Genomic DNA, 57,671 nt, shown 5'->3' with positions numbered 1-57,671 from the left:
CATCCACCTGGTTCGAGGCGGGCGACGTGATCGTTTTTCCGCATGGCGACCGGTATTCGATGCTCAGCGAGCCCGGCCAGCCGGCGGAATTCGACGTCGAAGCGACGATGGGCTATTTCCGGGAGATGGCGGCGGGCCGGCTGCCCTTCGTGTCGAAGGAAGGCGGCGGCGGCGAGCCGCGCAGCGAATTCGTCTGTGGCTTTCTCGGCTGCGATATGCAGCCCTTCAATCCCGTGCTCTCCACCTTGCCGCCCCTCCTGCGCGTCAAGCGGTCCGAGAGCGTGAGCGACAACCTGCTGAACCACCTCATCGACCTCACGCTTGCCGAGGCGCGCCAGACGCGGGTCGGCGGCGAGTCCATCCGGCTGAGACTGAGCGAGCTGGTTTTCGTCGAGGTGATGCGCCGATATCTGGAGACTCTGCCGGCCGACGAGACCGGCTGGCTTTCAGGCCTACGCGACCCTGCAATCGGCAAAGTCTTGATCATGCTCCATGAACAGCCCGCATATCCGTGGACGCTGAACGAGTTGGCGAGCCGTGCCTGCATGTCGCGGTCAGCTCTTGCGGCACGATTCACGCATCTCGTCGGTCATGCCCCAATGCAGTATCTGACGCTCTGGCGCATGCAGATTGCCGCGCGGCTCCTCGCGGATAGTTCCATGAAGGTGGTCGCGGTGAGCCGTGAGATCGGCTACGAATCCGAGGCGGCCTTCAGCCGGGCATTCAAGAAGGCTGTGGGCCTCTCACCCGCCGCATGGCGCGGCAGTGCCGCTGTAACCAGCCGATCTTGAGAATGTCGATCAGCTACTACGCAAGCTCGTGGGCTCAAGCTCTGATCGTCTCAGCCGCTCAAAGGTTCCGCCAATGTCCGGAAACGTGCACTTCTTTGCTGTTTAGGTCGACGGCGGAGATGTGAACTCCCCACCCAAGCGCGACGTAGAACGGTCCGTGGCTGCACGACAGAGCCGAGTCCTGCGGCCGGCTCGGTCGCGCCAGAACTGCCGTTCGTGGCAGGACTGCAGCGCAGTGCTGCGCCGCACCCCAACCTCAAGGCCGGCGTGGACGAGAGTGGTAGCTGGGTGAAAATCAGGCTTGCAAAAGGTGGGAGTCCCCTCCGTGAGGCCGCCGAATAGCTTGGCTTTGCCCACGCTACGCGCCGCGCGTCCTTCTTGGACACGCGGCGCTGTTCGCAGTCATGCGCTAGGCGCCGTAGCCGATGATGCCCTTGATCTCGAGGAAGTCATGGATCGCCCAGTCGGCATATTCGCGGCCATTACCCGACTGCTTGTAGCCGCCGAAGGGCGCGAATGTGTCCCACTCCGGATAGTTGATCGAGACCTGCCCGGCGCGCAGGCGGCCGGCGATCTTGCGTGCGTGGTCGATATCCCCTGACTGCACATAGGCGGCGAGGCCATAGACGGTGTCGTTGGCGATCTTCACCGCGTCGTCATCGTCATCGTAGGACATGACCGAAAGCACCGGCCCGAAGATTTCTTCCCGCTCGATTGTCATGCCTGGTGTGACGTGGCCGAAGACGGTCGGCCTGACATAGTAGCCGCGATTGAGGTGCTCCGGCCGGCCCGGACCTCCGGTGACCAGTGTCGCACCCTCGGCGATGCCGGCCTCGATCAGCCGCTGGATCTTGTCGAACTGGATGTCGCTGACCACCGGGCCGAGCTTGGTTTCTTCCGAGCGCGGATCGCCAACCTTGTGCGCCTCGGCCGCCTTCTTGGCGATCGTAAGCGCCTCGTCGTGGCGGCCGGCCGGCACCAGCATGCGCGTCGGCGCATCGCAGGATTGGCCGCTATTGCCGAAACAGGCGTTGACGCCCTTGCGCACGGCCTTCTCGAAGTCGGCATCGGGCAGCACGATGTTGGCCGACTTGCCGCCGAGCTCCTGCGCGACGCGCTTGACCGTCTCGGCCGCCGTCTTGGCGACGATGATGCCGGCCCGGGTCGAGCCGGTGAAGGAAATCATATCGACGTCGGGGTGGCCGGCCATGACCTGTCCTACATCCGGACCGGTGCCGTTGACCATGTTGTAGACGCCCTTCGGCATGCCGGCCGCTTCCATCACTTCCGAAAAGATGACGCCGCTGATCGGCGCGATCTCGGAAGGCTTTAGCACGACCGTGCAGCCGGCGGCGATCGCCGGCGCCACCTTGCAGACAATCTGGTTGAGCGGCCAGTTCCACGGCGTGATCAGCGCGCAGACGCCGATCGGCTCCTTGACCACCATGGTGGTGCCGCGCTTCTCGCTGAATTCGTAATCCTCCAGCGCCTTGATGGTGGATTCCATATGCGCCCTGCCCGCCCAGGCCTGCGCCTCGCGCGCCCAGGTGATCGGCGCGCCCATCTCCTGGCTGACAGCCTGCGCGATGTCCTCGTAGCGCTCGTTGTAGACTTCCAGGATGCGCTTCAGCAGCTTCAGGCGCTCGGCCTTGCTGGTCTGCGAGAAGGCCGGAAAGGCTGCCTTCGCCGCTGCCACTGCGCGATCCACATCCGCCTTCCCACCGACGGATATTTTCGTATAGGCCTCTTCGGTGGACGGGTCGATCACGTCCAGCGTAGCCGGCACCACGGGCGCGACCCATTTTCCATCGATGAAGAAGTTCAGGTGATTGCTCATGGGTGGTGCTCCGGTTTTTTGGATGGATGGGGATCAGATCAGCTGGGCAGCATAGGGCAGTTAGCGCCGCGGCGGAGGCTGATATGCGCCACATCGCCGACGCTGAATTGAAAACCTTCCGCCCGGCGTGGCGCATCGATCACCACTGGTATCCCCTGCGACAATTCGGCGTGCAGGCGCAGGGTGCGGCCGTGAAAGACGATGCTGCTCACCCGCACCGGCGCGGTGCCGGTCGCTGCTTCTGTCGTCGCTAAAAGATCCTCCGGACGCACACCGATGGTTCGCACCGCGCCTTCTCCGGGCGCTTCGCCGGTTTCCGATGTGGCTTCCAGCGGCAGGGCGCCGGCGGAGAAACGCAACCGATCGCCGTCGCGGCCGACAAAGCGCGACTGCAGCAGATTCATCGTGCCGATGAAACTGGCGACGAATTTTGTGGCGGGCCTGTCGTAGAGCGTGGCCGGCGGTGCTATCTGCTCGATGCGGCCCATGTTCATGACGACGATGCGGTCGGAGATCGACAGCGCCTCGGTCTGGTCGTGAGTGACCATGACGAAAGTGGTGCCGAGCCGCGACTGCAGCCGCTTCAATTCGACCTGCATCTGTTCGCGCAGATGCGCGTCGAGCGCCGACAGCGGCTCGTCGAGCAACAGCACACGCGGTTCGCAGACAATCGCACGGGCAAGTGCGACGCGCTGGCGCTGGCCGCCCGACAATTCGGACACGCGAGCACCGAGCTTCTCGGCAAGGCCGACCATGTCGAGCGCTTCGCCGACGCGCTTTGCCTGTTCAGCCCCGGAAAGCTTGCGCAGCGACAGGCCAAAGCCGACATTTTCGGCAACGTTCATGTGCGGAAACAGCGCATAGTCCTGGAACACGGTGTTGACCGGCCGGTCGAACGGCCGCAGCGAAGTGATGTCACGGCCTTCGAGCAACACCCGTCCGCTCGATGGGCTTTCGAAACCGGCGATCACCCGCAGGCTGGTGGTTTTGCCGCAGCCGGAGGGCCCGAGCAAGGTCAGGAACTCGCCGCGGGCAATGTCGAGATCGACGGCGTCGAGACCGACGATGCCGCCGGGGAAAATCTTCGAGACCGCATCCAGCCGGACGAGAGGTTCAGGCGCCATCGCGAACCTCGGACGGCTTGGTCGTGTTGACCCAGAGGATCTGGCAGCGCTCGGCGCCCGGATTGCGGAAGGCATGCAATAACGTGCTCTTGAAGGCGAAGCTGTCGCCGGTCTTCAGCCCATAGGTGGTTGAATCGACCACGAGTTCGACTTCGCCCGACAGGACGAAACCGAATTCGTGGCCGGGATGGGCGTAGGCTTCGACGGTGCCACCACCGGCTTCCACCGTCACCAGCATGCCGGTGAGCGTGGCGGCCGGCGGCGACAGCAGCGCCTTGGCGATGCCTTCCGACTTCACCGGGATCTGCCGACGGCTGTTGGCCCGCACGCAATATAGGTCGTTGCCGGCACCGTTGCCGTCGGCGATCAGCGCCGAGGGCTCGATATCGAGAGCGGCGGCGAGCGGCCAGATCACTTTGACGCGAAGCGAGGACAGGCCACGCTCGATCTGGCTGAGCGCCCCGATCGAAACGCCGGCCTTGGCGGCAAGCTCGGCCAGCGAAAGATTGCGTTCCAGCCTAAGCGCCCGCACGCGCCGGCCGACCCGCACGTCGGCGTCGTCTTTCGGCTTTTCAGCCGTTTCGTTCAGTATGTCCATCTATTTCCCGACCTCGTTTTCGGTATCCTGGAGCGGTGCCGCGCAGTCGAAACCGCGCGGCACCTCAGAAGCTCAGCCGCCTGCCTTGACCTTCTCGAACATCTTGGCGAGTTCGTCATTCTGCTTCATCGGCCCGGTGAAGACGGTGGTCTTCAGCATCACTTCCGGATCGGATGGCAGCTGCAGCTTTTCCAGTTCCTCCTTCGGCACCGCGGCGAAGGCCGAGCTGTTGGAGCTGCCGTACCCATAGGCCTGGATCAGGTATTGTCCCGAATCGGTCTCCAGCCGGCTGTTGATGAAGTCATAGGCGAGGTCGACATTCTTGGCGTCCTTGAGCATGACGAAGCCGCATGCCCAGGTCAGCATGCCTTCCCTGGGCTTCATGAACTCGACAGGCACGCCCTGCTTCTTGAGCGAGGTGGCCGACGCATTCCAGGTCATGGCGGCGACAAGCTGGCCGCTCGCCAGCGCCTGTTCGACCGAGGTCATGTCGGTGGTGTAGTTCGAGAGCAGCGGGCGCTGCTCGCGCAGTTTTTCCGCGACCTTGTCCATCTGCTCCGGCGTCATGTCGAACGGATTGACGCCGGCGAGAAGCGCCGCCACCACCGGCGTGTCATGGACGGCGTCGATCGTCGCCATGCGCCCGGCATATTGCTTGTCCCACAAAAGGTTCCAGCTCGGTTCCGGGTTCTTCACCAGATCGGTGCGGTAGAGGATCGAGGTATTGCCCCAGTCCCACGGCACCATCCAGACCTTGCCGTCGCCGGCCTGCAGGTCGGGCAGGTTCTTGAAGACCGGAAAGATCGAATCCCAGTTCTTGATGCGCTTGGTGTCGATCGGCTGCAGCAGGCCTTCCTTGTTCCAGCGCGCGACCTTGTCGTAGCAGGGATGCGCGACATCAGGGCGGAAACCAGCCTTGACCTTGGTGAAGGCGTCATCGTCGTCGCCGAACATCGAGGCCTCGACGCCATCGGGATGTGCGGCGAGGAAGCTCTTGTTGAAGTCGGGCAGTTCGTAGCCCGACCAGGTGAAATACTGCAGCTTGTCGGCCGCAAGCGCGACGGTCGATGAAAGCGCCAGCGCGAAGGCGGCCAATCCGGCTTGGACTGTCTTGCGATTTATCGATTTCAGGTCGAATGCCATTGCAGTTCTCCTCTTTCGGTTTCTTCTGGTTTGGACAGGTTGGCGGGCACCGGCCGTTGGGCGGCGGCGAGCCCGCGATGGCGCAGGATTTCGGCAATTGCCGCGATGACGAATGACACGGCCAGGATGGCGGTGCCCAGCGCCATGACGGTTGGCAGCGACTTCGGGAATCGCAGCTGGCTCCAGATGTAAAGCGGCAGCGTCGGCTCGGTGCCGGCGAGGAAGAAGGCGACGATGAACTCGTCGAAGGAGGTCAGGAAGGCCAGCATGAACGCTGACACAATGGCGGGCAGGCTGAGCGGCAGCATGACCCGTCTGAATGTCGTCCAATCGGAAGCGCCGAGATCGAGCGCGGCCTCGCGGATCGTCTTCGGGATAGCAGCGAAGCGGCTTTTCATGATCACCACCGTCGTCGGCAGCGCCACCAATATGTGGCCGAGCACGATGGCAGTGCGTGACGGCCCAAAGCCAATGAGGTTGACCAGGATCAGCAGCGAGATGCCGACGATCACGCCGGGGATCAGGATCGGTAGCCGCGCGATGGCGCTGATCGTGGCGGCAAGCGGCGAGCGGCCGTAGAGGTCCATATAGGACACTGTGATGCCGCAGAGCGTCGCGCCGGTGGCGGCAGTTGCACCGATGACGAGGCTGTTCCCAAGCGCGCCGGACAGCGCCGAATTGCCGAACAGCGTCGCGTACCATTCGAACGTGAAGCCTTGCAGCGGAAACGCCGCCTGGATCGAATTGTTGAAGGAAAACAGCGGGATCAGCAGTATCGGCAAGTACAGGAACACCAGATAGGCAAGGACATAGGCGCCCAGCCAACCGCCGCCCTGCTTTGCATCGATACGCGCCGTGTTCATGTCCGGCTGCCAAATCTGCGGTCGGCGGAACGCACCACCAGCACCACGGCAAGGATGACCAGCATGACGGCGACGGCGAGTGCGGCGCCGAACGGCCAGTCATTGGCTTTGCCGAACTGGGCTTGGATCAGCGAGCCGATCATGGTGCTGGCAGGGCCGCCGACCAGCGCCGGAGTGACATAGTCGCCGACCGTCGGCACGAAGACGACGAGAGCCGCCGCCAGCACCCCCGGCATCGAGTTCGGCAGCACGACGCGGCGGAAGCTGGTGAACGGCCTGGCGCCGAGATCGGAGGCAGCTTCGAGCAGCGATTTCGGGATCGTGTCCAGCGCCACATAGATGGGCAGGATGGCGAACGGCGCATAGGCGTGAGCCAGCGTGACGACGACGGCGGCCGGCGTGTTGAGAAACGCCAGTGTCGGCTCGGACCAGATGCCGCTTTCGATGAGCGCCGAGTTCAGCACGCCATTATAGGCGAGCACGATCTTCCAGGCGAAGACGCGCAGGAGATAGCTGGTCCAGAACGGCAGTGTCACCAGAAACAACAGCAGGCCGCGTCGCCGTCCGGCGTGGAAGGCAAGATAATAAGCAACCGGATAGGCGGTGACGACCGTTGCCAGCGTCACCAGGCCGGCAATGGCCAGCGAGCGCAGCGTTACCGTCCAGTACAGAGGATCGGACGCCACCGTGATGAAATTCGCAAAGGTGAAACCGGCGCCCAGCAGCGAACCGTCATTGCCGCGAAAGGCGAGGAAAAGTACGAGACCAAGCGCAAACAGGATCAGGAAGAAGGTGACCAGCCCGCCCGGCAGCAGCATGGCCAACCGGAAACCCGTCGAGGACCGGGACTCCGGCAGTGGCTGCCTTGCAACGATGGTCGACATCGCATGCCCATCGGAATTTGAAATGCCCTAAAGGTTTTTCATAATCATGAAACTGTCAAGCTGATTCCTACGCTGGTGTGAAATCAGCGCTCGAATGCATCCAGCGTACGGTACCAAGCGATCGTCGCAGCGACGCCGACCTGCCGAAAGGCGTGGAACGGTATCGGCCGGATCGGAGAGACCGGGAACGGCAATTGCCTGGCGTCGCCGCTTGCCAGATAGCCTGTAATGCGCTCGCCAAGCGCGGTCATCAGGCCGACGCCACGGCCCTGGCAGCCGACCACGGCTATCAGGCCCTGCTCGGGCTCGTGAACATGCGGGAGGTGATCCGGCGTCATCGCCACCCGGCCAAACCAGCGCTTTTCGATGCCGACGCCGGATAGCGCGGGATAGATCCGGAACAGCGCGCGCTCGAGATGCGCCCAGTCACCTTCGCTGGTCGGCAGCGCCATCCGGCCGCGCCCGCCAAGCACCAGCCGCCCGTCGGCACTCTTGCGGTAGTAAACGAGGATGCGGCGCGAATCCGATACCGCCTGCCCCTCCGGCAGAATCCCGGCCGCCAGATCGGCCGGCAGCGGCGCTGTCGCGATCTGGAAGGAGTGCAGCGGAACGATCGTCTCGGCGAGACCGGGGAGCAGATCGCCGGTATAGGCGTTCGTCGCCAGAATGACCGCCTTCGCCTGCAATTCGGCGCCGCCCTCCGTCGAGATACGCCAAAGGCCGGCGTTCTTATCGAGGCGCACCACCTTCTGGTGCTCGGCGATCTTCACGCCCGCGGCCGAGGCGATTCGTGCCAGTTCCGACGTGTAGGCAAGCGGATCGATCACGCCGGCGCGGCGGTCGAGCCAGCCGCCGAGATAGCCCTGCGCGCCGGTCAACGCGGCGATCTCGGTCTGGCTCAGAAGCCGGACATCGGCGCCGCGGTTCCGCCACTGCCGGTCCCTGTTCGCCGCCGCCTTCAGCGCCGTCTCGGTGTGCGCTGCCTGGATCCAGCCGTTGCGAACGAACGGCACCGCCAGTTTCTCGTCGCGGATCAATTCGAAGACGGCGTCCGCCGTCGAGGCGGCAAAATTGACGAGGATCTCGCCGCGTTCGGGGCCAAAATGCTCCAGCAGCCATTCCGGATCATATTTCAGGCCGGGGATCACCTGGCCGCCATTCAGGCCCGATGCGCCTTGGCCGATCCTGCCGGCTTCCAGCACCTGCACGGCAAAGCCGAACCGGGCTGCATGCAACGCAGTCGACAAGCCCATGATGCCACCGCCGATGATGACGACATCGACGGGTTTACCGCCGACAAGCGCCTGGGGTGCGGCGGCCGATTGCGGCTTCTGCCAGATCGGATCGGAAAACGGTGCGGGCAAGGATCACCTGGAGTGCAGTTCGTTGTGAAAATCCTAGTCACCATTTCATAATTTTGAAAGCTCGTTTCCGCTTCGCAATTGGGACACGTCAAGGAGCAATTACCGTCAAGCAGCGCGGAGATCGCCCGGACAGATTGACAAAACTCGCCTTGAGGACGGGATAGACCTTTGGCCGGAATTTGTTGAAAGTGCCGCCGCCGCTGGCCAGGCTCTTTGTGAACCATTGGTCCGGCAGCGACGACCGTCGCAGAACAAGACAGCAGAGGACCGTAGCCATGACGAACACCACTCTCCTGCCCAACGAAGGCCTCTTCATCGGCCGCGCCCGGACAAGCGATAGGTCCCATCCGCTGGTGGTCACGGTGCGCGACGGCACGGTGTTCGACATCACATTGAGCATGGCACCAACCGTGCGCGACGTCTGCGAGATGCCAGACCCGGCAGGGTACGTCCAGGCGGCCAGTGGCGAACCGATCGGATCACTTGATGCGATCGCCGCCAACAGTTTCCAGGCCGCGCGCGATTCGCAAAAACCGTACCTGCTTTCTCCGGTCGACCTGCAGGCGGTCAAGGCGTCGGGCGTCACCTTCGTCGTCAGCCTGCTCGAACGGGTCATCGAGGAGCAGGCGCGCGGCTCGGCGGAAAAAGCAGACGCCATTCGCGCCGACATTGCCGGGCTGATCGGTCACGATCTGTCGAAGCTCAAGCCCGGCTCGCCGGAGGCGATGGAGATCAAGGCAAAGCTCATCCAGCGAGGCGCCTGGTCGCAATATCTGGAAGTAGGCATCGGCCCTGATGCCGAAATCTTCACCAAATGCCAGCCGATGGCGTCGGTCGGCTTCGGCGCCGATGTCGGCCTGCATCCGGTTTCCACCTGGAACAATCCGGAGCCGGAGATCGCCATGATAGCCGCCAGCAGCGGCAAGATCGTTGGCGCGACGCTCGGCAACGACGTCAATCTGCGCGACGTCGAAGGGCGCTCGGCATTGTTGCTCGGCAAGGCCAAGGACAACAACGCCTCGGCCGCGCTCGGCCCGTTCATCCGCTTGTTCGACGCGACATTTTCCATCGATGACGTGAAGCAGGCCATCGTGCGTCTAAAGGTGGAGGGCGAAGACGGTTTCTCGCTGGAGGGCGCCAGTTCGATGGCCGAGATCAGCCGCTCGCCGGAAGAGCTGGTCGCCGCCGCCATGGGTCCGCATCACCAATACCCGGACGGGCTGGCGCTCTATCTCGGCACCATGTTCGTGCCGTCGAAGGATCGCGGCGAAAAGGGCAAGGGTTTTACGCACAAGGTCGGCGACATCGTCACCATCTCGTCGGAGAAATTCGGCGCCCTGATCAACCGCGTGCGGCTGTCGCCCGACTGCCCGCACTGGACCTACGGCGCCAGCCATCTGATGCGCGACCTCGCCAGGGCCGATCTTATCTAGGTTCCCGCCCCGACTGCGACGGAGAGAGGTCTCGGCCCGGGTGCTCGGATCCAGGATCCGCCTGCCTGGAAAATATCAGCTAAACTGATGCAATCTGATGGGACCGCTGATGGCGCCTTGTCGCGCGCCAACTACCACTGGCAAATGGAGGCTTGCCATGTGTCGAAAAAGCGGATGCTCTGATCCATCCAGGTCGGCGCTGGCAAAAATACGATCAGGGTTTGCCGTGATCGTCGTCGGAGGTGGAGGAAGTTTTCAAATGGGAGGAAATCAAATGCTGACAAGGCTACGACTATTTGTATTCGGCTTGATCGTGGCGCTAGCCATTCCGGCGGCGGCACAGGCCAAGACCTTCTACTGGATTTCGCATGGCGGCCCGGCCGATCCGGTCTGGACCTACTTCCTCGCCGGCGCCAAGCAATGGGCGACGGACACCGGCAACACCGTCAACACCTCGTTCCACAATGGCGACGTGTCGTCCCAGCAGGAGGCGGTTCGCGCGGCCATCGCTGCAAAGGCCGACGGCATCACCACCACCAGCCCCGACCCGGGCAGCCTTATCGAGCTCGCTAGGGAAGCACGGGCGGCAAACATCCCGATCATCAACTTCAACACGCCCGATCCGAAGGCGGACTTCAACGCCTATGTTGGCGGCGACAACGTCACCTTCGGCAGGAACTGGGCGCAGTATCTGGTCGACAAGGGCCTGGTGAAAAAGGGCGATTTTGTCTGGATGCCGGTTGAAATCCCGGGCGCCACCTATGGCGTTCAGGAAGAAGAAGGCATCAAGAGCGTGTTCGAGCCGCTCGGCATCACCTATGAAATCACCGAAGCCACGCTCGACCAGGCCGAAGCGATCAACCGTATGGTCGACTACCTCACCGCTAACAGGACCAAGGTCAAGGCGATCATCGGCCTCGGCGATCTGGTGACCGGCTCGATCAAGCGGGTGTTCGACCAGGCCGGCATCAAGCCGGGCGAAATCCCGGTCGTCGGCTGGGGCAACTCGCTCGACACCACCCAGGAGGTGCTGACCGGCTACGTCAATGCCGCACAATGGCAGGATCCGCAGGCGACCAGCTATGTGGCGCTTTCGATCGCCAATATGGCCGCCAGCGGCATTCCGCCCGGCTTCGACGTGATCACCGGCGCACTCTACGAAAAGGACACCGCGCAGGTCTACGACGACATCCTGTCCGGAAAATAAAACCGCGATCGGGATGGTCGCGGCACGCCTACCGCGGTCATCCCCATCATTCCGCCGAGCCTCGAACCGCCTTACGCGGTGCCGGGCTTGGCCAGTCCCAACCATGTCGCGGGTCCAACGTGGAAAACAGTTCCATCATCCAACGCTCGATCGCCAGGCCGGAATTCGGGCCCTTCGTGCTGCTCGTCGTCGAGCTCGCCGTGTTCTGGGGGTTCAACCACGACTTCCTGTCGCCGCAGAACATCAGCAACATATTGGCCTTCACGGTCGAGCTTGGCCTGATTGCTCTGGCGATGACGCTGTTGATGACTTCGGGCGAATTCGACCTCTCGGTCGGATCGCTGTTCGGCTTCTCGCCCGTCTTGATGTGGACGCTCTTCAACAGCGGCCTCACCTCGCTGGAAGCTGGCTTCCTCGTGGCCCTGCTGGTTGCCGCCTTCATTGGGCTGGTCAATGGCTGGTTCGTGACGCAACTCAAGATTCCCTCCTTCCTGGTGACGCTCGGCATGCTGCTGGTCGTGCGCGGCACCGCTCTGTTCATCACCAGCGGATTTCCGAAACGCACCTGGAGCGCCGAAGGCAGCTGGCTCGCCGAGGCGCTGGTCGGCGATTTCTTCATCGGGCCGTTCCGCATCTACATGTCGCTGTTCTGGTTCATCGCAGCAGCGATCGCACTCGGCTACGTGCTGACGCAGAGCCGGACCGGCAACTGGATCCAGGCGGCCGGCGGCAACCCTAATGCGGCAAGGGCGCGCGGCGTCAATGTCAGCGGCGTCAAGATCGGCCTGTTCATCCTGTCGTCGATCATGGCCTCGCTTGCCGGCGTCATCAGCTCGCTGCGCACCTCGGCGGCCAACCCGAACAGCGGCACCGGCTACGAGCTCGAAGTCATCGCCATGGTGGTGATCGGCGGCACGGCGCTGACCGGCGGACGCGGCACCATTATCGGTACCGTGCTCGGCATCCTGATCCTGCGCGTGATGCGCAACGGCATCGTGCTGATCGGCGTGCCAGGACTTGCCTATAACATCTTCATCGGCGCGATCATCCTCGGCATGATGGCGCTCCACTCATGGCTGGAACGCCGGCATCAGGCGGGGACTTGAACCATGGCCGAACCGCTTGTCCGCATGGAAAACATCCGCAAGTCCTACGGGCGTGTGCAGGCGCTGGTAGACGCCAATTTCCATGTCAATGAAAGGGAGATCGTCGGTCTGCTGGGCGACAATGGCGCCGGCAAGTCGACGCTGATCAAGGTGCTGTCGGGTGCGGTTCCACTGACCAGCGGCGACATCTTCATCCGCGGCAAGAAGGTGGACTTCCGCAGCACCAGCGACGCCATCGCCCACGGTATCGAGACGATCTACCAGGACTCGGCACTGGTCACGCAATTGTCGATCGCGCGCAATCTGTTTCTCGGGCGCGAGCCGATCAAGCCGCCGCGTTTCCTCAACCGCATGGACCAGGAAGCAATGAACGTGGTCGCCCGCGACCTGCTCAAGCAGGTCGGCATCTCGAAGAACATCCCGCCGACCACGCCGATCGGCTCGCTCTCCGGCGGTGAGCGGCAGGCCGTAGCGATCGCGCGCGCCATGCATTTCGACAGCGACTTGATCATCCTCGACGAGCCGACCAACAATCTCGGCGTCGCCGAGACGCAAGGTGTGCTGAGCTTCGTGCGCAGCGCCCGCGATTCGGGGCATTCCTGCATCTTCATCGCCCATAACATCCACCATGTCTTCCAGGTGGTCGACCGCATCGTCGTGATGCGCCGCGGCAAGGTGGTTGCCGACGATATCGATCCGAAGAACACCAACGTGGCGGAAGTCGAACGAATCATCACCGGCATGTCTGACAAGGAGATCCACGACGCCATCGTGCAGGGGAAGCAACCGCAGGGCTGAGTGGCCAGCTGGAAGCCGGGTTGGCCGTATCTCTGGCACAGGATCGCATCGGCTCCTATGACTGCGACAATGAAAGCCACCGTTGCGGACATCGCCAGAAGCTGCGGGCTGTCGACCGCGACGGTCGACCGGGTGCTGAACAACCGGCCAGGCGCCAGCGCGGCCAACCGGCAGCGCGTGATGGAGGCGGCCAAGCAGCTTGGCTATTTGCCGGTCGTGGATCAGGTCACGCTGCCTTCGCGGCCGGCGCATCTCGAGTTCTTCCTGCCGATCGGCACCAATGCCTTCATGATGGATCTGGCAAATCATATCGAGGACTATGCGGCACGCCTGCCGCTTGTCGCCTCCTGCCGGATCCACAAGCTTGCAGGCATCTCGCCGAACGCGTTGCAGGCGGCGGTCGAAAACCTCTCGCTCAAGGCAAACGGCGTCGGCGTCATCGCGATCGATCATCCGAGAACGCGCAACATCCTGCGCGAGATCGTCGAGGCCGGGATCCGCCTCGTCACGCTGGTGTCGGACGTTCCGGGCGCACCGCGATCGGCCTATATCGGCATCGACAACCGTGTGGCCGGGCGCACCGCAGCGCTTTTGATGGGACGTTTCGTGGGCGGGCGCACGGGCCATCTGGCGATGGTCGTCGGCTCACGCTCCTATCGCGGGCATGAGGAACGTGAAATGGGCTTTCGCTCCGTGCTCAGCGAGGAGTTCCCCAATTTGACCGTGACCAACGCCGTCGAGATCAACGACGAGCCTGATATCAGCTACACCGCGACGATGAAGGCGCTGCACAACGAGCCGGAACTGCTCGGCATCTATTGCGTCGGCGCCGGGCGTTCGGGCGTGGCGAAAGCGCTGCTGGAAGCCAAGCCGCAAAGGAAGCCGGTGTTCATTTGCCACGACCTGACGAGGGCGACACGCGGCTATCTCGTCGACGATCTGCTCGATGTCGTCATCGACCAGAATGCACGACTGATCGCCGAGCAATCGGTCATTGGCCTGCTCGGCTCGATCGCTTCCTCGGCGCCCTATCTGACGCGAAAATTCATCGAGCCGCGCCTGATCTTCAAGGAAAACGTTCCGGTCCAGTGATGCCGCGCAAACGGCTACGGTCAGCTGCCCGAACGGTTAAAATTCGGTTGATACCGCAAATCTGCACATCTGCTATGCATCTTTCGTTGTTGCCGAATCATTGGGCAACCGCTAGTTTCGGAGGTGTCGGCCATCTACTCCTCCCAGATGCGATGCCGACGCTGAGTGCGGTACACCTCCTCCCGTGCCGTATTCGAAATCAAGCCCGCTGCCACCTCCTCCCGGCAGCGGGCTTTTTTGTGTTCCGGCTCCGGATGTTGGGCAAAGGCTGAGGTACGACGATCACCGGACGCGATGATCGGCGTCGAATGACCAATACGGGTCACCGGCTTGTTCGGGAGCTGTCACCAGGGTTGATGCCGCCGGAATATTCCCCCGCAAAGGTGTTGCAGCCGCGATCAGCGGATCCGTCGGAATCCCGTCACACTTGTCACTCTCACCAATTCGCTATCGGTTCTATCCTGCCTCTCCAACAAGCAGCAGGTAGCGCCGGGAATGGTTCGGCGAAAGACCGGCAAAGGAGAAGCGCGATGATGGCTCGTCCGAACAGACAAAAGAGCATTCGGCGGCGCGGCTCGCAATGAATACGCTTCCGATCGTTTCGCCGCTTGCGAGACTATCTGGCCGCAGCGCCCCGGAAAGACGCGATCAGGCCTTCCGCCATGCGGACAAATTGCGCGCTGGGGCCTTCGGCTCCGACGCTTTGAAGGCTGACACGGGCGCCTTCAAGCAGCAGCGACAATGTATCGGCGAGAAGCTCTGCCTGGCCGATGCCGGCGTCCCGGCACAGGCCGACCAAACGGTCGCGCTGGGCCTGCTTGAGTTCCTTGATCACCCGACGGGCCGGATGGTCGGTCTCGCTCAACTCGATGGCGGCGTTCGCCATGTCGCAGCCGCGGCCGTCCACCATCAGGCAATCGGCCGCCATCCGAACCCAGGCGTGCAGCTGCGCAAGCTTGTCGCCCGGATGCTCGGCCTCGAACTTTTGCCACATCGCGTTAGCGCTGCATGCGGTCGCCCGCAGGCACTCGATGACCAGATCGTCCTTGGACTCGAAATGACGGTAGAGCGTCATCTTGTTGGTACCGGCGGCCTCAGTGATCGCGTCGACACCGACGCCCTTGATGCCATGCTTGTGGAACATATCCCGTGCCGTCTCCAGGATGCGATCCCGGGGGCGGATGCGTTCCGCAGTGCCGTCTTCCATCAAAACCTCCTTGGTTGCGGGGTTTCCGAAAAATCCCTCGGTACACCTCTTGACTAGGGTGTTACCGGTCTGTAACTTCTAGTTGTTACTTACTGGTAACACCCCCATTGCCTCGTGTCAATCTCGCAGGCGCCTGTGAACAGCCTCCGCCGAATCGGCCCAGGCATGAAACTGCGCCCCAGGCGACTTTGGCCGCGAACAGGAAGACCACCCGATCTGCGGCGTCCACCGCAGATCGCAAGCCAGGAGCCGCTACGATGTCGCAGCGCAAGGATTTGACGATCGACGAAGTTGTGAAGGATCCGATGATCCGGATGCTGATGAAGGCCGACCGTGTCGACCCGCGCTCTTTCGAGACAATGCTGCGTACCCTTGCGGATACGCAAGGCCGCAGCCGCAAGGCGCCGCCTCGTTTCCTGGAAGACCCGGGGCAAAGCCGCAGCCGACGGCTGTGCAGAGTGGCCAAGGCCTTCGGCCAGGCAAGAGCATCGGGCGAGGCGTACGTGTCATGGTAAACTTCTTCATCCACCGACCGATCTTCGCATCGTCGATCGCCATCATCATGGTGCTCGCCGGGGCGATCTGCTATTTCCTGCTGCCTGTCTCGCAATTTCCCGACATCACGCCGCCTCAGGTCGTGGTCAGCGCCAACTACCCGGGCGCCAGTGCGCAAGTCGTGGCCGACACCGTCACGACGCCGCTCGAGCAGCAGATCAACGGCGTTGAAGGCATGACCTATATGTCGTCATCGAGTTCCAATGACGGCTCGTCGACGATCACCATCACCTTCGAGGTCGGCTACTCCTTGAGCACCGCCGCCGTCGACGTCCAGAACCGCGTGTCGCAGGCGGCGTCCTCGCTGCCGGCCATCGTCAACCAGGGCGGCGTGACGATCAAAAAGCAGAATCCGAATTTCGTCCTGATCGTCAACCTCACCTCTCCCGACGGCTCCGTCGACCCGGTCGCGCTCAGCAACCTCGCCTACCTGCAAGTGGTCGACCCGCTTAAGCGCCTGCCGGGCGTCGGCGACGTGCAGATCTTCGGCGAGCGGCGCTATTCGATGCGCGTATGGCTCGATCCCGACAAGCTCGCCAATCTCGGCATCACAGCCGTCGATGTCCAAAACGCCATCGCCGAGCAGAATGTCCAGGTTGCGGCCGGCAAGATCGGGCAGTCGCCTGCGCCGGCGGGTACTGCTTTCGAAATGCAGGTCAACGCAGTCGGCCGACTGAGCGATCCCAAGGAATTCGGCGATATCGTCGTGCGCGCCGATGCCGCGAACGGTTCGTTGGTTCGGCTGCGCGACGTCGCGCGCATCGAACTCGGCGCCCTGCAATATTCGTCGTCGGCATTCTTCGGCGAGGATCCGACCGTGGTGCTTGCGGTCTACCAGATGCCGGGTTCGAACGCGCTCGATCTGCAGCAGCGCGTCAAGGACAAGATGCAGGAACTGTCGGCCCGCTTCCCGAAGGGCGTCAGTTACGCCATGCATTACGATACGACACGTTTCGTTTCCGCATCGATGCACGACGTGCTGGTCACGCTCGGCGAGGCGCTGGTCCTGGTTGTCGCGGTGGTGTTCATCTTCCTGCAGAGCTGGCGCACCACGATCATCCCGACGATTGCGATTCCCGTGTCGCTGGTGGCCACGCTCGTCGTCATGTACATGTTCGGCTTCTCGCTGAACATGCTCAGCCTGCTCGGCATGGTGCTAGCGATCGGTCTCGTCGTCGATGACGCGATCGTCGTCGTCGAGAATGTCGAGCGCCAGCTGGAGGCCGGCCTCAAACCGCTCGCTGCCACGCGCGCGGCGATGGCCGAGGTCACCGGCCCGATCATCGCCACGACCGCCGTGCTGATGGCCGTGTTCGTGCCGGTCGCCTTCATACCCGGCGTTTCCGGCCGGCTCTACAACCAGTTTGCCCTGACGGTGGCGATCTCCTTCGGCATCTCCGCCTTCGTCTCGCTGACGCTCACCCCAGCGCTCAGCGCCGCCTTCCTGCGCCACCGCCCGGCAACGCAGTTCTTCCTGTTCCGCTGGTTCAACACGGGCTTCGAACGGCTGTCGCATGGCTATGCCCATGGTGTGCGCATCCTCATCCGCCTGCGCTGGATCATGCTCGGGCTGTTCGCGGCCGGGCTTGTTGCCACCTATTTCGTCTGGCAGCGCCTGCCCTCGACTTTCCTTCCGGTCGAGGACCAGGGCTACTTCTTCGTGGTCATCCAGTTGCCGGATGGAGCATCGCTGGAACGCACTGACGCGGTGGCCCGCAAGGCACGCGACATCCTGCAGAATACGCCTGGTGTCGAAATAGTCGGTTCGATCAGCGGCTTGAACTTCCTCACCAGTGCCGCCCAGTCGAACTCGGCGGTGGAATTCGCCATCCTGAAGCCATGGGACGAACGCGGCCCTGACCAGAGCGCCTCGAAGCTCGTCGCCGACGTGCGCTCGAAGCTCATGGAACTTCCGGAAGCCTTCGCGCTGAGCTTCGATCCGCCTTCGATCCCGGGCATCGGCACGACCGGCGGCTTTGAATTCCAGGTGGAGGACCTGACCGGTCGCGGCAGCGCTGCGCTCAACGACGCGACGCAAGCCGTGCTGGCCGAAGCGCGCAAACAGCCCGAGCTCAACCCGCAGCAATTGTTCTCGTCGTTCTCGACCTCGACGCCGCAGTTCAACTACGACCTCGACCGCAACAAGGCGAAACTGCTCGGCCTCAGCCTGCCTGACGTGTTCAACACGCTGCAGATCTACCTCGGCTCGCTCTATGTGAACGACTTCAACCTGTTTGGCCGCACCTTCCGGGTGACGATCCAGGCCGACAAGGATGCGCGTGCAGGTGCGGCCGACATTTCGAGGCTCTATGTGCGCAATGCCTCCGGCGGCATGGTGCCGTTGAGCACGCTCGGCAAGCTGGTGCCTATCGTCGGCCCGGAAACCGTCCCGCATTACAACAACAATGCGTCGGCCCTGATCAACGGCGGTGCCGCACCCGGCTTCTCCTCGGGCCAGGCGGTCGCCGCGATGGAACGGGCCGCTGCCACGGCACTGCCGAAGGATTTCGGCTACGAATGGACTGGCATCACCTATCAGGAGCTCAAGGCCGGATCGATCGCCTCGATTGTCTTCGGTCTCGCCATGGTCTTCGTCTTCCTGATCCTCGCCGCCCAATACGAGAGCTGGGCCATGCCCTTCATGGTTCTGCTCGCGGTGCCTCTTGCCCTGTTCGGTGCCTTTGTCGCCTTGTTGATGCGCGGCATGCAGATCGACGTCTATTCCCAGATCGGCTTCGTCATGCTGATCGGGCTGGCGGCGAAGAACGCCATTCTGATCGTGGAGTTTGCCCGGCGCCGGCGCGAGGAAGGCCTCAGCATCGTCGACGCCGCAATGGAAGCGGCGCGCCTGCGGCTGCGGCCCATCCTGATGACCGCCTTCGCGTTCATCCTCGGCGTGCTGCCGCTGATGTTCTCCACAGGTGCTGGTGCAGCGAGCCGCCAGTCGATCGGCACCACCGTCTTTGGCGGCATGGTCGCAGCGACGATCCTGTCGCTGGTGTTCGTGCCGGTCTTCTATGCGGTGATCGAGCAGCTGCGCGAGCGCGGCAGCAAGAGCGAACCCGTTGCCGAACCGACTGAACCAACTGCCGAACCCGCTTTCGAGCGATTGGCCGAAGCGGCCGAATAGGATTGGAGAATTGATCATGCGTAAATGGAAAATTGCGTTGGGAGCCGCCGTTGCCGTCGGGGCGATCTCGGTGGCCAGCGTTCACTTGCTCGACATGGGCAATTTCGGGCTCAACGCCGGTACGGCAGGAGCGGCAACGCCCGAACCCGCGGCGTTTGTCATGCCGGTGCCGGTGGTGAGCGTCGTCAAGAAGACGATCCCGATCTATCTCGACTATGCCGCCCGCACAGAGCCGATCCGCAGCATCACGCTGCAGGCGCGCGTACCGGGTTATCTGCAGGAGCAGGTCGCGCCCGACGGCAGCGATGTCAAGAAGGGCGACCTTCTCTACAAGATCGCTCCAGAGGATTTCCAGGCCGCCCTCGACCAGGCGAAGGCTCAGGTCCAGCGCGACGAAGCAACGCTCGAATATGCGCGTTCCAACCTTGGTCGCGGCACCGAGCTCGCCAAGAGCGGATACATCGCCAAGGATGCGTTCGACCAGCGCACCAGCAGCTTGCGCGAGGCCCAGGCCTCGCTCGCCGTGAACCAGGCGGCTGTGCGGACCGCCGAGCTCAATCTGAGCTATTCCGAAATCAAGGCGCCGTTCGCCGGGCGCGTCGGCCGCAACCAGGCCTCGGTCGGAACGCTGGTCAGCGTCGCCGGCACTGTGCTCAACACGCTGGTGCAGCTCGACCCGATCTATGTCACCTTCAATCCGAGTGAAACGGATCTGGTGCAGATCGAGGAAGCCCGCGCGGCGGGGCCCGTCGAAGTCGACGTCCTGCTTCCCGGCGATACGGAGCCGCGCCAGAGAGGTCAGCTCACCTTCATCGACAACACGATCGATCGTTCGACCGGCACCATCACCGCACGGGCGACGATCGGCAATGCCAAGTTCACACTGCTGCCGGGCCAATATGTTCGCGTCAGGCTGCACATCAAGCAGCAGCCCGATGCACTGATGGTGCCGCAGACGGCGTTGGGATCGAGCCAGCTCGGCAAATACCTCTATGTCGTCGGCAAGGACAACACAGTCGACCAGCGCATCGTTTCGCTCGGGCCGACCAATGGCGATCTGGTGGCCATCGCGAGCGGCGTATCGGAAGGCGACCAGGTGATAACTGGCAATCTGCAGAAGATCGGCCCGGGAATGCCTGTCTCGCCGCTGCCACAGAAACCGACCACCTGATACGCCCCATCAGGCCCGGTCCAGCGGCGCCCCCGGCTATGCCGGGGGTGCCGTTTTGCTGAGCAGTTCGACAAGGCCGGCGACATCGGCGCGATCGGCCTTGGCCGCACGGCATGAAGGCGCAATAGGGATGGCCGAGCCGAACCGAGACCGGCCGGGCTGCGTGAGAACGAAGTCGCCGACATTCCGCCTTGAGCGGGAATCCAGAACTGGCCTCTTGTTAGATTGTCGACAATCTGCTTCTCTGCTTCCGGCACCTTGTGGAGTTGTCGAATGGGGAAGCTGGATTTTGCTCCGATTGCGGATACGACAAGACGCGCCGAGATCGTGGCGTTGCTTCGGCGTGCAATCCTGACCGGCCAGCTGGAACCCGGGCAGAAACTCAACGAACTCAGGATTGCCGAGCAGATGCGGGTGAGCCGCGCACCGCTGCGCGAAGCGATGCGTGAGCTGGTCCAGGAAGGCATCCTGACCAGCATTCCTTACGCCGGAACCTTCGTCATTGATGTGACCGCCAAGGACATCGACGACGCCTATTCGCTCAACAAGGTTCTGGATGAGTTCGCCATCGAACTGACCTGGCCGCTTCGCGACCAGCGGTTCTTCGACGAGCTTGACCGGCGCCACGAGGCGGTGAAGCAGGCGACGCGCGACCGCGACACCACAAGGCAGATCGAAACGGCGCTGCAATTGCATGGCCTGATCCATGAATGGGCCGACAATTCGGTTCTGCTCGAGACCTGGCAGCGACTGACCAGCCGGCTGCAGATGTATTTCGCCCTGCATCAGCGGGCGCGCAACGAGCCGGTGCCTGACGAAGACATCCACGAGACCTATGTGCGGTTGCTGAAAGGCGCCGACATGCGCGCCGCACAAAGCCACGCCCGCGAGCATATCGGCCTCGACTTCGAAGAACTGCTCGCCTATGCGCTCAGCCTCGAACAGCGCGACTCCAAGGGCGCCAAGGTCGATCGCGCTGGCCCGACGCGCAACCGGTCCGACGGCAGCTGAGCCAACCGAAGCCGCCAATTGGCGGCGTCGTCACGAAATCACAGACAACGGACATAGAACGTGCAGATCAGAACCATCAAGGCCTACCATGTCGTGCAGCCCTTCGTGGACGGGCCCTATCGTATGTCCAAGGGTCGAGTCGCCGACGCGTTCGACGCGGTGATCGTCGCCATCACCTCCGACAGCGGCCTCACCGGCTGGGGCGAGATGGCGCCGCTCGGCAATTTTTACTCGCCGGCATTCGCCGCCGGCACTCGCGCCGGCGTCATCGAAATCGCGCCGTATCTGCTCGGCCACGATCCCGTCGGCTTGGCCAGTATCGGCAGGCTGATGGACACGGTGTTCAAGGGCCATCCCTACATCAAGTCGGCGCTCGACATGGCATGCTCGGACCTCGCGGCACGCGCCGCCGACATACCGCTGGTGACGCTGCTCGGCGGGCGCGAGAGCGAGACGGCAGAACTCTACAAGGTCGTCACCCATGGCACGGTCGATGCGATGGCCGCACTTGCCAAGCGCATCGTCAAAGACGGGTTTCACCGGCTGCAGGTCAAGGTCGGCGGCAGCGTCCATGACGACATCGAGCGCGTCACCGCGGTCGCCGCTTCGGTGCCGAAGGGCACCGTCATCTTCTGCGACGCCAATGCCGGCTGGACGCCCTATCAAGCGCGCCAGTTCACTGACGCGACGCGTGCCATCGACTACACGTTCGAGCAGCCCTGCACCACGATCGATGAATGCATGTCGGTGCGCCGCTCGCTCGACAAGCCGATGGTGCTGGACGAATCCGTCGCCTCGCTGGACGACATGCTCTACATCCACCGCAAGGGAGCGGCCGACGGGCTGACGCTGAAGATCTCGCGGCTCGGCGGCGTGACCAAGACGCGCCAGATCCGCGACCTTGCCGTCGATCTCGGCTTCATGATCACCGTCGAGGACACCGGCGGCGCCGAGATCGACACATCAGCCATGGCGCATCTGTCGCTGTCGACGCCGGAGGAGCGCCGGCTGCACGCCATTGCATTCCACGAATGGGTGACAGTGCGCACCGCATCGAACATGCCGCCGGTCTCGGGAAGCCGCATGGGCATTCCGGACGGGCCGGGCCTCGGCATCGACGTCGTTCCCGACCTGCTTGGCGCGCCCTTCTTCGAAGTCGGCAGCTAAGATACTGGCATGCGCCGATCGAGCACGCCGGTTGGCGCTACCTGTCGCGCGCTTCGTCGTTAGCGATAGACGCACCGGCAGCTGAGCCGCCATGAGGCAGCTTATCGCCACACTTGCTCGCTTGCGAGAAGCGATGTCTCGGTCATCGCCGTCTGCATCCCTAGAGATCACCGCCTTCTGCTCCCTAGCTGACCGCGCAGCCAAGCAGCATGCCAAGGGCGCACAAATCGATCACACAACTTTGGAAAGAAGGCCGCCGAATTGCAGGTTGAAATATTTTTCATTTGGAAATAGGAACGTTCAAAATGACTTCGACGCCGCGGCGCGGCAAGAGCTGGAGGAAACGACATGGCCCATCCGCAATTTGCAGCGGAACTTTTGCAACGCGCTGAAAAGCAGGGGCCGATCACCATCGGGCTTGCCGGCGCCGGGCAGATGGGCACCGACATCGTCGTCCAGGTGGCGTTGATGCCGGGCATGCGGATCGGCGCCATTTCCGAGGTCAGGCCGCAGGCGGCGATCGATGCAGCACTGCTCGCCGGCCACGACCGCTCCGATATTGTGCAGGCGCCCAATGCGGCGGCGATCGACCGCGCCATTGAGGCCGGCAAGATCGCGGTGACCGAAGATTTGCATGCGCTGGCTTCCGCCGGCCGCATCGACGTCATCATCGACGCGACAGGCAATCCCAACATCGGCACGCTGTTCGCGCTCGAAGTGATGAAGAACGGCAAGCATATCGTCATGCTCAACGTCGAAGCTGACATCACCATCGGCCGCTTTCTCAAGGAGGAGGCGCGCAAGGCGGGCGTCGTTTATACGGGTGCGGCCGGCGACGAGCCGGCCTGCACGCTGGAGATCATCGGCTTTGCCAAGAGCCTCGGCTTCAACATCATCGCCGCCGGCAAGGGCAAGAACAATCCGCTGAAGATCGACGCAATGCCGGCCGACTACGAGAAGGAGGCGGCCGAGCGCAACATGAATGCGCGCATGCTTGTCGAATTCGTCGACGGCTCGAAGACGGCGATCGAGATGGTAGCGATCGCCAATGCCACCGGCCTGGTGCCCGACGTGCCGGGCATGCACGGCCCGACCGCGACGCTGGAGGAACTCGCCAGCGTGCTTTGCCCGCGCGAGGATGGCGGCGTGCTGCATCGCAAGGGGGTGGTCGACTATTCGATCGGCAAGGGCGTGGCGCCCGGCGTGTTCTGCATCATCGAGACCCGGCATCCGCGCGTGCTGGAGCGCATGATCGACCTCAAGGTCGGCAAGGGCCCCTATTTCACGATCTTCCGCCCCTATCATTTGACCAGCCTGGAAGTGCCGCTGTCGGCGGCGCGCGCCGTGGTCTATAAGCGGGCCGACATGGAGCCGCTCGACCATCCGGTCGCCGAGGCGGTGGCGGTTGCGAAGAGCGACCTTGGCCTTGGCCAGTCGCTCGGCATGATCGGCGAGAACGACTATCGCGGCTTCGCCATGACCTGGGAGGACGCGCGTGCCCGCGGCGCCCTGCCGCTCGGCCTCGCCGAGCGGGCCAAGGTGGTCAAGCCGGTCAAAACAGGCGATTTCCTCACCTACGAAAACTGTGTACCCGACGATTCGATGGTGATAACCCAGATCCGCCGTCGTCTCGACCAGTCGGACGGACGGTTCGTTACGAACGCCGCCTGAACGCTGGATTTCCACCTGATGGACGATGTCGTAATCGGGATCGACGCCTCGACGACGGCCGTGAAGGCGATCGCTTTCACGCGCGATGGCGAGGAACTGTTCCAGGCGCGCGAAGCCTATCCGCTTTCAAATCCCAAGCCCGGCCATTTCGAGCAGGATGCCGAACATTGGTGGACCGCGCTGCTCGGTGCAATGAAGCAGGTCACTGAGGCGGTGGGCGCTTCGCGAGTGGCGGCGATCTCCATCGCCCACCAGCGCGAGACCTTCACCCTGATCGATCACGCCGGCAAGCCGCTTATTCCGGCGATCCTGTGGCTGGACGAGCGCGCGCGCCCGCAAGTTATCAGGCTTTCGGCTGAGCTCGGCCGCGAGACGATCCGCGACTGGAGCGGCAAGCCGCCGGACCCGACGCCCGCACTCTATGCGATCGCCTGGCTTGCCGAACACCAGCCGCAAGCGCTCGACGACGCAGCCGCAGTCGTCGACGTACACGGCTTCTTCGTCCACCGGCTGACCGCACGTCTGGTCACCAGCACGGCAAGTGCGGATCCGCTCGGCCTGCTCGACGTCAGGAATGGCACTTGGCATCCTGGGCTCGTTGCGGCCGCGGGGCTGCGGCCGGGCCAGTTGCCGGAACTGGTCGCGCCGGGCGCAATCTGCGGTGGACTTGTCGAAAGTGCGGCACGGCTGACCGGCCTGAAGGCCGGCACGCCTGTCGTCGCCGGCGCCGGCGACGGCCAGGCGATGGGCCTTGGCATGGGCGTTCACGCCGAAGGCAAAAGCTACCTTTCACTCGGCTCGGGCGTCGTCAGCGGCTGCTACTCCGGTAAGATCACGACGTCGGATACATTTCGAACGCTGGTCTCGCCGACCGGTTCGGGCTTCATGCTGGAGACCGTGCTGCGCTCGGGCATGCAACTGGTCGACTGGATCGTTCGCACGACCGGCTCGCCATCGGCCGCAGCGCTGGAGAAGGCGGCGGTCGACGTTTCCGTCGGCAGCGAGGGCCTGCTTGTCATGCCCTATTGGGCCGGTGTCATGAGCCCCTATTGGGACGGCGCGGCGAGAGGCGCCATTGTCGGCCTGTCGTTGGACCATGAGCCGAAGCACCTTTTTCGAGCGGTTCTGGAAGGCATCGCCTTCGAGCAGGCGATCGCCAGCGAGGCAATGGAAACTCAAACCGGCGGCAAACCGGCGGCGATGATAGCTGCCGGCGGCGGCACCAACTGCGCCCTGCTGATGCGGATCATGGCAAGCGTGCTCGAGCGGCCCCTCTCCGTCTCGCCGGTAAACGAAGCCGCAGCGCTCGGCGCCGCCATGCTGGCGGCTTCGGCGATAGGGTGGTTTGCCTCGCCCGAGGCGGCGGCCGAGGCCATGACTGCGCCGCCGACCAGGCATGTCGACCCGGTCGATGGGCTGGTCTCCGGTTATCGCGCGCGCAAGGCGATCTACCGCGACCTCTATCAGGCGACGCGCGACATCCATGCCCGCCTTGAGGCGCTAAGCAAGGTTTAGCGGTTGAGCAGGCCCTTGGCCGCATCCTCGTCGGTGATCAAAACCGATACATTGGTGTTGGCGAGCGCCGCCCGCATGATGGCAATTTTTTCCTGCCCTCCCGAGACCAGGATGATGGCCGGGATGTCCGACAGGTCCTGCAGCGGATAGGCGCAAACTCGGCGGTTGACCTCATGGTCGACGAGCCGGCCCTCGGCGTCGATGAAATGGCATAATATATCGCCAACTGCGCCAGCCGCCTGCAGCTCCTCAAGTTCGCTGGGTTTGATGAAGCCGTAATTTGCGATCGGGCTGTCGTTGGAAAACGATCCGACGCTGAGCACGGCGATGTTTGCCCGGCGCGCGCGGAAGACGACGTCCTGAACGCTGCGCTGGCTCATGAAAGCTTCGCGCTGCTCCGGCCTGTCGGCATAGACCGGTACCGGCAGCAGAAAGCACTCGGCGCCGATCTTTTCGGCGAATTCCCAGGCGCTCTCGGTCGGGTTGAGCGGTTGGGCATGAGTGAGACCGCCCAGCATGGAAACCACCGTCGTCCTGGCGATCGGCCGCCGCGGCAATTCGTTGATGGCGAATTTCAGCGTCCTCCCCCAGCCAAGTGCGATGACATCGCCGGCATTCACATTGTCGGCCAGATAGGCGCCCGCGGCATGGCCGATCATCAGCGGCGTGTTGGTTCGGTCGGCGGCCGACGGCACCACAACCGCCTGGCTCAGTCCGAAACGCTGCTTCAGAGCCTCTTCCAGCACCAAGCATTCGACGACGCTATCGCGGATGCGGAACTGGACGACGCCCTCCTCACGCGCGGCGGACAGGATGCGATGCACCTTGATGCGACCGATCCCGAGGATCTCCGAAATCCTCTCTTGCGTCAGACCCTCGACATAATAGTGCCACGCGGCACGGGCCTTCAGCTCGGCATCCGGGAAGCGCGAGGCCTTGTCATTCTCCGTCATCGCCATCTTTTTGCCCTCCCGCGGTCGTCCGAATCCTTAAATGCCATTCAAATGGGCGTATCCGACCAGGCGCCACGAAATCGTTCTGCGTGCCCAGGATTCAAGATTTAAGACATCGACAGGATATCGTCTACAACGCGAGATGAAAGCCAAAATGGTGAACATTTACTTTGTCTTGGCCGTCCTGCCCTGCTCAAGCAGCCGAAATGAATTCGCAGGATGAGACCCAAGCTGAAACGCGGCATTTCGTGCCCTTCCGTAAGACAAACCGCTTGGCGGCGCAAACCGGCGTGGAATGATGTGGCGGGCCTTGACAATTTTCCGACGAACAGTTTAGCTGAACAAAATTACATATCAAAGATAAATTGTTCACAGGGAGGTGCCTGGTGAACAAGAGTGAGCCGACAAAGCATCGCCGGATCGCTGATGGAGGAGACAAAATGGCTCTGAGCAACGGTGCAAGCGAGTTGAAGGCCGGCCCAGGCGCGCAGGCCGCGGCGGGCGCGAAGCTTTCGGCCCTGTTCGCCGGGACCATGGGACCGCTGATAGGGTTGGTGCTGCTGTGCCTTGCGCTGACGCTGACCACCGACACGTTCCTGACCGTCCGCAATATCCTCAATGTCCTCGACCAGATCACCGTGCTCGGCATCATGGCGATCGGCATGACGCTGGTCATCCTGATCGGCGGCATCGACCTGTCCGTCGGCTCCGTGCTGGCTCTCGCCGCCATGGTGATGGGGTTCGTCGCCCATCCCGACCATCTCAATCTCGGCATGCCCGCCGGCATCGTCACAGCGCTTGTCGTTGCTGGACTTTGCGGGCTGGTTTCAGGCCTGCTCGTGACGGTCACTAAACTGCCGCCCTTCATCGCCACACTGGCCATGATGTCGGTGGCCCGCGGTCTCGCCAACATGATCACCGACGGCTCGCAGATCATCGGCTTTCCCGACTGGTTCACCAGCCTGTCGATCATCCGCCATTTCGGCTTCCTGTCGGTCACCGTCGGCCTGATGATCGTGCTGGCCATCATCTTCGCAATCTTCCTCAACTACCGCGCGACCGGTCGCAGCCTCTACGCGATCGGCGGCAGCGCCGAAGTCGCCAGGCTGTCCGGCATACCGGTCAAATCGCTGACCAACTGGGTCTATGCGATCTGCGGCGTGCTGGCCGGGCTTGCCGGCATCGTGCTTGCGGCACGGCTCGATTCCGTCCAGCCGAGCTCCGGCTTCGGCTACGAACTGGACACGATCGCGGCGGTGGTGATCGGCGGCGCCAGCCTGTCGGGCGGCGTCGGCTCGATCGGCGGCACCGCCATCGGCGTGCTCATCATTGGCGTGCTGCGCAACGGACTGAACCTGCTCGGCGTGTCGCCCTTCATCCAGCAGGTGGTGATCGGCGTGGTGATCGCGCTGGCGGTGGCCACGGATACGTGGCGGCGCAGAACGCAATGAAGAATTCGCCCGGGTGTCCGGGCGAAAACGGATCGGTTGATCCGAACTGGGAGTTGTTCGGCCAAGGGCGCCGTGATGCGCCGGCAGAACAGATTGAACATCAACGGAGGAAACACATGCTGACCAAACGTTCATTGCTGCTTGCTGCCGCGGCCGTCATTCCGCTGCTCGGACTGTCCGAGATGGCGTCGGGCGAGGAGGCCAAGAAGCTTGGCCTTGCCGTCGCCAACCTGCAGGCCGATTTCTTCAACCAGATCAAGCAGTCCGTCGAAGCCTACGGCAAGGAAAAAGGCATCGAAATCGTCACCGTCGACGCCAAGGGCGATTCGGCGACCCAGGTCAGCCAGGTGCAGGACCTGATCACGCAGAACATCGATGCGCTGATCTACATCCCGGCCGGCGCCACCGCCGCCACCGTGCCGACCAAGACGGCCAAGGCGGCCGGCATCCCGGTCATCAATGTCGACCGCAACGCCGATGGCGCGCCCGGCGACACCTTCATCGCCACCAACAGCGTGGCATCGGCCAAGGCGGTGTGCGACTACATCGCCAAGCAGGCCGGCGGCAAAGGCGAGCTGATCATCATCCATGGCCAGAAAGGCACGACCCCCGAGGTCGACCGGTCGAAGGGCTGCGGCGAAGCGCTGAGCGCCTATCCCGACATCAAGGTGGTCGGCGAGCTGTGGAGCGAAGGCTGGCATCAGGACGAAGGCTTCAAGCTGACGCAGGATCTGCTGCAGTCGCATCCCGATGTGTCGATCGTCATCGGTCAGGCCGATGCGCTGGCGCTCGGTGCCGCGCAGGCGGTCAAGGTCGCCAATCCCGGCCACAAGGTCTGGGTTGCTGGTTTCGACGGCGATGTGGCGGCGCTCAAGGCGCTGAAGGGCGGCGTCTTCGACGTAACCGCCACGCAGCAGACACAAGGCATGGGCCGGCTTGCCGTCGATGCGGCGATCAAGCTGGTGGCCGGCGAAACCGTTCCCACAGAACAGCTGCAGGATGCGACGCTGACCACCAAGGACAATGTCGATCAGTTCATCGCCAAGCATCCCTGATCCCAAGAGTCCGGCAGTTGACGAGCGGAACGATGTCCTTGGATCCCAGCCATACGCAGACCCCGCATCTGGGGCTCTTCGTCAGCGGCCTCTGCAAGAGCTACGGACCGGTGCAGGTCCTGGCCGATGCGAGTTTCGAGGTGCGGCCGGGAGAGGTCGTGGCGCTGCTTGGAGAAAATGGCGCGGGCAAGTCCACCGTTTCGAACATCATCGCCGGGTCGACCAAACCCGATGCCGGCAGCATCACATGGCGGGGGAAACCCTATTCCCCCGCCTCTCCCGCCGCGGCCATCGACGCCGGTGTCGGCATGATCCACCAGGAACTGAAGCTGCTGCCAGACCTTTCGGTCGCCGAGAACGTCTATGTCGGACGACTGCCGATGCGCGGCGGCCGCATCGACCGCGCGGCTATGAATGCGCGGGCATCGGCCCAACTGAAGCGCCTCGGCCTCGATGTTTCGCCGGATCGCAAGGTGCGCACGCTGCGCATAGCCGCCCAGCAGCAGGTCGAGATCGCCAAGGCACTGACGCTCAATGCCGAGCTTCTGATCTTCGACGAACCGACAGCAGCACTTGGCAGCGAAGAAACGGAACTGCTGTTCCAGCAGATCCGCAAGCTCAAGGCGGAAGGCATGTCCTTCATCTATATCAGCCACCGGCTGGATGAGATCGCTGAGATCGCCGACCGAGTGGTGGTGATGCGCGACGGGCGCATCGTCGCCCGGCACGAGCGCGCCGACATTCCGGTGCGCACCGTGGTCGAACAGATGGTCGGCCGCAGCGTCGAGCGGATGTTCCCGCCGCTCTCGGAACCGGGCAGCGAGACGTTGCTCGAAGTCGAGAACCTGTCCTCGCCGGAACGCAGTTTTCAGAATGTCAGCTTCACGGTGCGGACCGGCGAAATCCTTGGCATCGCCGGCCTGATCGGCGCCGGCCGCACGGAGCTGGTGCGGGCGATCGCCGGCGCCGATCCGATTTCATCGGGGTTGGTGCGCGTCGCCGGCAAACCTGTGCATCTCACTGGCCCGGCGGCGGCGATCAAGGCCGGCGTCGTGCTGGTGCCCGAAGACCGCAAGGCGCAAGGCGTGGCGCTCGACCAGACCATCGGCGAGAATCTGGCGATCGGCAATTTCGACCATGTCGCGCCGAATGGCTGGGTGTTTCCGAAGGCGGTGCAGAAATTCGCCGAGGCCGGCATAAGCCGGCTCGGCGTCAAGGGCCGGCCTAACCAGGCCATCAGCAAGCTCTCCGGCGGCAACCAGCAGAAGGTGATTATCGCCAAATGGATTTCACGGCCGCCCAAGGTGTTCATCCTGGACGAGCCGACACGCGGCATCGATGTCGGCGCCCGCGCCGCGATCTACGATGTCATCGCCGACCTCGCCCGCTCCGGAATGGCGGTGGTGGTGGTGAGCTCCGACCTCGAGGAAGTGCTCGGTCTGTCGCACCGCGTGCTGGTGCTGAGCCGTGGCCGCCAGCGCGGCATTCTCGACCGCAGCGAAGCGAGCAACGTCGCCGTCATGGAACTTGCCACAAGCTAGGACAGCTTAACGGAGCGAAACCGGGAATCGGAACAAAGCGCAGCAGGTGATATCCTCCCAAACACCGGACCGCGCGGGGCGCCAGCCAAGACTGGCGCCCCTTCATATCGGAGGGCGGCGGTTGGAGCAGAGGGACCGACGATGAAACTTTTCGATCTTCATGGAGAGGTAGCGCTGGTGACGGGTGCGGGCAGCGGCATCGGGCAAGCGATTGCCATTGGGCTCGCCGAGGCCGGCGCCGACATCGCCTGTTTCGGCCATGCCTCGAAAGGCGGGCTGGACGAGACCGCGCACAGGATCTCGGCTCTCGGCCGCAAGGCACTGGTGCTGACCGGCACGGTGACTTCAGAGGCCGATCTCGCGACGGCGATCGAACGCACTGAAACGGAACTGGGCGCGCTGACCATCGCCGTCAACAATGCCGGCGTCGCCGCGGCCGAGCCGGCCGAGACGCTGTCGCTGGAGAAATGGCAGAAGCTCTATGACGTCAATGTCAGCGGCGTGTTCCTGTCGTGCCAGGCCGAAGCGCGCGCAATGCTGACGAGGCGCAAGGGCTCGATCGTCAACATCGCGTCGATGTCGGGCTCGATCGTCAATCGCGGTCTGACCCAGGCGCATTACAATTCATCCAAAGCCGCCGTTATCCATATGTCTAGGAGCCTCGCCATGGAATGGGCCGATCGCGGCCTACGCGTCAACGTCGTCAGCCCTGGCTACACGCTGACGCCGATGAACAAGCGGCCGGAGGTCGCCGACCAGGTCCGGATCTTCGAGCGCGACACGCCGATGGGGCGCATGGCGGCGCCGGAAGAGATGGTCGGCCCGACCGTGTTCCTGGCCAGCCGCGCTTCGAGTTTCGTGACCGGCATAGACCTGATCGTCGATGGCGGCTTCGTCTGCTGGTAGGGAGAAAAAATGCAGAAGCGATTCCAGGGTAAGACGGCGGTCATCACGGGCGCCAGCGGCGGCATCGGTGCGGCGATGGCCAGGCGCTTTGCGGCGGAAGGTGCTGCGGTCGTCGTCAGCGCCATCGACCCGCGCGTCGACGAGATCGCCGCAGGAATGAAGGCGGAAGGCGCCAAGGTCGCATCGCTGCGCATGGACGTGACGAAGAAGGACGAGGTCGCCGCCCTATACGATCTGGCCGAGCAGCAGTTCGGCCGGGTCGACATCTCCGTGCAGAATGCCGGCGTCATCACCATCGCCAGGATCGAGGCGATGACCGAGGCCGAATGGGACAAGGTGATGGCGGTCAACACCAAGGGCGTGTTCCTGTGCTGCCAGGAGGCGATCGCGCGCATCCGCAAGCATGGCGACGGCGGCAGGCTGGTCAACACCGCATCCGGCCAGGCGCGCCAGGGTTTCATCTACACGCCGCACTACGCCGCCTCGAAATTCGGCGTCGTCGGCATCACCCAGAGCCTCGCCAAGGAAGTGGCGAAGGAGAAGATCACCGTCAACGCGATCTGCCCCGGCATCATCGACACCGACATGTGGGCCTACAACGACGCGGCATGGGGCAGACTGATGGGCGACTACAAGCCCGGCGAGCTGATGGCCGAATGGGTGAAGAACATCCCGATGGGCCGCGCCGGCAGCGGCGAGGATGTTTCCGGCCTGGTCAGCTTTCTGGCCAGCAACGACGCCGCCTACATCACCGGCCAGACCATCAATGTCGATGGCGGCCTGATCATGTCGTGAGGATACTCGGACGACCGGTCGCCCGTTCGAATTTCACAATTGCTTGAGTATCGGATTATCCGAAAACTGCTTTCCACTTTTCGGTCCGATGCGCCGGTCGCATTATGCGTTGCGCGACATGAACGTTGGTATATATAATTTCATCCCATGAAAATGGCTTCGGCGACTGCCGGCAGCCGACATCATGGGACCTTGATGGCTCGCAAGCTTGAGGGCGCCGCAAAACCGGCGATCGATCCGCGGATCACTGCTTCGGCAGCACGGCAGCCATGACGCGACCCCGTCCCGCACGACATCTTCATCGAATTGGGCAATGCGCCTACTTAGCGCCGACAGCAATTTGGTGCCAATGGACTTGCGCAACGACCAGTTTTTCCAACACAATCAAAAGACGCAAAAAAGGGAACGACCGATAACTTCCACCAGAGCTTGACAGGAGAACAAGCATGTCACTGCGGAGCATGATTTCGAGACTATCAATGGGAGCCTTAACACTTGCCGCGGCAAGTGCACTCGCGCCTTCGGCCCAGGCTGCGGCGCCAGAATCCAATGATCCGATCAAGATCGCGCTGTTCGACTGGACCAGCGTCAATCTGAACGCAAAGATCCTCGGCGGCATTCTTGAAAAGCTCGGATACACGGTCGAGTACCCGACCGCCGACTATCTCTCCAGCCTGACCACCGGCCTCACCAATGGCGATCTCGCTGTCGCTCTGGAATTCTGGGACACGACTGCCGGCGAAGCCATGAAGGCCTCGGATGCCACCGGGCAGACCGAACGGCTCGGTAAGCTCGGGCCCAAGGCCAAGGAAGAATGGTGGTATCCCGAATATATGAAGGAGAAATGCCCCGGTCTGCCAAACTGGGAGGCGCTGAAGGACCCGAAATGCGCCGAAGCCTTCTCGACGGCGGAAACGGCGCCGAACGGCCGCTACCTCGGTGGCCCCGTGACATGGGAGGGTTTTGACGACGAGCGTGCCGCGGCGCTGAAGCTGCCCTTCACCGTCATCCATGCCGGCACCGATGCCGCGATGTTCGCCGAGCTGGATTCGGCCTACCAGCGCAAGGCGCCGATCATGCTGTGGGTCTATTCGCCGCATTGGGCGCCGGCCAAATATAAGGGCGAATGGGTCGAATTTCCCGCCTATACGCCGGAGTGTTACAACGACCCGAAATGGGGCGTGAACCCTGAAGCGAAATACGACTGCGGCAAGCCGCATGGCGAGATTTGGAAATATTCCTGGGCCGGCATGAAGGACAAATGGCCGGTCGCCTACAAGGTCGCGAAAAACTACACGGTCGACACCGACGAGCTCAACAAGATGAGCGGCGAGATCGATCTCGAAGGCAAGACGCCGGAAGACGTCGCCGCTGCCTGGATTGCCGCCCACGAAGCCGACTGGAAAGCCTGGGCCGAGTGATCGTTCCACCTGGAAAACTGCGAGACCCGGTCATTCATGGCCGGGTCTCTATCCCATATTCCAGAAGGACGATTGCATGGCCGATACGACTGAACAGGTGCAGCAAGCGGCAGGCACGCCAAACGATGCCCGCCCGATAAAGCTCGCCTGCTACAACGTCTGGAAGCTGTTCGGGGCGAACGCGGCGAATTTCATCCGCCAGCGCGACGGCAAGGCCAGCATGGCGGAAGTCGCCGCGGCCGGGCTGGTCGGCGCGGTGCGCGCCGTCGACCTCGAAATCCGCCAGGGCGAGATCTTCATCATCATGGGCCTGTCCGGCTCCGGCAAGTCGACGCTGGTGCGCTGCATGTCGCGGCTGGTCGAGCCGACGCATGGTAAGGTCGAATTCGAGGGCAAGGATCTCCTCAAGATCTCCGATGCCGCGCTGATCGAGCTGCGGCGTCACCGCATGGGCATGGTGTTTCAGAATTTTGCCCTGCTGCCGCATCTGAACGTGCTGGAGAACATCGCCTTTCCCCTGGGCATCCAGGGACAGGACCGGCCGACGCGCGAAAAGCGGGCACGCGAGGTCCTCGAGCTTGTCGGCTTGCGCGGCCGCGAGCATTTCTATCCGCGTGAGCTTTCCGGTGGCCAGCAGCAGCGTGTCGGCATCGCCCGCAGTCTCGCCACCAAGCCGGAAATCTGGTTTCTCGACGAGCCGTTCTCAGCGCTCGATCCGCTGATCCGCCGTGAGATGCAGGACGAGCTGATGCGGCTGCAGACCATGTTGCAAAAGACCATCGTCTTCATCACCCATGATTTCGACGAGGCCATCCGGCTGGCCGACCGCATCGCCATAATGAAGGACGGCGAGGTCATCCAGATCGGCACGCCGGAAGAGCTGGTGGTCAATCCGGCGACCGACTATGTCGCCGAATTCACCCGCGACGTCGACCGCGCCAAGGTGATCTCGGCGCGAAGCCTGATGCGCGCCTGCGACGGCACCGAGCATGGCGGCGTGGTCGCGCCGGATGCCAAGATATCAAGTTTTTCGGCAAGCATCGTCTCGGCCGGCAAGCCGTTCGCCGTCGTGAACGGCACCGGCAAGCCGATCGGCGAAGTCACGCCGCAAGCGGTGATCGATCTTCTGGCCGGCATCGTACATCCCAGGGCCGGCGCATGACGGTGACGGCAAGCACCAGCGAGGCGAGATTGCGGCCGGTTCAGATCTGGCTGGTGGTCTGGGCCTGCGCCCTTGCCGCCGTGCTTGCCGTGTTCCTGCTGCAGGACAGGCTGCCCTGGGCAGTCAACTATCCGGCCGGCGCAATCGTTCCCGTCGCCGACTGGGTAAGCGCGCTGATGAACCTGATAAAATCGAACTTCTCCTGGCTGACGCGGTCGATCACCGCGGCGCTCGGCGTGCCGCTCGATTTCGCGCTCAATCTGCTTGCCAAGAATTTCAAGATCGGCCGTGGCGCGGATATGGTCGTCCTGCCGCGCCTGTCCTGGGTCGGCGTCTGCATCGCTGCATTCCTGGCCGGCCGCGCCGCGGGTGGCTGGAAGCTCGGCACGTTGGTCGGCGGCTGTTTCCTCTACATCGCGCTGTTCGGCCAATGGACCAGCGCAATGCTTACGCTCGGGCTGATCTCCATCGCCGTGCCGTTCTGCATCGTCACCGGACTGTTCGTCGGCATCTGGGCGTGGCGCAAGCCATGGGCTGAGAGGCTGTTGATCTCCCCTGCCCTCGATCTGATGCAGACCATCCCGACCTTCGCCTATCTGATCCCGATGCTTCTTTTGTTCGGCAACAGTCCGGTTTCGGCGATGATCGCGACGGCCATTTTCGCGACGCCGCCAATGGTGCGCGCGACGATGCTGGGACTGTCGCGGGTGCCGTCCGAGATCGACGATTTCAGCGAGATGGCCGGCTGCACGGCGCGCCAGAAACTGTGGCGCGTGCTTTTGCCGTCGGCGCGTCCAGCGCTGATGGTCGGCGTCAACCAGGTCATCATGCTGGCGCTCAATATGGTGATTATCGCTTCGATGATCGGCGCCGGCGGCCTCGGCTACGACGTGCTTTTGGCGCTGCGCGCGCTGAAGGTCGGCGAGGCAATGGAAGCCGGCCTTGCCATCGTCGCGCTGGCAATCGCGCTCGACCGGCTGACCCAGGCGATCGCGCGCAATCACGCGCAAGGCCATGTTTATCAGGAGGTGAGCCCGAGCTTCTGGCGCCGCTACCCCAATCTGACGCTGGCCATCGCCGTCCTTGCCGTCACGACGCTGCTCGGCCTGTTTGTGCCGGCCTTCGCGGCGGTGCCGAAAGCGATCACTTTCACCACCGCCCCGATGTGGAAGACAGCGGTGAGCTGGATTACGATCAACTTCTTCGACACGATCGAAGCGTTCCGCGTGGCGCTGATCCTCAATGTGCTGAACCCGGTGCGCGCCTTCTGCGAGGGCTTCCCGTGGCTGGGCGCGGTGTTCCTGCTTGGCCTTGCCGGCTACCAGCTCGGCGGCCTGCGCCTCGCCGTCCTGGTCGCCGCGCTGACCATCTTTTGCGCGGTGACCGGCCTCTGGGAAAAGACCATGGCGACGGTCTACCTCTGCGGCATCTCGGCCTTCATCGCTTGCCTGATCGGCATCCCGATCGGGCTGATGGCTTCGCGCAGCGACCGCGTCGAGAAGGTCGTCACTCCGGTCATCGACACGCTGCAGGTGCTGCCGTCGTTCTGCTTCATCATTCCAGTGGTGATGCTGTTTCGCGTCGGCGACGTGACGGCGATGATCGCCACGGTCGCCTTCGCCGTGGTGCCGGCCATTCGCTACACCAATTACGGCCTCCGGCAGGTGTCGCCGGCGCTGATCGAGGCGGCAAAGGTATCGGGCTGCACCAAGCGCCAGACGTTCCTGCGCGTGCAGCTGCCGCTGGCGCTGCCCGAGATCATGCTCGGCGTCAACCAGACGATCCTGATGGCGCTGGCGATGATCATCATCTGCGCCATGGTCGGCACGCGCGATCTCGGCCAGGAGGTGTTCATCGCGCTGTCCAAGGCCGATTCCGGCCGCGGCATCGTCGCCGGACTGGCCATCGCCTTCATCGGCATCGTCGCCGACCGGCTGTTCAACGCCTGGACGGCGAAGGCACGGGCAAGGCTGGGGTAGCCGGAAAATAGAGGATCTCGCGTCCCGCGAAAGGGCAGCTTGCACAGAAGCTGTCCTTGCCAAGCTGATCGCAATTCAGGTCGGCGTGGGCATCGACGCGATCTGACCCAAAGCGGTCATTTTCGCCGCATGCTGCGAATGTTGTGTTCGCGCCCGGAACTAGACGTTCGCGCCCGCGCCTCTTTGCAGATATCGATGCCGACAACTGTCAGGGCTGGGGCTGTGTTCTCTGCATTGGGCTGCATGGGCCGCTTCTCCCTCTCTTCGCCGTAACAGTCCTTGCAGATTAACCCGCCGCGGAAGAATCGGTCCATCGCATTAGCGGTGGTTGGCCTGGTCGGCTAAGGCGGAAAGCGCATGCGGCTTACGAGTTCTGAAAATCTTGGATCTGAGCGAAGCCCTTTCCAGCGCGGATCGAGGCGCAACCACACCAGCCAGTTCGACCTCTCGTCGAAGGCTTTTTCGAGCGCCGCGAAGGCCGTGTCGTTGTCACCCAGGCCGGCATACACGAGAGCTACGCCGTAGGAGGTCACAAACCTCTTGTCGGCTAGCTGTTGCAGCTCCACTACCACCTCGCGCGCCTCAGAGGTGCGACCCGAAACACCGGCCACGAATCCGCGCGCTGCAATCGCAACCGGCCAATCGCGGGTGCGCTCCTCGACCCGAGCAAACGCGGTCAGCGCGTCGTCGAAGTTGCCGAGTTCTTGGTAGGTTCTGCCGAGCCAGAGGTGCGCGGGCGGGAAGTTGGGGTTCATGTGGAGGACGAGCACTAATTGCTTAACCGCCTCATCGTAGCGGCCGGTATAGTAATAATGGAAACCGAGATCGGTGTTCACGGCGAGTGAAAGCGGGTCGCGTTGTTGCGCGGCTTCGATCGCCTGCAGGGCTTCACGCGGCCGTCCGGCGGCCAACAGGTAGATGCTGTACCATTGGTGCGGCCCGGGCTGGTTCGGATCAAGCGCGATCGCGCGCCGAAACTCTGCCTCGGCGCCGGGCCAGTCCCAGTCGAAATACAGCTTCACGAACCCTAACGATGCGTGCGCGTCGGCTAGTGACGGATCGAGCTCGAGTGCGCTTGTAGCGTGGCGCCTTGCCTCTGGAAAGGCGTCCGCCGGCGCCAGATAGCTCAGATAACCGAGGGCCGAATAGGCATCCGCGAGCCCCGCATAAGCCGCCGCGAACGTTGGATCGATCGCGACCGCCTCTCGAAATCGCTCGATCGCCCGTTTCAGTCCGTCTTCAGAGCGCTGACTCCATTCGAAGCGCGCCTGCAGGTAGGCGCGGTACGCTTCCGCGCTGCCGGTTGCGGGTTGAGAGAGTCGTCGCTGTTGCGGCTCGGAAAGCGGGCCCTTCAGGGCCTGCGCGAGGTCCTGCAGAATTCTCGTCTGCAGATGCGGGAGTTCGGACGCGTCACCCCGGTACACGGTGCCCAGAATCTGCGCATCTCGGGCCACGTCGACCAGATCGATTTGGATCCGCAAGCTGCGATCCCGCTGCGTGACACTTGCGGTCACTACCGCCGCCACGTTGAGTTCGCGGCCAACCTGCTTCGGACTTACCGCCGTTCCTTTGTAGCGCAGCGCGCTTGCCCGCGGAGCGACGCGCAGCCCCTCCATTTGCACCAGCCCGTTGACGGTCGCTTCGCTCAGCCCGTCTGCCAGGTAGTTACTTGCAGGACTATCACTGAGGAAAGGCAGCACTGCCACCGAAGCGAAGGTGACATTCTGGCCTGCCGGCTGTGCACGCCACAGCGCCATCGCCACGAGGGCGACGCAGCCGACTGCGGCAAGCAGGACCCAGGCCAGTCCTGAAACGCCAGCGACGCGGCGGGCAGGGGTTTCCTGCGTAACAGGCTGCACCGCGGACGCGCCGTCGGCCGTGGGCGCACGCTCGGGACGGAGGAGCGGATCCCCGACCGCGTCGCGGACCACCACAGGGGCGACAAAGCGATAGCCGCGACCCGGAACCGTCTGAATTATTCGGCTTCCGTCACGCCCGTCGTCCAGGGCCTTGCGCAAGGCCGAGATGTTCACGGTCAGGTTCGTCTCCTGGACGAATGTGCCAGGCCACACCTCGTCGAACAGCTCGTCCTTCGTCACCAGATGTCCGGCGCGGCGGACAAGGACGACGAGCAGATCGAACGCCTTGGCGGTCAAAGCGACCGGCTCTCCGCCGCGCAATAACAAACGCTCCTCGGGGATCAGGAGAAAGTCGCCGAAGGCGAAAGCCAGGCTCTGGAGCGCACGCATGGTGCAGCTTAGGAAATCTTCACGGAAAATTTAAGATCCATGCAAGGACGCGAGCCTTCGATCTCCCAAAATTATTGCTCGCGCAGGGAACGCGCGGCCGGACAATTCCGGAACGCTGTCCCTTTATGCGCTCAAGAAGGAGAGCCGACCATGGTTACGCGAATCTATGAATCTAAGAGGCGCCTCGATCACATCCTTCGATATCTGGGGGTCTGCGTGGCACTAATCCTCATAACCTTACCGATCCGACTTGCCGCGGCGGCGCCCGAAGATGACGTGCGTGCCACGTTCGATCGGTTTGTCGCCGCCCAGAACGCCCACGACCTGAAAGCGGTGGAGGCCCTGTTGCTGGGCTCCCCAGAGTTTCTTTGGATCACCCGCGGTACGCCGATATGGGGACCGGAGGAGGCGCTCAAACGCTTCACCACGCTTTATGAGGGTACTTGGCAGCTCGAGCCTGAGCCCTCCAGTCTGAAGGTCACGATGCTCGGTGACCGCGCGGCACAAATCTACATCCCGATCCTGTTCACCATCGGCGCACCGGGTCAGCCGGCGCAACCCACCAAGTTTCTCATGAACATGGTGCTGGTGACGACTCCGGCCGGCTGGCGGGTATCGAGCATCCTACCGATCCCGGCACCTGCGCAATAGTGCAGCAGCCGGAGCTGTGGTGCCGGCTCGCACACGGTGCCCGCATCGGCAAAGGGCTTCGGAGGTCGTTGCTAGCCGGAACAGCACAAACTCCTAACCTGCGCGCCAGATAGGCCCCGCCCATTGGAGCGTTCGGTGCCCTTCCGCGCGAACGACTGTATGCGCTTGAAAAAGCCTCGCTAGCTGAGCGAGATCAAAAGGCACGTTGCGATAATGGAGCGGACGGCACGAGACGTGCATAAAGCGGATGTGCAAGTCAGCATCTGAGACTTCCGCTACTGGCGCGACCACGACACCGGCGGGCGCCGTCCCTGTTGCCGGAGGGCGATGTCATCCGTCGCGGCCTGTTTGACACAGATGTTTTGCCAAGCGGCCCCGGGATGGGCCGGGTGAGAAGCCGGTCCCGGCCCGACATGACGTCTCCCCGGACCTTCTGGCGAACATCAAGTCGGCTCAGGCGATTGCGCCCGCGTCGGCGGTCAGGATGGCGCCCGTAATCACGCTCGCGGCGGGACTTGCCAGAAAGACCACAGCGTTCGCGACTTCGCGCGGCTCGGCGTAGCGTCCCAAAGACCTCAGGCTTCGCTGGAAATCGGCTGCCTCCCCATCCGCAGGATTTGCATCCGTATTGGTTGCCCCGGGCTGCACAAGATTCACGGTGATGCCGTTCGGGCCGAGTTCGCGCGAGAGACCGCGGGTGAAGGAGGTAAGTGCCGCCTTGGACATCGCATAAGCCGTTATGCCTGGGAACGGGACCCGCTCCCCCAAGGCCGAACCGATCGTGATGATGCGTCCCCCTTCGGTGAGATGCGGGATAACTGCTTTCGCAAACAGCACTGGCGCTCGCACGTTGACGTCCATCACGGCCTGATAGTCATTCACGTCGATGTCGGCGATCGTTCCGATGTGGCCGATAGCCGCGCTATTGACGAGGATATCGAGTTCACCGAGCGCCGAGACGGCTTCGCTCACAGAGCGCATGATCGCCTCCGGGGCGGCGCTGTCGGCCTGGATAGCGACTGCGCGACGCGCCTTGCTTTCGATGGACTTGACCACCGCATCAGCCTTCTCGGCGGAGTGCTGGTAAGTAAATGCAACGTCGGCGCCGTTCTCCGCCAGTGCCAACGCGATCGCGGCGCCGATGCCCCGCGATCCTCCGGTAACCAATGCACGCTTTCCGTTCAAATCGATCATGACGTTGTCCTTTTCTACCGGCCCACCCGCTTTCCGGTGCGGCCTCGGGAGAACAGGCCCGCATCGACCGGTCGAAGTTCTTGGGCTGCCGCCCGGAGGGTATGCGCCTTGTCATGCGCGAGGCGTGTGCGCGGGGAGGGAGACGACGAGGCGCGAGCGACGCTCGAACGCGCGCGGGGGATCGCTCGTCATCCCCGCTCGACTCACGCTGCGGCGCGCGGAACCGGCGTGTTGAGGAGCTGCTGCTCCCACAGGAAGGCGATGCCGCTGCCGCCGAAGTGCTGGATGAGAATCTCGGTCAGCTCCTCGACATGCTCGGTGCGCGCCCAATCGCGTTGCCATTCGCCAGCGAGCGCCATCACGGTCATCACGTTCGCGCCGGCCGCGATCATTCGCTGGATGGCAACTTCGTGAGACTCCTTCGAAATCCCGCCCGACGCGTCGGTGATCACGGTCACGTCCCAGCCTTCGCCGGCGGCCTGGATGACAGGCATTGCGACGCAGACCTCGGTCCACAGGCCGGCGATGATCAGCTGCTTGCGGCCGGTCGCCTTGACGACGTTCACCACATTCTCGTCCTGCCAGGTGTTCACCCAGGTGCGATCGATGACTTCCTGGTCCGGAAATACGTCGGTGATCTGCTTAAAGAGAAGTCCACCGCGCGCCGCGATCACGCTGGTGAGAATGGTCGGAACATTGAAAGCTTTTGCTAGCTTCGCCAGCGCGGTCGTGTTGTTGACCACCATGTGCGGATCGTGGCTGTTCAGGTTTGCGAGCTGATAAGGCTGATGGTCGATCAGAACGAGGACCGAATCTTCGGGGCGAAGAAGCGAATCGAGGCCGTTACGAGGGGTCATCAAGACTTCCTTTCTCTGCCGCTATGGACGGCAATGGGTTCACGGGAGACATGCGCCAGCGGCGACATTGCCTAGTCGCTATTTGCCGTTCCCTTTGGCGATGCGGTAGTGCCATAGTCAGGCAAGCCGTGTCGCGAAATGAGGAACGCCGGAATGGACATCGAAGATTTACAGACATTCGTCGCAGTGGCCGATGCCGGGGGCGTATCGGCCGCCGCGCGCCGGCTCGGCGTCTCCAAGTCAATCGTCAGTCGGCGGCTCTTTCGGGTCGAAGCAGAACTCGGCGTTCAGCTTCTTGCACGAACGACCCGAGGCGCCGCGCTCACGGAAGCGGGGATCACGTTCAGGGACCATGCGGCCCGGGCCAGCGCCGAGATCGATACGGCCAGGGAAACGATCCTCCCCACCGGTGATCTGCGCGGCCGCCTGAGGGTAGCCATGCCGCTCACTTTCGGCCCGACCCACTTCGCCCCGGTGCTTGCGGAAATGGCGCGCCAGCACCCGAAGCTTCACATCCATACCTCCTACAACGATCGTTTCGTCGATCTCATCGCCGAAGGTTTCGATTGCGCGATCCGGGCTGGCTACCTTCAGGATTCCAACCTGATCGCGAAGCGCGTCGGGCCGTTCCATGGCAAGCTTGTCGCAAGCCCGGATTATATCGAAGCGCACGGCTCACCTGAGACGGTAGATGAGATCGTCAACCATCAGGCCCTCATGCAGGGAACGGAGACCTGGCAGTTCATGGATGGCGACAGGATTGTCACGGTTCAGCCGCAGGGCAGGTTCAAGGCCGACAACGCTATGGGACTTGCCGCCGCGGCGGCGGCAGGTCTCGGCATCGCCTGGCTCCCCGATTGCATCATACATGAATATGTGGCCTCCGGAGCGCTCGTTCCGGTGATGACGCACTATCCCCCACCGGCGGCAGGCGTGTATGTCGTCCGTCCGCCGGGTCAACACCCCGCGCGGAAAGTGCGGGTGCTCACCGAGATGCTGACCGAGCATTTCAAACGGAACCCGGATCTTTGGGGTCTCGACCGCTAGGACAAGAACGGCACGAGGCCTTGTCTCGGACCTTCGCTCGACGGTGGCAGTACTTCGGCGACATGGCCCGCACGTTCCACTTGCTGCGACACAGCTGGACGTATCGCGGGGCTAGTTCGGTAGGCGGTCGCGCACCAGTTTCGACATTCCGGAAGCCCAGGAGAGGATGACGCGCATGAGTTGGAACCCGGCAATCGAACCTGGCTGCCCCGATGAGGTGGGCATCGACGCGATCGAAACCCTTATCATTCCTCGTTCCCGCGACCTCGGCGGCTTCGAGGTCCGGCGCGCCTTGCCGGCGCCGAAGCGGCAGATGGTCGGGCCGTTCATCTTCTTCGACCAGGCCGGGCCGGCCGACTTGCTGACCGGGCAGGGCATCGACGTCCATCCGCACCCCCATGTCGGGCTCGGCACCGTCACTTACCTTTATCGCGGCGACTTTCATCACCGGGACAGCACCGGCGCCGACCAGATAATACGTCCTGGCGCGCTGAATTGGATGGTCGCCGGGCGTGGCGTTACCCACTCTGAGCGCACCACCGAGGCTGCCCGGAGCGGTCCGAACAGTCTGTTCGGGATTCAGACATGGCTGGCCCTGCCCGACACCCATGAGGATATGGCACCCACCTTCGAACATCACGCCAAGGACGTGCTGCCCGTGCTCGAGGACCGCGGCGTCTCGGTTCGGCTTATTCTTGGAAACGCCTATGGCGTGGTCGCGCCCGCGACGATGTTCTCCGAAACGTTCTACGCCGATGTGAAACTCGAACCGGGAAGCCGGCTGCCCATGCCGGACGATCACGAGGACCGGGGCATCTACATCGTCGAAGGCTCCATCTCGGTTGCCGGCCAGGAATACGCGGCATCTCAGATGATGGTCTTCCGCCCCGGCGAAAGGATCACGGTCGCGGCCGGCGGCAGAGGCGCGCGCCTGATGATCCTCGGCGGCGCGACCTTTCCGGGACCCCGTTACATCTGGTGGAACTTCGTCGCCTCGTCCCAGCAGCGCATCGAAGAGGCCAAGGCCGAATGGCGCGCCGAGAACTGGGGCAAGGGGCGCTTCGATTTGCCAATCGACGACCGGGATGAGTACATCCCCCTTCCGGATTGACCGGCGCTGATGGAGTGATTGCCAGGACGCAACCCAAGCGACCCAAGACTAAATGACCGACTCCCGTACCGAGCAGACGCTGGATGGAGACAAAGCGAAATGAACAACAAGTGGCCCCACCTCGACTACCTTAGCTGGCGTGAGACTTGTTCAGCTCTGCATCTCTACCTTCAGGTCGCTGGAAAATACCGGCTGGCTCATACACCGTGGCTGAACCATTCGTGGAACGCGACCTTCTACGTCACGCCGAACGGTCTGGCATCCTCGCCGATCCCCGACGGCCCCGGCATCGAGATCCTGTTCAATTTTCGGGAGCACAGGGTCGTGGGCACCTGCGGCGAGGGCCGCAGGGCGTCGTTCGATCTCGGGCCGTCCACGGTTGCGGCGTTCCACGCCAGCTTCGTGCAGTTGATTTCGGAACTCGGTGGCACGCCGACGTTCAACGGACAACCGAACGAGGTACCCAACCCGATACCCTTCGCCGAAGATCATCGCGACCGGCCCTATGACCGCGACGCCGTTCAACGCTTCCACAACGCGTTGGCGTCGGTCGACAGGGTCTTCAAAACGTTCCGGACGTCTTTTCTCGGCAAATCCAGCCCCGTTCACCTGTTCTGGGGCGCTCTCGATCTGGCCGTCACGCGCTTCTCAGGGAGGCGTGCTCCTCTCCATCCGGGCGGCATTCCGGCATTGCCGGACCACGTGACGCAGGAGGCCTACGACCGCGAGGTCTCCTCGGCCGGCTTCTGGCCGGGCGGCGGTGGCATCGATTATCCCGCCTTCTACGCCTACGCCTATCCGACGCCGAACGGCTACCGGGCCGCGGAGGTCCGGCCCGATGCCGCGTTCTGGCATGACGGCCTGGCTGAATTCATCCTCCCCTACGATGCCGTGCAGTCGGCAGCCGATCCCGACGAAGCTCTGATGGCCTTCCTCGTCTCGACCTACGAGGCTGCCGCCGATCTGGGCGGATGGGACCGCGATCTTCTGGAATGTGCGCATGGACAGCCACGTCAGGTCCGCCGCCCGGACGCGGCGCTGGCGAAGGATGCGCCTTCGGCCGGCGACGAAAAGGTCGAGCGGGAGGATGGGGCATCGAAAGGGCGCTATCGGGTGGTCGTCGATGGAGTTGAAGCCGAGATGACCTATAGCCGGGCCGGCGAAGGGTTGATCATCATTGACCATACTGAAGTTCCCGCGGCCTTGCGTGGCCGCAAGGTCGGCGAGCGACTGGTGAGACAGGCGATCGAGGATGCCCGGGGCGAAGGGGTCGCGATTATTCCGCTTTGTCCGTTCGCAAAAGCGCAGATCGGCCGCCATCCGGAATGGCAAGACGTGCTTCGTCGGTCATAGGAGCGTCGCTTCCCGCCGGCACACCCCAACGCCACGGCGAAGACGACTGTGTTCGGCGTTGGTGAGGTTGCTGGCCGCGACCAGGCCGAAGCGCGTGAACGCGATTTGCCATCTCCGGCCTCTCGGATTTTAGGCAGACCCTGATCTAAGTGGCCGATCCTGTGCGAGCGGAGCGGCACCCACGCGATCATGTCTCACACGTGTAAGAGGGGGAAGTGGTCAGCGTTCGCAGAGCTGCCTCAAACCCATGCGGCGCGGACACACGGCAAACTGCATCGTGCGCCTGTCTGCCTCGGGGCCATCCTCGCAAAGATGACTGGCATCAGTTCCGAACGGCCGTTTCACCAAACTGTGCGAAGGTCATCCCGCACCGCCGCAGGTCCTCTTCCCGCCCTTCTCGCTCCCTTTCGAATCGCAACGGCTGGCTGCTTTCGGGATCAGATTGAGAACTGGGGAACGCACGTCTTAGGCGCCTTGCCTTCCGCACCGACCGGACCGGGGCCGAAGGCGGACTGGCAGCTTTAGGCGGCGGATCTTCAAGAGTGGACATTCAGGTCGGCGAAAGCATCTTCGCGACCTGATCCAACGGCGACGCTCGCATCGATTACTCGGAACGACCCAAGTTGACCTCGAAACCTGCCATTCGCAACCACACGGTTAGCTGGTCTGTGCGATTTTAGAAACCGCTCGGCTCAGTCTCCTCGCCCGGCTTCGCGGCGGGACTTTGCCCTCGCTATGACCGTATGCTTAGTGTATGCTTATATATCGCTGGCTGGGACATCACGGGCCGGCGACTGAGAGCGCAAGACTCCCGCATTTGGACTGGGCGCGCTCGATATGCAATTGCTAGGCGCGCTCACGAGACCTCCGCCTCTGCCGGAACCTCTTTTGCTCGGTTCCGGACGCGATTTTCTTTTGCAGATCCGGGGAAGGAGCGCACGATGCAGATCGTGCAGAACCGCCGCCATTTCCTTGCCAGCACTGCGGCGGCCGGCGTCGCGGGCATTGTCGGCCGCGCAACGGAAGCTTGGGCCGAGGCGCTTCCGGAAACGACCTCCGTACGCCTGCCGCGATGGATCGATGGCGCCTATTGCTGGGCCGGCCTCTACCTCGCGGGAGAGTTGCTGCGTGCTGACGGCTTCACCGATGTCCAGTACGTGCAAGGCGATCCCAAAGTCGACCAGTGGGAGTGGATTGCGCGCGGGGAGACAGACTTCAGTGTGAACTACGCGCCCATCCACATCGCCTCGATCGAATCCGGTGTTCCGATCAAAGTGCTGACCGGCCTGCATTCCGGATGTCTCGAACTGATCGCCAGGGAGGGTATTACCGACATCACCGACCTGCGTGGCAAGCGCGTGGGCACGCATACCTTCGACTCGCCGTCGTATGTCTTCGTAGCGTTGATGGCGGCCTATGTCGGCTTGGATCCGGTCAACGACATCAAATGGGTCGTGGAGCAAGAAGATTCGGTGAAAGGCTTCCTCGAGGGTAGGTTCGACGCATACCTCTTCACGCCGCCGGCACCCCAGATACTGCGTAGCAAGAGGATCGGTCGCACCATCCTGAACACAACGCTTGACCGCCCCTGGTCGCAGCACTTCTGCTGCATGATTTCGGCCACGTCAGACTACGTGAACCGCTACCCGGTGGCGACGAAGAGGGTAATCAGGGCAATTCTCAAGGGCGCCGATCTTTGCGCGTCGGATCCGTCCTGGAGCGCCGGGCGGCTGGTCGATCGAGATTTTCTGCCCAGCTTCGACTATGCGCTGCAAACGTTGAACGACACGCGTTACGGCACCTGGCGGGACTACGATGCCGAAGCCTCCCTGCGGTTCTTTGCTCTGCGCATGCAGGAGACGGGCATGATCAAGTCGAGCCCGCAGGAGGTCATCGCCAAGGGCACGGAGTGGCGCTTCCTCGATGAACTGAAGCGGGAGTTGAAAACCTGATCCTATTTGTCTCGATGGGAGACGTGGACATGCAAATCATACAGAGCCGCCGTCGCTTCCTGGCCGGCCTTTCGGCAGCCGGCGCCGCGAGCCTCATTGGGGTCCAGCAATCGCTCGCCGCACAGCCACCGCCGGAAACGAGTAGCGTCCGCCTTGCGAAGATCAGGGGCATCTGCATCGCGCCTCAATATGTTGCCGAGGGGCTGCTGCATGGGGAGGGCTTCACCGAGGTTCGCTATGTAATGACTGAGCCAGCCGCGGGGCAATCCGACGCGATCGCGAGTGGCCAGGTGGACTTTACCTTGAATTTCGCCGCGCCGCTTGTGGTGGCGATGGCTGCAGGTGGCCCGATCACGGTGCTGGCCGGGGTGCACCCTGGCTGCTTTGAGCTATTCGGAAACGAGAATATCCGCGGGATTAGAGACCTGAAGGGCAAGAGTGTCGGTGTCCAATCCTTGGGCTCGAGTCCGCATGTATTTTTGACGGGCATGGCGGCCTATGTCGGGCTGGATCCAGTAAAGGACATAAACTGGGTCACCAGCCCATCCATCAAGCCAATGACGCTCTTCATGCGAGGGGAAATCGATGCGTTTCTCGGCTTTCCGCCCGAGCCTCAAGAATTGCGTGCCCAAAACGTCGGCCGCGTAGTAATCAACAGCGCCGTCGATCGTCCCTGGTCGCAATACTTTTGCTGCATGCTGGGCGGCAACGCCGACTTCGTTCAGAACAACCCGATCGCGACCAAGCGCGTCGTCCGCGCCATTCTGAAAGCGGCGGACCTCTGTGTCTCTGAACCACAGCGGGTCGCGCGACAGATCGTCGAAGACGGTTTCACGGCCAACTATGACTATGCACTGCAGACGATGACCGACGTGCCTTACAACAAATGGCGTGAATACGATCCGGAAGACACGATCCGGTTTTATGCGCTGCGGCTTCAAGAGGCCGGCATGATCAAGTCGGGTCCCCAAGAGATCATCACCAATGGGACGGACTGGCGCTTCCTTGACGAGCTGAAGCGGGAGTTGAAGACCTAGACTATCGCCGACACGCCTTGTCCTTTCAACGGAAGGAGAGACCCGTGCAGATTATCCCGAACCGTCGTCGTTTCCTCACAGGCCTGTCCTTGCTCGCAGCTGCGGGACTTGCCAGAGGCCACAATGCGGCCGCCGCCGAGGCGCCACCCGAAACGACCATCGCTCGCTTTGCCGATGCCCCCGGCATCTGCATTGCTCCGCAGTACGTCGCCGAGGAGCTGATCCGCGCAGAGGGGTTCTCGGATTTTGGCTATGTGGCTGCAGATCCAGGCATCGCCGCCACGGAGATGCTGGCGCGCGGTGACATCGACTTCAGCGTCGACTTCGCGACGGCATTCGTTGTTCCGATCGACGCCGGTGTGCCGATCAAGGTGATCTCGGGCGTGCACGTCGGCTGCTACGAACTGTTTGGAAACGAAGAGATCCGCAGCATCAAGGACCTCAAGGGTCGCAGGGTGGGCGTAGGTTACAATCTGGCATCCGACCCACATATCTTCGTCAGCGCCATGGCGACGTATGTCGGGCTCGATCCGCGGCGCGACATCGACTGGGTCGTCGGCGAGGAAAAGCCGGCGGAGCTTTTTGTCGAGGGCAAGGTCGATGCCTTCCTGGCGTTTCCGCCCGAAGCCCAGGATCTCCGCGCGCGCAAGGTCGGTCACGTCATTCTCGATAGCGCGCGCGATCAGCCCTGGTCGCAATATTACTGCTGCATGCTTGCCGTGAATGCCGCCTATGCAGAGAAGCATCCCGCTGCCACCAAGCGCGTGATCCGCGCCATCCTCAAATCCGCTGATATTTGCGCCAGCGAGCCGGAGCTGGTGGCACGCCTTCTCGTAGATGAGGGGCGCATTGAGCGACACGACTACGCGGTGCAGTCACTCCGCGAGGTCCCCTACATGAACTGGCGCGACTACGATCCCGAGGACACGGTTCGATTTTTCTCATTGCGGCTGCATGAAGCAGGGATCGTCAAGTCGAACCCCAACGAGATCATCGCGAACGGCACTGATTGGCGGTTCTTCAACGAGATCAAGCGCGAGTTGAAGAAGTGACTGCGTGGCCGGCTCGCGCCCTTTTATTGGCGCTGCTGTCCTGGCCGGCGCATGCACATGACGCGCCGCAGAATGAGCGCCTGCCGATAATCGGGCCGGCGCCAGACTTTACGCTGACGTCGCAGGACGGTGCGCCAGTGTCTCTCCGCGACCTCCGCGGCAAGGTCGTTGCCGTTGCATTCATCTTTGCTTCCTGCACCGATATCTGCCCGATGCTGACCGACAACATGGCACGCGTGCGGGACAAGCTGGGTACTGCCTTCGGGACCAGAATCGCCTTCGTTTCGATCACCGTCGACCCTGAGCGCGATACACCCGATGTGTTGAAAGAACACGCGCAGCTATTCGGTGCCGATGTGAAAGGCTGGTCGTTTCTCACCGGCGATCCGGCGACCGTCCATGAGGTAGGACGAAAATACGGGGTCATCGCGATGAAGAAGGCGGACGGCGACGTCGACCACACACTGCTGACGTCGCTTGTAGACCCGAGTGGCATCTTGCGCGTACAATATCTCGGTGCGGGTTTTGACCTGGAGGAATTCCGGGGTGACCTTCTCAGCCTCCTGGACGAAGCCAGGTAACATCACGGGCAGGCTGGTCCGCGGGGTGGCGCGGCTGCCGGCGCGCGTCCAGACCAAGCTTTTGATCGCATTCCTGTCGATCGTCGGACTGCTGATCGTGCTCGGTGCCGTCGGCTTGCAGGTGCTGAGTGGGGTCAACGATCAGACCAACGAGCTGATCAAGCTGCAGCGCCGGATCGCAGCCTACCGCCAGGTCCAGCACGATACGACCACCCAGCTCTACAGCATCTCCACCGCACTCTTGCTCCAGGATAACCGGATGTTGGACGCGGCGCTGCGCCAGCTCAACCAGTTCGGCTACGACCTCGACCGCATGGAGTTCGTCGGCGAAACCGAAGTGCTCGGACTGGTCAGGCAAGAGTATGAGCGCCTCACGGCGGGCGTGACGCATGTGGCCGAACTCATTCGCTCCGGCAATACCGAGGAGGCGCGCAAGGTTCAGCTCGACGAGATCGTGCCGTCGGCCGACCGCTTGGAGAGGCTGACCAACCAGCTGGTCAATATCGCGGAAGCCGACATGGTGGCGGCGATAGAGACGACCGAAGGGGCGTACGGCACCTCCCGCCTGATCGTTGTCTCCTTTGCATTGGGCAGCATCCTGTTGGCACTGGGGCTTGGCTACATCATCTCCTGGTCGTTGATCGAGCCGGTCAAGAAGATCGAGACCCGTCTGCGCCAGATAGCTGCCGGTGACTTCGCGCAACAAGTTGAAGTCGCCAATCGCGACGAGCTTGGAGTGCTTGCCGGCAACGTCAACCAGACGTCCGAGCAACTGGGGCGGCTGTACAAGGAAGTGCAGACGCGCACGGCTGAGCTTGGACGCTCGGTCAACGAACTGGAGGCCCTCGGAGAAGTTAGCAAGGCAGTCAATTCGACGCTCGACCTCGATACCGTGCTGCAGACGATCGTGGCCAAGGCGGTTCAGCTTTCGGACACGGATGCGGGCACGATCTACGTGTTCAGCAGCAGCGGCCAGAGATTTCGTCTTCGTGCAACCTATGGGATGAGCGACGAACTCATTGCGGCACTCTCCGGCGAGCCGATCGGATTGAACGATCCGGGGATCGGAGAGGCTGCACGACGTCGTACTCCGATCCAGGTACCTGACCTCAGCAAAGGCACGCCCTCGCCCGCACTGAGGATTGTCCTCGATGCCGGCTATCGAGGCGTCCTGGTGGTTCCACTGCTCAGGCCAAACAAGATCGTCGGGGCGCTCGTCGTCAGGCGACGCAAGCCTGGTGAGTTCGAACGCCAAGTTGTCCACCTGATGGAGACCTTTGCCGCCCAATCGGTGCTCGCCATTCAGAACGCAAAGCTGTTCCGCGAGGCCGAAGAAAAAGGCCGCGAGTTGGAGGCTGCCAGCCGCCACAAGTCTCAGTTCCTTGCGAACATGAGCCACGAACTGAGAACGCCGCTCAATTCCGTTCTGGGTTTCACCGAATTGCTGGTCGACGGCATCTACGGCGAGTTGCCCGAAAAGGCCAAAGCGACGGTGTCGCGCGTGCAGGCCAATGGCCGTCATCTGCTGGGCCTGATCAACGACGTGCTCGATCTTTCCAAGATCGAGGCAGGGCAGCTCACACTTGCGCTCGAGGATTATTCGGTCGGGCAGATTGTTCGATCGGCCGTTGCCGCTGTGGAGCCGCTGGCGCGCTCAAAAGGGATTTCGCTTGCTGCGACGGTTGCCGAAAACCTTCCGCTGGGCCGCGGGGACGAGCGCCGTCTGACTCAGGTTCTGATCAATCTTGCCGGCAACGCCGTCAAGTTCACCGAAGAGGGGGCGGTCGACATTCTTGCCAATGCCGTGGACGGGCATTTCGAGATAGCGGTGCGCGACACGGGCCCCGGCATAGCGCCCGAGAATCAGGTGCTCATCTTCGAGGAATTCCAACAGGTCGACAACAGCAGCACAAGACAGAAGGGAGGTACGGGTCTCGGACTGGCGATCTCGAAGCGCTTTGTCGAAATGCAGGGTGGAACGATAAGCTTGGAGTCGGCTCCCGGTTCAGGCTCGACATTCCGCATCACAATCCCGATCAACGTGGAGGAGCGTGTCAAAGCGGCATGAGAAAACGAATCCTGATGGTGGAAGACACCGATGACAACCGCCAAATCATACGCGATCTCATCGCCACCACCGAATACGAACTGGTCGAGGCCGCGGATGGTGCCGCCGGCGTCGCTGCTGCCGCAGCGCATAGGCCAGACCTGATCCTGATGGACATCCAGCTTCCGGTGATCGACGGATATGAAGCTGCCCGCCGCATCAAAGCTGACCCGGTGCTCCGGCACATTCCGATAATCGCCGTCACGTCCTACGCGTTGTCGGGTGATGAGGCGAAAGCTCTTGCTGCCGGGTGCGATGGCTACATTGCCAAGCCATTCAGTCCGCGCCAGTTGCTTGCCAAGATCCGCGAGTTGCTTGCCTAAGGGAGACAGGGCCTTGCAGGATCCGCCTCGCATTCTCGCCGTTGACGACACGCCGGAAAATCTCGAAATTCTGCGTATGCGCCTCGAGGCGAATGGCTACGAAGTGGTGACTGCAGCGGACGGCGAAGAGGGGCTTGCGAAGGTACGTAGCCTCAAGCCGGACCTGATCCTCCTCGACATCATGATGCCGAAGCTAGACGGGATAAGCGTCGTGCGGATGCTCAAGGCAGACGTTTCGCTGCGATCGATCCCAGTTATCCTTGTGACCGCAAAAGCCGATACGCGGGATGTGGTCGAGGGATTGGATGCCGGCGGCGACGACTATCTGACCAAGCCGTTCGAGCACAGGGCGCTACTGGCGCGCGTGCGCTCGATGCTGCGCCAGAAGGCGCTATACGATACCGTAGAGAGCCAGACGCGGCTCCTCGAGGATCAGGCATCGCAATTGGCAGCATGGAATCGCTCTCTTGAACAAACTGTGGCGGAGCAGGTTACGGAGATCGAGCGGATGGGCCGGCTCCGACGGTTTCTGCCCGCGCAGGTCGCCGACCTTGTCGTCGCGGCAGGCAACGGCGACGCGCTTCTTCAAAGCCACCGTCGCGAGGTGACCGTCATTTTCTGCGATCTTCGCGGCTTTACAGCCTTCGCCGAGACTGCGGAGCCCGAGGAGGTAATGACGGTTCTTAGCGAGTACCATTCCTGTCTCGGCGAACAAATTGTGCGTCACGAGGGGACCTTGGAGCGGTTTGTGGGCGACGGTATCGTTGTGGTTTTCAACGATCCGCTGCCCTGTGCCGATCACACCGAGAGGGCTGTCTCAATGGCTGCAGCGATGCGGGACGCAATTGACGAGCGTTCAGAGCGATGGCGCAAACGGGATTATTTGCTTGGCTTCGGAATCGGTATTGCCCGGGGCCACGCCACCATCGGGCGGATCGGTTTCGATCAGCGCGCGGACTATGCTGTGATCGGCACGGTGTCGAACCATGCGGCCCGATTGTGCGAGGAGGCCAAGTCTCGCCAGATTCTAGTCAGCCAACGGGTTCTTGGCGCCGTCGAATCACTGGTCGAATCCGTTCCGGTTGGCGAACTGACGCTGAAGGGGTTTCGCCGCCCTATGCCGGCTTACGAAATTATCCGGTGGCTTGGCCGGTCAAGTTAAGCGATGAACGCAGCCCAATGGGTGACACGGGCGGCGGACCGAGCGACGACACGAAATGACTGCAACGGTAGAAAGCCGTAGTTCCGCCGGCAGTTAAGCGAACGGAAACAATTTGGCGCAACCGCGACCTCTAGCGTCGTTGCCGCGATGTCGGCTTTCAGGAAGTGGCAAAGCTGGTCTCTACGGCCTACATAGGGCGCATAGCAGTCGTTCATCAGATGTGGCGAGAACGACTGGAACGGGTCAGAAACTCCGGTTCGTGGAGCTGCTGATGGTCGAATAGCCGCTGCCTTGCCCCGGACGCCTGCCCTATCCGACTATCTTGTGCGAGGCAGACGTCTTTGCCAGCCCGCGTCACCTTCGTCTTGCCCAAAATGCATCCCAAGCTGGCTTCATGCTGAAGCGTCCCACCGTGATTCTAGCCTTTCACCTCATGCTTTCCGTCGCTGCTCACGGTGCGGACCGTCTGGAGGAGCGGCTTGAAAAGCTCTTTGATGAGGCCGAGCGCCTGACGCCGCTGCGCACGGTTGCCATTGCGCATGATGGCGCGGTGGTGGCGGAGCGTGGCTATCGCGGCTACTCTCCGGCACGTCCTGCCAACATAAAATCGGCCTCCAAGTCGATCATCTCCGCGCTCGTCGGCATCGCCATCGACAAGGGCGTGCTCCAAGGCCCTGACCAGAAGATCGCTCCGCTTCTTCAGGGCGACCTGCCCGCCGACCTGGATCCGCGGCTCCAGCAAGTTACGATCGGTCATCTGCTTTCCATGCAGGCAGGGCTGGGTCGGACCTCCGGCCCAAACTACGGGCGCTGGGTGGCAAGCGACAACTGGGTGCAGGCAGCGCTCGCCATGCCCTTCGACGACGAACCGGGCGGTACGATGCTCTATTCCACCGGCTCGACCCATCTCCTTTCGGCGATCCTGACGCGGCGGACCGGCCGCTCAACGCTGGAACTGGCACGCGAATGGCTGGGGCCGCAGGAGGGCTTTTCCATCGCCGCCTGGGACCGCGACCCACAGGGCATCTATCTCGGCGGCAATCAGATGGCCATGAGCCCGCGCTCGCTGCTCGCCTTTGGCGAGCTCTACCGCAGCGGCGGGATGAGCCGCGGCGGACGGCAGCTCGTGCCGGCCGATTGGATCAAGCTCTCCTGGCAGTCACGCACCGCCTCCCGTTTCACCGGTGACGGTTATGGCTATGGTTGGTTCATCCGTCAGATCGCGGGCGAAGCGGTCTTCTACGGGTGGGGGTATGGCGGGCAGATGGTCTATGTTGTGCCCGGGCGCGCGTTGACCGTCGTCATGACATCCGATGAAAACGGCCCCGCCGGCCGCAGCGGCCACCGCGACGATCTCCATGCCTTGCTCGAGCGGATCATTGAGGCGACGAGAGACGTGCGCGAGGCTCGCAGCAAGTAATGCATGTCGCGCAAAAGCGCTCAGCGGTTTTGCGATAGCGACCTGCATAAAAAGAACTTAAAGCGCGTCGCATGAATCCATCCAAACGCGACGCGCTTTAGACCTCTGCACAGAGGATTTGACGGGTTCGATGGGTTGCAAGCTGGGCAGGCTGTCATGCAGCCCGGTGCGGCGAGGAAGCCGCTACTCCGCCGCCACCCCTTTCACTTCCAGATAGGATTCCATCGAATCGTCCATCGCCTGCAGCCAGGGCGTGTGGTGCAGCGGCGCCATCGTGCCGGTCATCAGCGAGCGATAGGCATTGTCGCGGAAGCCCATGATGTTTTCCATCTTGTGGTGCTCCCACTCCATGAAGGTCCGATTGGTCGCCTCGACGTCGAAGCCGGGATAGTCGGTCTGATCCATCAATTCCTTGGTGTAGTCGCCCTGGAACCAGATCATCTGCTCGGCGTCTTCCAGCGTTTCCTCCCGCGCCCGCCATTTCCTGCCGTGTTCGGCCATCACTTCTGCCGAAGGCAGCTTGATGCGGCCCATGATGACGTCGCGCGCGAACCAGGCCTGCGCGTCGAACATGTTGAACGTGTAGAACTGGTCCTGCATGCCGATATAGAACAGCCGCGGGTTCTTCTCCCAGACGACGCCCTCGTAGAGCCGGTCCGGCCACATGCGGTTGGCGGTCTTGAGCTTCAGATCCTCGGTCAGGAATGGGAAGGAGTGGAGATAACCGGTGCATAGGATAATTGCGTCGACATCCCTGGTGCTGCCGTCCTTGAAATGTGCGGTTTTGCCGACGACCTTCTGCAGCAGCGGCACTTCCTTCCAGTTGTCAGGCCATTTGAAGCCCATCGGCTTCGAGCGGTAGCTGGAGGTGATCGATTTAGCGCCGTACTTGTAGCATTGCGAGCCGATATCCTCGGCCGAATAGGAGCGGCCGATGATCAGGATGTCCTTGTCCTTGAATTCCATGGCGTCGCGGAAATCATGGCTGTGCAGGATGCGGCCGTTGAAGGTCGAAAAGCCCTCGAAATAGGGCACGTTGGGCACGGAGAAGTGCCCGGAGGCGACGACGACGTTGTCGAACTCTTCCGAATAGGTGACGTCGTTGGTGCGGTCATGCGCGGTGACGGTGAACTTTTTCGTCGTGTCGGAGAAGGTCACCATGCGCACCGGGCTGTTGAAACGCACCCATTGGCGCACGCCGGATTTTTCGACGCGGCCCTTGATGTAGTCCCACAGAACCGCGCGCGGCGGGTAGGAGCCGATCGGACGGCCAAAGTGCTCCTCGAACGTATAGTCGGCGAATTCGAGGCATTCCTTCGGTCCGTTCGACCAGAGGTAACGGTACATCGAGCCATGCACCGGGTCGCCATGCTCGTCGAGGCCGGTGCGCCAGGTGTAATTCCACAGGCCGCCCCAGTCGGACTGCTTTTCGAAGCAGACGATTTCCGGAATATCCGCACCCTTGTCGGCTGCCGACTTGAAGGCTCGAAGCTGGGCCATGCCGGAAGGTCCGGCTCCGATGACGGCAACACGACTTTTCATTGCAAAGCCTCCCGGTCTCATTTCCCTAACGAAACAAATTTCACTGACAGGACAGTAAATGCCCCTTCGATGCTGTCAACAGGCCTTCTGCTGAAACCACGTTTCCCCAGACCGGATTTTCGACAAAACCGCCGACGGCCGAAATCCGGAGAGCACGCCGTTCGACATAAAGTGGGTTGCAGTCGCAGTTGCGCTCTGTATCCGCACCTAATATGTTCACCGGGAGTGAAATAAATCCACAGAACCCCCGGAGTGGCGACATGGCGAAGAAAGCTTCCAATTTCAGGAATGGGGCAGCCGCCAAGGCCAAGCCAGCGCCGAAGGGGGTGGTAACGATCCGGACGCCACTAACCCAGGATCCGCACGCCGTTCGCGACACCCGCGAAAAAGTTCTGGAGGTGGCGATCGGTCGCGAGGTGCGGGCATTCCGCAAGAAACTCGGCATCACCGTCGCCGATCTTGCGGCTGCCACGGACATTTCGCTGGGCATGCTGTCGAAGATCGAAAACGGCATCACCTCGCCGTCGCTGACCACCTTGCAGGCGCTGTCGCGGGCGCTCGGCGTTCCGGTCACCGCCTTCTTCCGCCGTTTCGAGGAAGAGCGCAGCGCCGTCTTCGTCAAGGCCGGCGAAGGGCTCGATGTCGAGCGCCGCGGCACGCGCGCCGGCCACCAGTACAATCTTCTCGGCCATGTCGGCTCGAATACCAGCGGCGTCGTCGTCGAGCCCTATCTGATCACGCTGACCGAGGATTCCGATGTGTTTCCGACCTTCCAGCATGAAGGCATGGAGTTCCTCTACATGCTTGAAGGCGAGGTTACCTACCGGCACGGCAGCAACCTCTATCCGATGAAGCCCGGCGACAGCCTGTTCTTCGACGCCGATGCGCCGCACGGGCCGGAAGTGCTGACGGTCCTGCCGATGCGCTATCTCTCGATCATTTGCTATCCGCAGAGTAGTGCGGGTTGAGCGGGTTCGTCTGCGAAGGACTGCGCCTCATTCCAGCTTGGGTTCCTCGCCCCCACGAAGTGGGGGAGAGGTGGCTCGGCGGAGCCGAGACGGAGAGGGGGACTGCGCCCTACGAAGCCCCCTCTCCGGCCGCTT

At 62.7% G+C, this 57,671-nt stretch carries 47 protein-coding genes (1 of these 47 running past the window's edge); 34 read left to right on the top strand and 13 right to left on the bottom strand.

The genetic code is table 11. The features are described 5' to 3' along the window. On the top strand, window positions 1-791 hold the 3' portion of the coding sequence (locus EOA78_RS06070; protein ID WP_245477410.1) for an AraC family transcriptional regulator. It extends 319 nt beyond the left edge of the window; 791 of the gene's 1,110 nt are visible here — the last part of the coding sequence; its start codon lies beyond the left edge, outside the window; the stop codon is at window positions 789-791. Window positions 792-1,200: 409 nt separating this feature from the next. Here EOA78_RS06070 and EOA78_RS06065 read toward each other — a convergent pair whose 3' ends face one another. The 7 genes from EOA78_RS06065 to EOA78_RS06035 form a co-directional block, all read right to left on the bottom strand. Continuing rightward, on the bottom strand, window positions 1,201-2,628 hold the full coding sequence (locus tag EOA78_RS06065; protein ID WP_127314325.1) for an aldehyde dehydrogenase family protein: 1,428 nt from the start codon (window positions 2,626-2,628) through the stop codon (window positions 1,201-1,203). Between the two features lie 38 nt (window positions 2,629-2,666). After that, entirely contained in the window at window positions 2,667-3,752 is a 1,086-nt protein-coding gene (locus tag EOA78_RS06060; protein ID WP_127314324.1) for an ABC transporter ATP-binding protein, read from the bottom strand. Next, window positions 3,742-4,350 carry a cupin domain-containing protein gene (locus EOA78_RS06055; protein ID WP_127314323.1) on the bottom strand — a complete coding sequence of 203 codons (609 nt, stop codon included), beginning with the start codon at window positions 4,348-4,350 and terminating at the stop codon, window positions 3,742-3,744. Before EOA78_RS06055 ends, EOA78_RS06060 begins: the two co-directional genes overlap by 11 nt. Window positions 4,351-4,422: 72 nt before the next feature. Continuing rightward, on the bottom strand, window positions 4,423-5,493 hold the full coding sequence (locus tag EOA78_RS06050; RefSeq protein ID WP_127314322.1) for an ABC transporter substrate-binding protein: 1,071 nt from the start codon (window positions 5,491-5,493) through the stop codon (window positions 4,423-4,425). Next, window positions 5,478-6,356 (bottom strand): ABC transporter permease, encoded by an 879-nt coding sequence (locus EOA78_RS06045; protein ID WP_127314321.1) that lies wholly within the window; start codon window positions 6,354-6,356, stop codon window positions 5,478-5,480. Before EOA78_RS06045 ends, EOA78_RS06050 begins: the two co-directional genes overlap by 16 nt. Next, window positions 6,353-7,240 carry an ABC transporter permease gene (locus EOA78_RS06040; protein WP_127314320.1) on the bottom strand — a complete coding sequence of 296 codons (888 nt, stop codon included), beginning with the start codon at window positions 7,238-7,240 and terminating at the stop codon, window positions 6,353-6,355. Before EOA78_RS06040 ends, EOA78_RS06045 begins: the two co-directional genes overlap by 4 nt. An 83-nt stretch (window positions 7,241-7,323) precedes the next feature. Continuing rightward, on the bottom strand, window positions 7,324-8,604 hold the full coding sequence (locus EOA78_RS06035) for an FAD-dependent oxidoreductase (protein WP_127314319.1): 1,281 nt from the start codon (window positions 8,602-8,604) through the stop codon (window positions 7,324-7,326). A 275-nt stretch (window positions 8,605-8,879) separates the two neighbouring features. Here EOA78_RS06035 and EOA78_RS06030 point away from each other — a divergent pair, with 275 nt between their 5' ends. The 5 genes from EOA78_RS06030 to EOA78_RS06010 all read left to right on the top strand — a co-directional run bounded on the left by EOA78_RS06030 (window position 8,880) and on the right by EOA78_RS06010 (window position 14,240). Further along, the gene (locus tag EOA78_RS06030) at window positions 8,880-10,037 is read left to right on the top strand and encodes a fumarylacetoacetate hydrolase family protein (RefSeq protein WP_127314318.1); all 1,158 of its coding nucleotides are present in this window, start codon (window positions 8,880-8,882) and stop codon (window positions 10,035-10,037) included. Between the two features lie 274 nt (window positions 10,038-10,311). Beyond that, window positions 10,312-11,244: a substrate-binding domain-containing protein gene (locus tag EOA78_RS06025; protein WP_065010089.1), complete on the top strand. Its 933-nt coding sequence runs from the start codon at window positions 10,312-10,314 to the stop codon at window positions 11,242-11,244. Between the two features lie 119 nt (window positions 11,245-11,363). Beyond that, on the top strand, window positions 11,364-12,350 hold the full coding sequence (locus EOA78_RS06020; protein ID WP_127314317.1) for an ABC transporter permease: 987 nt from the start codon (window positions 11,364-11,366) through the stop codon (window positions 12,348-12,350). A gap of 3 nt (window positions 12,351-12,353) precedes the next feature. Further along, a complete protein-coding gene (locus tag EOA78_RS06015; protein ID WP_029355412.1) occupies window positions 12,354-13,148 on the top strand; it encodes an ATP-binding cassette domain-containing protein in 795 nt (264 codons plus the stop codon). A 69-nt stretch (window positions 13,149-13,217) separates the two neighbouring features. Then, window positions 13,218-14,240: a LacI family DNA-binding transcriptional regulator gene (locus EOA78_RS06010; RefSeq protein ID WP_127314316.1), complete on the top strand. Its 1,023-nt coding sequence runs from the start codon at window positions 13,218-13,220 to the stop codon at window positions 14,238-14,240. Window positions 14,241-14,856: 616 nt separating this feature from the next. Here EOA78_RS06010 and EOA78_RS06005 read toward each other — a convergent pair. Further along, window positions 14,857-15,447, bottom strand: coding sequence for a TetR/AcrR family transcriptional regulator (locus EOA78_RS06005; protein WP_065010087.1), 591 nt, complete (start codon window positions 15,445-15,447; stop codon window positions 14,857-14,859). A gap of 257 nt (window positions 15,448-15,704) precedes the next feature. Between EOA78_RS06005 and EOA78_RS06000 the strand changes: the two genes are divergently transcribed. The 7 genes from EOA78_RS06000 (at window position 15,705) to EOA78_RS05970 (ending at window position 25,667) form a co-directional block, all read left to right on the top strand. Continuing rightward, a complete protein-coding gene (locus tag EOA78_RS06000) occupies window positions 15,705-15,962 on the top strand; it encodes a hypothetical protein (RefSeq protein ID WP_127314315.1) in 258 nt (85 codons plus the stop codon). After that, window positions 15,956-19,132: a multidrug efflux RND transporter permease subunit gene (locus EOA78_RS05995; protein WP_127314314.1), complete on the top strand. Its 3,177-nt coding sequence runs from the start codon at window positions 15,956-15,958 to the stop codon at window positions 19,130-19,132. Before EOA78_RS06000 ends, EOA78_RS05995 begins: the two co-directional genes overlap by 7 nt. 16 nt (window positions 19,133-19,148) lie before the next feature. After that, a complete protein-coding gene (locus EOA78_RS05990; RefSeq protein ID WP_127314313.1) occupies window positions 19,149-20,303 on the top strand; it encodes an efflux RND transporter periplasmic adaptor subunit in 1,155 nt (384 codons plus the stop codon). Window positions 20,304-20,576: 273 nt separating this feature from the next. Continuing rightward, a complete protein-coding gene (locus EOA78_RS05985; RefSeq protein WP_127314312.1) occupies window positions 20,577-21,314 on the top strand; it encodes a GntR family transcriptional regulator in 738 nt (245 codons plus the stop codon). Window positions 21,315-21,374: 60 nt separating this feature from the next. Beyond that, window positions 21,375-22,481 (top strand): mandelate racemase/muconate lactonizing enzyme family protein, encoded by a 1,107-nt coding sequence (locus EOA78_RS05980; protein WP_127314311.1) that lies wholly within the window; start codon window positions 21,375-21,377, stop codon window positions 22,479-22,481. Between the two features lie 348 nt (window positions 22,482-22,829). Beyond that, window positions 22,830-24,152 (top strand): homoserine dehydrogenase, encoded by a 1,323-nt coding sequence (locus tag EOA78_RS05975; protein WP_127314310.1) that lies wholly within the window; start codon window positions 22,830-22,832, stop codon window positions 24,150-24,152. Window positions 24,153-24,170: 18 nt separating this feature from the next. Then, entirely contained in the window at window positions 24,171-25,667 is a 1,497-nt protein-coding gene (locus tag EOA78_RS05970; RefSeq protein ID WP_127314309.1) for an FGGY family carbohydrate kinase, read from the top strand. Here EOA78_RS05970 and EOA78_RS05965 read toward each other — a convergent pair. Beyond that, the gene (locus EOA78_RS05965; protein ID WP_127314308.1) at window positions 25,664-26,626 is read right to left on the bottom strand and encodes a sugar-binding transcriptional regulator; all 963 of its coding nucleotides are present in this window, start codon (window positions 26,624-26,626) and stop codon (window positions 25,664-25,666) included. The genes EOA78_RS05970 and EOA78_RS05965 overlap by 4 nt on opposite strands. A gap of 434 nt (window positions 26,627-27,060) precedes the next feature. Here EOA78_RS05965 and EOA78_RS05960 point away from each other — a divergent pair, with 434 nt between their 5' ends. From EOA78_RS05960 to EOA78_RS05925, 8 genes are all read left to right on the top strand, one after another. Beyond that, window positions 27,061-28,071, top strand: a complete 1,011-nt coding sequence (locus EOA78_RS05960) for an ABC transporter permease (RefSeq protein WP_127314307.1) — start codon at window positions 27,061-27,063, stop codon at window positions 28,069-28,071. Between the two features lie 116 nt (window positions 28,072-28,187). Further along, complete coding sequence (locus tag EOA78_RS05955; protein ID WP_127314306.1) at window positions 28,188-29,126, top strand: sugar ABC transporter substrate-binding protein; 939 nt, start codon at window positions 28,188-28,190, stop codon at window positions 29,124-29,126. Window positions 29,127-29,158: 32 nt separating this feature from the next. Beyond that, window positions 29,159-30,667, top strand: coding sequence for a sugar ABC transporter ATP-binding protein (locus tag EOA78_RS05950; RefSeq protein WP_127314305.1), 1,509 nt, complete (start codon window positions 29,159-29,161; stop codon window positions 30,665-30,667). A 141-nt stretch (window positions 30,668-30,808) separates the two neighbouring features. Further along, window positions 30,809-31,573 (top strand): SDR family oxidoreductase, encoded by a 765-nt coding sequence (locus EOA78_RS05945; protein ID WP_127314304.1) that lies wholly within the window; start codon window positions 30,809-30,811, stop codon window positions 31,571-31,573. Between the two features lie 9 nt (window positions 31,574-31,582). Beyond that, a complete protein-coding gene (locus EOA78_RS05940; protein WP_127314303.1) occupies window positions 31,583-32,368 on the top strand; it encodes an SDR family oxidoreductase in 786 nt (261 codons plus the stop codon). Between the two features lie 446 nt (window positions 32,369-32,814). Next, window positions 32,815-33,789 carry an ABC transporter substrate-binding protein gene (locus EOA78_RS05935; protein WP_127314302.1) on the top strand — a complete coding sequence of 325 codons (975 nt, stop codon included), beginning with the start codon at window positions 32,815-32,817 and terminating at the stop codon, window positions 33,787-33,789. Between the two features lie 76 nt (window positions 33,790-33,865). Then, a complete protein-coding gene (locus tag EOA78_RS05930; RefSeq protein WP_127314301.1) occupies window positions 33,866-34,951 on the top strand; it encodes a glycine betaine/L-proline ABC transporter ATP-binding protein in 1,086 nt (361 codons plus the stop codon). Continuing rightward, window positions 34,948-36,930 (top strand): ABC transporter permease subunit, encoded by a 1,983-nt coding sequence (locus EOA78_RS05925; RefSeq protein WP_127314300.1) that lies wholly within the window; start codon window positions 34,948-34,950, stop codon window positions 36,928-36,930. Before EOA78_RS05930 ends, EOA78_RS05925 begins: the two co-directional genes overlap by 4 nt. 341 nt (window positions 36,931-37,271) lie before the next feature. Here EOA78_RS05925 and EOA78_RS05920 read toward each other — a convergent pair whose 3' ends face one another. Next, a complete protein-coding gene (locus tag EOA78_RS05920; RefSeq protein ID WP_127314299.1) occupies window positions 37,272-39,179 on the bottom strand; it encodes a transcriptional regulator in 1,908 nt (635 codons plus the stop codon). 150 nt (window positions 39,180-39,329) lie between these two features. Here EOA78_RS05920 and EOA78_RS05915 point away from each other — a divergent pair, with 150 nt between their 5' ends. Then, the gene (locus EOA78_RS05915) at window positions 39,330-39,830 is read left to right on the top strand and encodes a nuclear transport factor 2 family protein (RefSeq protein WP_127314298.1); all 501 of its coding nucleotides are present in this window, start codon (window positions 39,330-39,332) and stop codon (window positions 39,828-39,830) included. Window positions 39,831-40,283: 453 nt separating this feature from the next. Here EOA78_RS05915 and EOA78_RS05910 read toward each other — a convergent pair whose 3' ends face one another. After that, complete coding sequence (locus EOA78_RS05910) at window positions 40,284-41,024, bottom strand: SDR family oxidoreductase (RefSeq protein WP_127314297.1); 741 nt, start codon at window positions 41,022-41,024, stop codon at window positions 40,284-40,286. Between the two features lie 203 nt (window positions 41,025-41,227). After that, window positions 41,228-41,881, bottom strand: a complete 654-nt coding sequence (locus EOA78_RS05905) for a hydrolase (protein WP_127314296.1) — start codon at window positions 41,879-41,881, stop codon at window positions 41,228-41,230. A 153-nt stretch (window positions 41,882-42,034) separates the two neighbouring features. On the opposite strand from EOA78_RS05905, the gene EOA78_RS05900 reads away from it, so the two are divergent. The 11 genes from EOA78_RS05900 to EOA78_RS05850 all read left to right on the top strand — a co-directional run bounded on the left by EOA78_RS05900 (window position 42,035) and on the right by EOA78_RS05850 (window position 55,026). Then, the gene (locus EOA78_RS05900; RefSeq protein WP_127314295.1) at window positions 42,035-42,928 is read left to right on the top strand and encodes a LysR family transcriptional regulator; all 894 of its coding nucleotides are present in this window, start codon (window positions 42,035-42,037) and stop codon (window positions 42,926-42,928) included. A gap of 175 nt (window positions 42,929-43,103) precedes the next feature. Then, the gene (locus EOA78_RS05895; RefSeq protein WP_127314369.1) at window positions 43,104-44,039 is read left to right on the top strand and encodes a pirin family protein; all 936 of its coding nucleotides are present in this window, start codon (window positions 43,104-43,106) and stop codon (window positions 44,037-44,039) included. Between the two features lie 99 nt (window positions 44,040-44,138). Beyond that, window positions 44,139-45,392, top strand: coding sequence for a DUF5996 family protein (locus EOA78_RS05890; protein WP_127314294.1), 1,254 nt, complete (start codon window positions 44,139-44,141; stop codon window positions 45,390-45,392). Between the two features lie 941 nt (window positions 45,393-46,333). Further along, window positions 46,334-47,344: an ABC transporter substrate-binding protein gene (locus EOA78_RS05885; protein ID WP_164783654.1), complete on the top strand. Its 1,011-nt coding sequence runs from the start codon at window positions 46,334-46,336 to the stop codon at window positions 47,342-47,344. A gap of 29 nt (window positions 47,345-47,373) precedes the next feature. Then, on the top strand, window positions 47,374-48,381 hold the full coding sequence (locus tag EOA78_RS05880; RefSeq protein ID WP_127314368.1) for an ABC transporter substrate-binding protein: 1,008 nt from the start codon (window positions 47,374-47,376) through the stop codon (window positions 48,379-48,381). Between the two features lie 44 nt (window positions 48,382-48,425). After that, window positions 48,426-49,433, top strand: a complete 1,008-nt coding sequence (locus tag EOA78_RS05875) for an ABC transporter substrate-binding protein (protein ID WP_164783653.1) — start codon at window positions 48,426-48,428, stop codon at window positions 49,431-49,433. Next, window positions 49,391-50,014 (top strand): SCO family protein, encoded by a 624-nt coding sequence (locus tag EOA78_RS05870; RefSeq protein ID WP_127314291.1) that lies wholly within the window; start codon window positions 49,391-49,393, stop codon window positions 50,012-50,014. The genes EOA78_RS05875 and EOA78_RS05870 overlap by 43 nt, the downstream gene beginning before the upstream one ends. Then, window positions 49,980-52,082: an ATP-binding protein gene (locus EOA78_RS05865; RefSeq protein WP_127314290.1), complete on the top strand. Its 2,103-nt coding sequence runs from the start codon at window positions 49,980-49,982 to the stop codon at window positions 52,080-52,082. Before EOA78_RS05870 ends, EOA78_RS05865 begins: the two co-directional genes overlap by 35 nt. After that, window positions 52,079-52,444 carry a response regulator gene (locus tag EOA78_RS05860; protein ID WP_127314289.1) on the top strand — a complete coding sequence of 122 codons (366 nt, stop codon included), beginning with the start codon at window positions 52,079-52,081 and terminating at the stop codon, window positions 52,442-52,444. The genes EOA78_RS05865 and EOA78_RS05860 overlap by 4 nt, the downstream gene beginning before the upstream one ends. Window positions 52,445-52,457: 13 nt before the next feature. Then, complete coding sequence (locus EOA78_RS05855; protein ID WP_127314288.1) at window positions 52,458-53,606, top strand: response regulator; 1,149 nt, start codon at window positions 52,458-52,460, stop codon at window positions 53,604-53,606. Window positions 53,607-54,000: 394 nt separating this feature from the next. Then, window positions 54,001-55,026: a serine hydrolase gene (locus EOA78_RS05850; RefSeq protein ID WP_127314287.1), complete on the top strand. Its 1,026-nt coding sequence runs from the start codon at window positions 54,001-54,003 to the stop codon at window positions 55,024-55,026. 183 nt (window positions 55,027-55,209) lie between these two features. Here the strand turns inward: EOA78_RS05850 and EOA78_RS05845 are convergent, their stop codons facing one another. Then, window positions 55,210-56,568 carry an NAD(P)/FAD-dependent oxidoreductase gene (locus EOA78_RS05845; protein WP_127314286.1) on the bottom strand — a complete coding sequence of 453 codons (1,359 nt, stop codon included), beginning with the start codon at window positions 56,566-56,568 and terminating at the stop codon, window positions 55,210-55,212. 260 nt (window positions 56,569-56,828) lie between these two features. Between EOA78_RS05845 and EOA78_RS05840 the strand changes: the two genes are divergently transcribed. Continuing rightward, a complete protein-coding gene (locus EOA78_RS05840) occupies window positions 56,829-57,536 on the top strand; it encodes an XRE family transcriptional regulator (RefSeq protein WP_127314285.1) in 708 nt (235 codons plus the stop codon). Window positions 57,537-57,671: the final 135 nt, after the last annotated feature.

The sequence above is a fragment of the Mesorhizobium sp. M5C.F.Cr.IN.023.01.1.1 genome, assembly GCF_003997585.1.
GTDB classification, from domain to species: domain Bacteria; phylum Pseudomonadota; class Alphaproteobacteria; order Rhizobiales; family Rhizobiaceae; genus Mesorhizobium; species Mesorhizobium wenxiniae.
Note: the sequence above shows the minus strand (reverse complement) of the source record. Positions and strands in the feature narration are given on the sequence as shown.

Bases quoted from the DNA above. Each gene is read 5' to 3' on its own strand.
- EOA78_RS06065 (WP_127314325.1), bottom strand. From the start codon at position 2,628: ATGAGCAATCACCTGAACTTCTTCATCGATGGAAAATGGGTCGCGCCC.
- EOA78_RS06060 (WP_127314324.1), bottom strand. From the start codon at position 3,752: ATGGCGCCTGAACCTCTCGTCCGGCTGGATGCGGTCTCGAAGATTTTC.
- EOA78_RS06055 (WP_127314323.1), bottom strand. From the start codon at position 4,350: ATGGACATACTGAACGAAACGGCTGAAAAGCCGAAAGACGACGCCGAC.
- EOA78_RS06050 (WP_127314322.1), bottom strand. From the start codon at position 5,493: ATGGCATTCGACCTGAAATCGATAAATCGCAAGACAGTCCAAGCCGGA.
- EOA78_RS06045 (WP_127314321.1), bottom strand. From the start codon at position 6,356: ATGAACACGGCGCGTATCGATGCAAAGCAGGGCGGCGGTTGGCTGGGC.
- EOA78_RS06040 (WP_127314320.1), bottom strand. From the start codon at position 7,240: ATGTCGACCATCGTTGCAAGGCAGCCACTGCCGGAGTCCCGGTCCTCG.
- EOA78_RS06030 (WP_127314318.1), top strand. From the start codon at position 8,880: ATGACGAACACCACTCTCCTGCCCAACGAAGGCCTCTTCATCGGCCGC.
- EOA78_RS06025 (WP_065010089.1), top strand. From the start codon at position 10,312: ATGCTGACAAGGCTACGACTATTTGTATTCGGCTTGATCGTGGCGCTA.
- EOA78_RS06015 (WP_029355412.1), top strand. From the start codon at position 12,354: ATGGCCGAACCGCTTGTCCGCATGGAAAACATCCGCAAGTCCTACGGG.
- EOA78_RS06010 (WP_127314316.1), top strand. From the start codon at position 13,218: ATGAAAGCCACCGTTGCGGACATCGCCAGAAGCTGCGGGCTGTCGACC.
- EOA78_RS06005 (WP_065010087.1), bottom strand. From the start codon at position 15,447: ATGGAAGACGGCACTGCGGAACGCATCCGCCCCCGGGATCGCATCCTG.
- EOA78_RS06000 (WP_127314315.1), top strand. From the start codon at position 15,705: ATGTCGCAGCGCAAGGATTTGACGATCGACGAAGTTGTGAAGGATCCG.
- EOA78_RS05995 (WP_127314314.1), top strand. From the start codon at position 15,956: ATGGTAAACTTCTTCATCCACCGACCGATCTTCGCATCGTCGATCGCC.
- EOA78_RS05990 (WP_127314313.1), top strand. From the start codon at position 19,149: ATGCGTAAATGGAAAATTGCGTTGGGAGCCGCCGTTGCCGTCGGGGCG.
- EOA78_RS05985 (WP_127314312.1), top strand. From the start codon at position 20,577: ATGGGGAAGCTGGATTTTGCTCCGATTGCGGATACGACAAGACGCGCC.
- EOA78_RS05975 (WP_127314310.1), top strand. From the start codon at position 22,830: ATGGCCCATCCGCAATTTGCAGCGGAACTTTTGCAACGCGCTGAAAAG.
- EOA78_RS05970 (WP_127314309.1), top strand. From the start codon at position 24,171: ATGGACGATGTCGTAATCGGGATCGACGCCTCGACGACGGCCGTGAAG.
- EOA78_RS05965 (WP_127314308.1), bottom strand. From the start codon at position 26,626: ATGGCGATGACGGAGAATGACAAGGCCTCGCGCTTCCCGGATGCCGAG.
- EOA78_RS05960 (WP_127314307.1), top strand. From the start codon at position 27,061: ATGGCTCTGAGCAACGGTGCAAGCGAGTTGAAGGCCGGCCCAGGCGCG.
- EOA78_RS05955 (WP_127314306.1), top strand. From the start codon at position 28,188: ATGCTGACCAAACGTTCATTGCTGCTTGCTGCCGCGGCCGTCATTCCG.
- EOA78_RS05950 (WP_127314305.1), top strand. From the start codon at position 29,159: ATGTCCTTGGATCCCAGCCATACGCAGACCCCGCATCTGGGGCTCTTC.
- EOA78_RS05945 (WP_127314304.1), top strand. From the start codon at position 30,809: ATGAAACTTTTCGATCTTCATGGAGAGGTAGCGCTGGTGACGGGTGCG.
- EOA78_RS05940 (WP_127314303.1), top strand. From the start codon at position 31,583: ATGCAGAAGCGATTCCAGGGTAAGACGGCGGTCATCACGGGCGCCAGC.
- EOA78_RS05935 (WP_127314302.1), top strand. From the start codon at position 32,815: ATGTCACTGCGGAGCATGATTTCGAGACTATCAATGGGAGCCTTAACA.
- EOA78_RS05930 (WP_127314301.1), top strand. From the start codon at position 33,866: ATGGCCGATACGACTGAACAGGTGCAGCAAGCGGCAGGCACGCCAAAC.
- EOA78_RS05925 (WP_127314300.1), top strand. From the start codon at position 34,948: ATGACGGTGACGGCAAGCACCAGCGAGGCGAGATTGCGGCCGGTTCAG.
- EOA78_RS05920 (WP_127314299.1), bottom strand. From the start codon at position 39,179: ATGCGTGCGCTCCAGAGCCTGGCTTTCGCCTTCGGCGACTTTCTCCTG.
- EOA78_RS05915 (WP_127314298.1), top strand. From the start codon at position 39,330: ATGGTTACGCGAATCTATGAATCTAAGAGGCGCCTCGATCACATCCTT.
- EOA78_RS05910 (WP_127314297.1), bottom strand. From the start codon at position 41,024: ATGATCGATTTGAACGGAAAGCGTGCATTGGTTACCGGAGGATCGCGG.
- EOA78_RS05905 (WP_127314296.1), bottom strand. From the start codon at position 41,881: ATGACCCCTCGTAACGGCCTCGATTCGCTTCTTCGCCCCGAAGATTCG.
- EOA78_RS05900 (WP_127314295.1), top strand. From the start codon at position 42,035: ATGGACATCGAAGATTTACAGACATTCGTCGCAGTGGCCGATGCCGGG.
- EOA78_RS05895 (WP_127314369.1), top strand. From the start codon at position 43,104: ATGAGTTGGAACCCGGCAATCGAACCTGGCTGCCCCGATGAGGTGGGC.
- EOA78_RS05890 (WP_127314294.1), top strand. From the start codon at position 44,139: ATGAACAACAAGTGGCCCCACCTCGACTACCTTAGCTGGCGTGAGACT.
- EOA78_RS05885 (WP_164783654.1), top strand. From the start codon at position 46,334: ATGCAGATCGTGCAGAACCGCCGCCATTTCCTTGCCAGCACTGCGGCG.
- EOA78_RS05880 (WP_127314368.1), top strand. From the start codon at position 47,374: ATGCAAATCATACAGAGCCGCCGTCGCTTCCTGGCCGGCCTTTCGGCA.
- EOA78_RS05860 (WP_127314289.1), top strand. From the start codon at position 52,079: ATGAGAAAACGAATCCTGATGGTGGAAGACACCGATGACAACCGCCAA.
- EOA78_RS05850 (WP_127314287.1), top strand. From the start codon at position 54,001: ATGCTGAAGCGTCCCACCGTGATTCTAGCCTTTCACCTCATGCTTTCC.
- EOA78_RS05845 (WP_127314286.1), bottom strand. From the start codon at position 56,568: ATGAAAAGTCGTGTTGCCGTCATCGGAGCCGGACCTTCCGGCATGGCC.
- EOA78_RS05840 (WP_127314285.1), top strand. From the start codon at position 56,829: ATGGCGAAGAAAGCTTCCAATTTCAGGAATGGGGCAGCCGCCAAGGCC.